General features: G+C 44.9%; 57 protein-coding genes and 2 tRNA genes (1 of these 59 running past the window's edge). 38 read left to right on the forward strand and 21 right to left on the reverse strand.

All coding sequences use genetic code 11. The annotated features are described in order from the left end of the window. The first annotated feature begins 23 nt into the window (after positions 1-23). Entirely contained in the window at positions 24-3,674 is a 3,651-nt protein-coding gene (locus tag A3762_RS14580) for a hypothetical protein (protein WP_156493477.1), read from the forward strand. A 393-nt stretch (positions 3,675-4,067) separates the two neighbouring features. Here A3762_RS14580 and A3762_RS14585 read toward each other — a convergent pair whose 3' ends face one another. Beyond that, positions 4,068-4,355 carry a hypothetical protein gene (locus A3762_RS14585; protein WP_068756269.1) on the reverse strand — a complete coding sequence of 96 codons (288 nt, stop codon included), beginning with the start codon at positions 4,353-4,355 and terminating at the stop codon, positions 4,068-4,070. Positions 4,356-4,397: 42 nt separating this feature from the next. Beyond that, positions 4,398-4,667, reverse strand: coding sequence for a hypothetical protein (locus A3762_RS14590; RefSeq protein WP_156493478.1), 270 nt, complete (start codon positions 4,665-4,667; stop codon positions 4,398-4,400). A 141-nt stretch (positions 4,668-4,808) separates the two neighbouring features. On the opposite strand from A3762_RS14590, the gene A3762_RS14595 reads away from it, so the two are divergent. Continuing rightward, positions 4,809-5,360 (forward strand): DUF4136 domain-containing protein, encoded by a 552-nt coding sequence (locus A3762_RS14595; RefSeq protein ID WP_068756273.1) that lies wholly within the window; start codon positions 4,809-4,811, stop codon positions 5,358-5,360. 130 nt (positions 5,361-5,490) lie between these two features. Here the strand turns inward: A3762_RS14595 and A3762_RS27665 are convergent, their stop codons facing one another. From A3762_RS27665 to A3762_RS14605, 3 genes are read right to left on the reverse strand one after another with little or no spacing between them, the layout of a single operon-like run. Then, positions 5,491-6,150: an HlyD family secretion protein gene (locus A3762_RS27665; RefSeq protein WP_197469276.1), complete on the reverse strand. Its 660-nt coding sequence runs from the start codon at positions 6,148-6,150 to the stop codon at positions 5,491-5,493. After that, on the reverse strand, positions 6,062-6,562 hold the full coding sequence (locus A3762_RS27670; protein ID WP_197469277.1) for a biotin/lipoyl-binding protein: 501 nt from the start codon (positions 6,560-6,562) through the stop codon (positions 6,062-6,064). The genes A3762_RS27665 and A3762_RS27670 overlap by 89 nt, the downstream gene beginning before the upstream one ends. A 12-nt stretch (positions 6,563-6,574) precedes the next feature. Next, positions 6,575-6,844: a DUF3302 domain-containing protein gene (locus A3762_RS14605; RefSeq protein WP_369820686.1), complete on the reverse strand. Its 270-nt coding sequence runs from the start codon at positions 6,842-6,844 to the stop codon at positions 6,575-6,577. A 220-nt stretch (positions 6,845-7,064) separates the two neighbouring features. Between A3762_RS14605 and A3762_RS14610 the strand changes: the two genes are divergently transcribed. The 3 genes from A3762_RS14610 to A3762_RS14620 all read left to right on the forward strand — a co-directional run bounded on the left by A3762_RS14610 (position 7,065) and on the right by A3762_RS14620 (position 9,729). After that, positions 7,065-7,541 carry an SRPBCC family protein gene (locus tag A3762_RS14610; RefSeq protein WP_068756275.1) on the forward strand — a complete coding sequence of 159 codons (477 nt, stop codon included), beginning with the start codon at positions 7,065-7,067 and terminating at the stop codon, positions 7,539-7,541. A gap of 248 nt (positions 7,542-7,789) precedes the next feature. After that, positions 7,790-8,635 (forward strand): helix-turn-helix domain-containing protein, encoded by an 846-nt coding sequence (locus A3762_RS14615; protein WP_068756256.1) that lies wholly within the window; start codon positions 7,790-7,792, stop codon positions 8,633-8,635. A gap of 26 nt (positions 8,636-8,661) precedes the next feature. Next, entirely contained in the window at positions 8,662-9,729 is a 1,068-nt protein-coding gene (locus A3762_RS14620) for a lipase secretion chaperone (protein WP_068756258.1), read from the forward strand. A 204-nt stretch (positions 9,730-9,933) separates the two neighbouring features. Here the strand turns inward: A3762_RS14620 and A3762_RS14625 are convergent, their stop codons facing one another. From A3762_RS14625 to A3762_RS14655, 7 genes are all read right to left on the reverse strand, one after another. Continuing rightward, a complete protein-coding gene (locus tag A3762_RS14625) occupies positions 9,934-10,938 on the reverse strand; it encodes a triacylglycerol lipase (RefSeq protein ID WP_082869157.1) in 1,005 nt (334 codons plus the stop codon). Between the two features lie 288 nt (positions 10,939-11,226). Next, positions 11,227-12,624: an NAD(P)(+) transhydrogenase (Re/Si-specific) subunit beta gene (locus A3762_RS14630; RefSeq protein ID WP_068756277.1), complete on the reverse strand. Its 1,398-nt coding sequence runs from the start codon at positions 12,622-12,624 to the stop codon at positions 11,227-11,229. 2 nt (positions 12,625-12,626) lie between these two features. Continuing rightward, positions 12,627-12,914, reverse strand: coding sequence for an NAD(P) transhydrogenase subunit alpha (locus A3762_RS14635; RefSeq protein ID WP_068474346.1), 288 nt, complete (start codon positions 12,912-12,914; stop codon positions 12,627-12,629). Then, entirely contained in the window at positions 12,915-14,063 is a 1,149-nt protein-coding gene (locus A3762_RS14640; protein ID WP_068756279.1) for a Re/Si-specific NAD(P)(+) transhydrogenase subunit alpha, read from the reverse strand. Continuing rightward, positions 14,057-15,589 (reverse strand): malate dehydrogenase (quinone), encoded by a 1,533-nt coding sequence (gene mqo / locus A3762_RS14645; protein ID WP_255375050.1) that lies wholly within the window; start codon positions 15,587-15,589, stop codon positions 14,057-14,059. Before mqo ends, A3762_RS14640 begins: the two co-directional genes overlap by 7 nt. Before the next feature lie 363 nt (positions 15,590-15,952). Then, positions 15,953-18,313 (reverse strand): methyl-accepting chemotaxis protein, encoded by a 2,361-nt coding sequence (locus tag A3762_RS14650; RefSeq protein WP_068756281.1) that lies wholly within the window; start codon positions 18,311-18,313, stop codon positions 15,953-15,955. A gap of 80 nt (positions 18,314-18,393) precedes the next feature. Beyond that, entirely contained in the window at positions 18,394-19,419 is a 1,026-nt protein-coding gene (locus tag A3762_RS14655; RefSeq protein WP_068756282.1) for an AraC family transcriptional regulator, read from the reverse strand. 198 nt (positions 19,420-19,617) lie between these two features. Between A3762_RS14655 and A3762_RS14660 the strand changes: the two genes are divergently transcribed. Together A3762_RS14660 and A3762_RS14665 are read left to right on the forward strand one after the other, a co-directional pair. Beyond that, positions 19,618-19,938, forward strand: coding sequence for a 2Fe-2S iron-sulfur cluster-binding protein (locus A3762_RS14660; protein WP_068756284.1), 321 nt, complete (start codon positions 19,618-19,620; stop codon positions 19,936-19,938). A gap of 31 nt (positions 19,939-19,969) precedes the next feature. After that, on the forward strand, positions 19,970-21,355 hold the full coding sequence (locus A3762_RS14665; RefSeq protein ID WP_068756286.1) for a cytochrome P450: 1,386 nt from the start codon (positions 19,970-19,972) through the stop codon (positions 21,353-21,355). Positions 21,356-21,359: 4 nt separating this feature from the next. Here the strand turns inward: A3762_RS14665 and A3762_RS14670 are convergent, their stop codons facing one another. Both A3762_RS14670 and A3762_RS14675 read right to left on the reverse strand, forming a co-directional pair. After that, positions 21,360-22,319 (reverse strand): alpha/beta fold hydrolase, encoded by a 960-nt coding sequence (locus A3762_RS14670; RefSeq protein ID WP_197469278.1) that lies wholly within the window; start codon positions 22,317-22,319, stop codon positions 21,360-21,362. Between the two features lie 104 nt (positions 22,320-22,423). After that, on the reverse strand, positions 22,424-23,260 hold the full coding sequence (locus A3762_RS14675) for a hypothetical protein (RefSeq protein WP_068756290.1): 837 nt from the start codon (positions 23,258-23,260) through the stop codon (positions 22,424-22,426). Between the two features lie 416 nt (positions 23,261-23,676). Here A3762_RS14675 and A3762_RS14680 point away from each other — a divergent pair, with 416 nt between their 5' ends. After that, the gene (locus tag A3762_RS14680) at positions 23,677-24,810 is read left to right on the forward strand and encodes an NADPH:quinone oxidoreductase family protein (protein WP_068756291.1); all 1,134 of its coding nucleotides are present in this window, start codon (positions 23,677-23,679) and stop codon (positions 24,808-24,810) included. 162 nt (positions 24,811-24,972) lie between these two features. Here A3762_RS14680 and A3762_RS14685 read toward each other — a convergent pair whose 3' ends face one another. From A3762_RS14685 to A3762_RS14700, 4 genes are all read right to left on the reverse strand, one after another. After that, positions 24,973-25,170 (reverse strand): hypothetical protein, encoded by a 198-nt coding sequence (locus tag A3762_RS14685; protein ID WP_068756293.1) that lies wholly within the window; start codon positions 25,168-25,170, stop codon positions 24,973-24,975. Between the two features lie 273 nt (positions 25,171-25,443). Next, a complete protein-coding gene (locus tag A3762_RS14690) occupies positions 25,444-26,022 on the reverse strand; it encodes a methyl-accepting chemotaxis protein (RefSeq protein ID WP_082869158.1) in 579 nt (192 codons plus the stop codon). Between the two features lie 8 nt (positions 26,023-26,030). Continuing rightward, positions 26,031-26,456: a methyl-accepting chemotaxis protein gene (locus A3762_RS14695; RefSeq protein WP_068476660.1), complete on the reverse strand. Its 426-nt coding sequence runs from the start codon at positions 26,454-26,456 to the stop codon at positions 26,031-26,033. Positions 26,457-26,588: 132 nt separating this feature from the next. Next, a complete protein-coding gene (locus A3762_RS14700) occupies positions 26,589-27,020 on the reverse strand; it encodes a PAS domain-containing protein (protein ID WP_068476662.1) in 432 nt (143 codons plus the stop codon). 201 nt (positions 27,021-27,221) lie between these two features. Between A3762_RS14700 and A3762_RS14705 the strand changes: the two genes are divergently transcribed. Continuing rightward, positions 27,222-28,226: an NAD(P)-dependent alcohol dehydrogenase gene (locus A3762_RS14705; protein WP_068476664.1), complete on the forward strand. Its 1,005-nt coding sequence runs from the start codon at positions 27,222-27,224 to the stop codon at positions 28,224-28,226. 76 nt (positions 28,227-28,302) lie between these two features. Here the strand turns inward: A3762_RS14705 and A3762_RS14710 are convergent, their stop codons facing one another. Continuing rightward, positions 28,303-28,632: a DUF4156 domain-containing protein gene (locus tag A3762_RS14710; RefSeq protein WP_068763552.1), complete on the reverse strand. Its 330-nt coding sequence runs from the start codon at positions 28,630-28,632 to the stop codon at positions 28,303-28,305. 108 nt (positions 28,633-28,740) lie between these two features. On the opposite strand from A3762_RS14710, the gene A3762_RS14715 reads away from it, so the two are divergent. The 4 genes from A3762_RS14715 (at position 28,741) to A3762_RS14730 (ending at position 31,317) form a co-directional block, all read left to right on the forward strand. Then, positions 28,741-29,385 (forward strand): MBL fold metallo-hydrolase, encoded by a 645-nt coding sequence (locus A3762_RS14715; protein WP_068473790.1) that lies wholly within the window; start codon positions 28,741-28,743, stop codon positions 29,383-29,385. A gap of 63 nt (positions 29,386-29,448) precedes the next feature. Next, positions 29,449-30,948 carry a glutamate--tRNA ligase gene (gene gltX, locus A3762_RS14720; protein WP_068473793.1) on the forward strand — a complete coding sequence of 500 codons (1,500 nt, stop codon included), beginning with the start codon at positions 29,449-29,451 and terminating at the stop codon, positions 30,946-30,948. Between the two features lie 137 nt (positions 30,949-31,085). Next, a tRNA-Ala gene (locus tag A3762_RS14725) sits at positions 31,086-31,161 on the forward strand. A gap of 80 nt (positions 31,162-31,241) precedes the next feature. After that, a tRNA-Glu gene (locus A3762_RS14730) sits at positions 31,242-31,317 on the forward strand. Positions 31,318-31,443: 126 nt separating this feature from the next. Here the strand turns inward: A3762_RS14730 and A3762_RS14735 are convergent. Further along, positions 31,444-32,115 carry a hypothetical protein gene (locus A3762_RS14735; RefSeq protein WP_156493480.1) on the reverse strand — a complete coding sequence of 224 codons (672 nt, stop codon included), beginning with the start codon at positions 32,113-32,115 and terminating at the stop codon, positions 31,444-31,446. A gap of 104 nt (positions 32,116-32,219) precedes the next feature. Between A3762_RS14735 and A3762_RS14740 the strand changes: the two genes are divergently transcribed. The 14 genes from A3762_RS14740 to secF all read left to right on the forward strand — a co-directional run bounded on the left by A3762_RS14740 (position 32,220) and on the right by secF (position 46,946). Further along, positions 32,220-33,143 (forward strand): DUF58 domain-containing protein, encoded by a 924-nt coding sequence (locus tag A3762_RS14740; RefSeq protein ID WP_082869159.1) that lies wholly within the window; start codon positions 32,220-32,222, stop codon positions 33,141-33,143. Then, positions 33,143-35,140: a DUF3488 and transglutaminase-like domain-containing protein gene (locus tag A3762_RS14745; RefSeq protein ID WP_068476668.1), complete on the forward strand. Its 1,998-nt coding sequence runs from the start codon at positions 33,143-33,145 to the stop codon at positions 35,138-35,140. Before A3762_RS14740 ends, A3762_RS14745 begins: the two co-directional genes overlap by 1 nt. A 6-nt stretch (positions 35,141-35,146) precedes the next feature. Then, positions 35,147-36,142, forward strand: coding sequence for a DNA polymerase III subunit delta' (locus A3762_RS14750; protein WP_068476670.1), 996 nt, complete (start codon positions 35,147-35,149; stop codon positions 36,140-36,142). Between the two features lie 84 nt (positions 36,143-36,226). After that, entirely contained in the window at positions 36,227-36,577 is a 351-nt protein-coding gene (locus A3762_RS14755) for a PilZ domain-containing protein (RefSeq protein WP_068476673.1), read from the forward strand. A gap of 98 nt (positions 36,578-36,675) precedes the next feature. Beyond that, a complete protein-coding gene (locus A3762_RS14760) occupies positions 36,676-37,455 on the forward strand; it encodes a TatD family hydrolase (protein ID WP_068756295.1) in 780 nt (259 codons plus the stop codon). Next, positions 37,442-38,347 carry an alpha/beta fold hydrolase gene (locus A3762_RS14765; RefSeq protein WP_068755749.1) on the forward strand — a complete coding sequence of 302 codons (906 nt, stop codon included), beginning with the start codon at positions 37,442-37,444 and terminating at the stop codon, positions 38,345-38,347. Before A3762_RS14760 ends, A3762_RS14765 begins: the two co-directional genes overlap by 14 nt. A gap of 3 nt (positions 38,348-38,350) precedes the next feature. Then, the gene (locus A3762_RS14770; protein WP_068755751.1) at positions 38,351-39,214 is read left to right on the forward strand and encodes a DUF4892 domain-containing protein; all 864 of its coding nucleotides are present in this window, start codon (positions 38,351-38,353) and stop codon (positions 39,212-39,214) included. Between the two features lie 102 nt (positions 39,215-39,316). Then, positions 39,317-40,213, forward strand: a complete 897-nt coding sequence (gene prmB, locus A3762_RS14775; protein ID WP_068756298.1) for a 50S ribosomal protein L3 N(5)-glutamine methyltransferase — start codon at positions 39,317-39,319, stop codon at positions 40,211-40,213. Between the two features lie 21 nt (positions 40,214-40,234). Continuing rightward, entirely contained in the window at positions 40,235-41,335 is a 1,101-nt protein-coding gene (gene aroC / locus A3762_RS14780) for a chorismate synthase (RefSeq protein ID WP_068756300.1), read from the forward strand. 8 nt (positions 41,336-41,343) lie between these two features. Then, entirely contained in the window at positions 41,344-42,372 is a 1,029-nt protein-coding gene (gene queA / locus A3762_RS14785; RefSeq protein WP_068756302.1) for a tRNA preQ1(34) S-adenosylmethionine ribosyltransferase-isomerase QueA, read from the forward strand. A gap of 51 nt (positions 42,373-42,423) precedes the next feature. Further along, on the forward strand, positions 42,424-43,563 hold the full coding sequence (tgt, locus tag A3762_RS14790) for a tRNA guanosine(34) transglycosylase Tgt (protein ID WP_068756395.1): 1,140 nt from the start codon (positions 42,424-42,426) through the stop codon (positions 43,561-43,563). Positions 43,564-43,606: 43 nt separating this feature from the next. Next, complete coding sequence (gene yajC / locus A3762_RS14795; RefSeq protein ID WP_082869160.1) at positions 43,607-43,975, forward strand: preprotein translocase subunit YajC; 369 nt, start codon at positions 43,607-43,609, stop codon at positions 43,973-43,975. Positions 43,976-44,091: 116 nt separating this feature from the next. Next, positions 44,092-45,948 carry a protein translocase subunit SecD gene (gene secD / locus A3762_RS14800; RefSeq protein ID WP_068756304.1) on the forward strand — a complete coding sequence of 619 codons (1,857 nt, stop codon included), beginning with the start codon at positions 44,092-44,094 and terminating at the stop codon, positions 45,946-45,948. A gap of 20 nt (positions 45,949-45,968) precedes the next feature. Beyond that, on the forward strand, positions 45,969-46,946 hold the full coding sequence (gene secF, locus A3762_RS14805; RefSeq protein ID WP_068756307.1) for a protein translocase subunit SecF: 978 nt from the start codon (positions 45,969-45,971) through the stop codon (positions 46,944-46,946). 75 nt (positions 46,947-47,021) lie between these two features. On the opposite strand, the gene A3762_RS14810 is transcribed toward secF, so the two are convergent. Next, complete coding sequence (locus A3762_RS14810) at positions 47,022-47,822, reverse strand: inositol monophosphatase family protein (RefSeq protein WP_068756310.1); 801 nt, start codon at positions 47,820-47,822, stop codon at positions 47,022-47,024. Between the two features lie 143 nt (positions 47,823-47,965). On the opposite strand from A3762_RS14810, the gene A3762_RS14815 reads away from it, so the two are divergent. The 11 genes from A3762_RS14815 to A3762_RS14865 form a co-directional block, all read left to right on the forward strand. Next, positions 47,966-48,763, forward strand: coding sequence for an RNA methyltransferase (locus A3762_RS14815; RefSeq protein ID WP_231878823.1), 798 nt, complete (start codon positions 47,966-47,968; stop codon positions 48,761-48,763). A gap of 7 nt (positions 48,764-48,770) precedes the next feature. Next, positions 48,771-49,547: a serine O-acetyltransferase gene (gene cysE, locus A3762_RS14820; RefSeq protein WP_068756312.1), complete on the forward strand. Its 777-nt coding sequence runs from the start codon at positions 48,771-48,773 to the stop codon at positions 49,545-49,547. A 72-nt stretch (positions 49,548-49,619) separates the two neighbouring features. Continuing rightward, on the forward strand, positions 49,620-50,081 hold the full coding sequence (gene iscR / locus A3762_RS14825) for a Fe-S cluster assembly transcriptional regulator IscR (protein WP_068756313.1): 462 nt from the start codon (positions 49,620-49,622) through the stop codon (positions 50,079-50,081). 24 nt (positions 50,082-50,105) lie between these two features. Further along, a complete protein-coding gene (locus tag A3762_RS14830; RefSeq protein ID WP_068756316.1) occupies positions 50,106-51,251 on the forward strand; it encodes a cysteine desulfurase family protein in 1,146 nt (381 codons plus the stop codon). 133 nt (positions 51,252-51,384) lie between these two features. Beyond that, entirely contained in the window at positions 51,385-51,813 is a 429-nt protein-coding gene (gene ndk / locus A3762_RS14835) for a nucleoside-diphosphate kinase (protein WP_068476691.1), read from the forward strand. 87 nt (positions 51,814-51,900) lie between these two features. Beyond that, positions 51,901-53,019: a 23S rRNA (adenine(2503)-C(2))-methyltransferase RlmN gene (rlmN, locus tag A3762_RS14840; protein ID WP_068756318.1), complete on the forward strand. Its 1,119-nt coding sequence runs from the start codon at positions 51,901-51,903 to the stop codon at positions 53,017-53,019. 8 nt (positions 53,020-53,027) lie between these two features. Beyond that, complete coding sequence (gene pilW, locus A3762_RS14845) at positions 53,028-53,807, forward strand: type IV pilus biogenesis/stability protein PilW (protein ID WP_082869161.1); 780 nt, start codon at positions 53,028-53,030, stop codon at positions 53,805-53,807. 2 nt (positions 53,808-53,809) lie between these two features. Beyond that, positions 53,810-54,736 carry a helix-turn-helix domain-containing protein gene (locus tag A3762_RS14850; RefSeq protein ID WP_068756320.1) on the forward strand — a complete coding sequence of 309 codons (927 nt, stop codon included), beginning with the start codon at positions 53,810-53,812 and terminating at the stop codon, positions 54,734-54,736. A gap of 4 nt (positions 54,737-54,740) precedes the next feature. Continuing rightward, the gene (gene ispG, locus A3762_RS14855) at positions 54,741-55,853 is read left to right on the forward strand and encodes a flavodoxin-dependent (E)-4-hydroxy-3-methylbut-2-enyl-diphosphate synthase (RefSeq protein WP_068756323.1); all 1,113 of its coding nucleotides are present in this window, start codon (positions 54,741-54,743) and stop codon (positions 55,851-55,853) included. 27 nt (positions 55,854-55,880) lie between these two features. Further along, positions 55,881-57,146 carry a histidine--tRNA ligase gene (hisS, locus tag A3762_RS14860; RefSeq protein ID WP_068756325.1) on the forward strand — a complete coding sequence of 422 codons (1,266 nt, stop codon included), beginning with the start codon at positions 55,881-55,883 and terminating at the stop codon, positions 57,144-57,146. Positions 57,147-57,210: 64 nt separating this feature from the next. Further along, a protein-coding gene (locus tag A3762_RS14865) for a tetratricopeptide repeat protein (RefSeq protein ID WP_068756327.1) crosses the window boundary here: on the forward strand, positions 57,211-57,671 show its 5' portion. Its footprint extends 193 nt past the window's final position; only the first 461 of its 654 coding nucleotides appear in the window; it begins with the start codon at positions 57,211-57,213; its stop codon lies beyond the right edge, outside the window.

Consider the following 57,671-nt stretch of genomic DNA (forward strand, 5'->3'; position numbering starts at 1 on the left):
ATAGCAATAGTGCAACGACGTCAATGACTGTAACAATTAATCCGGTTATTGATGGCCCGAACCCGGTTGACCCAGTCGATCCGACCGATCCAATCGATCCAACGAACCCGAGCGCGGATGGCAATCCATTAACAGGAACGGTAAGCACGTTAGAGGATACTGAGGTCGATCTTGAACTGGGTCCATTAACCGCTGTTGATAGCACTGAAACGATCAGCAGTGTCACGATCGGTGGCGTGCCAACTGGAGCGATTTTGTCAGCAGGTACGAACAACGGTGATGGCACCTGGACAGTGGATCCCGCTGATCTTGACGGTTTGAGTCTTACGCCAGTCGAACATTCTAGTGATGACTTCACATTAACGACTGCAGTAACGTTCACACAGGGAGATGTTAGTAAAGTTTACAATGGTTCGGTAGAAGTTACTTTGGAAGCAGTCGCTGATGCGCCTGCGGTGAGTGCGAGTGATGTAAATGGTGATGAGAATAGTGCTATTGCCTTGGATATCACTGGTAGCCTAGCAGATAACGATGGTTCTGAGTCAGTTACCGGTTACACCATCAGCGATGTGCCGTTAGATGCTACGTTATCGGCTGGCACTGACAATGGAGATGGTAGCTGGACGTTGACAGCTGCTGAGCTTGCCGGTCTCACGATCACGCCAGCAATAGGCCATCTAAGCGATATCGTTCTGCAGGTCACGATTCATAATGAAGATGTTGATCCCGATGATAGCAGCCAAGTCGATAGCAATAGTGCAACGACGTCAATGACTGTAACAATTAATCCGGTTATTGATGGCCCGAACCCGGTTGACCCAGTCGATCCGACTGATCCAATCGATCCAACGAACCCGAGCGCGGATGGCAATCCATTAACAGGAACGGTAAGCACGTTAGAGGATACTGAGGTCGATCTTGAACTGGGTCCATTAACCGCTGTTGACAGCACTGAAACGATCAGCAGTGTCACGATCGGTGGCGTGCCAACTGGAGCGATTTTGTCAGCGGGTACGAACAACGGTGATGGCACCTGGACAGTGGATCCCGCTGATCTTGATGGTTTGAGCCTTACGCCAGTCGAACATTCCAGCGATGACTTTACATTAACGACTGAAGTAACGTTCACACAGAGTGGTGCTAGTCAAGTTTATAATGGTTCGGTAGAGGTTACCGTCGAGGCGGTTGCCGATACGCCTATTGTGGCGGGGGCTTCTGACGGCGTTTCAAGTGGCGCTGCAACTGGACAAAATTTATTTACTAACGGAGATTTACAAGGTACGCCAGTTAATGGGTTCCTTGACGGAATGAATCTCTCTGGTTGGTCTACTGAATTTGGTTCACCAGATGTTAATGATGAAGATAATGCTGCAGGAGGTGCCGCTTCCGGTAGCTGGATCAACACACCTATAGTCTCTGGCAATGGAGGAACTTGGGTTGGTATGGGCATCATGGAAGATTTCAAAGAGGGTATCTCTCAAACCGTATCTCTAGCAGCAAATCAGGACTACATGATTAGTTTTGAACAGGCTAGTTTTGGGTTGCAGACGGGCCACCTCATGTTTGAAAACAATGCTTATATAAAAGTGAGTTATACAGGTCCAAATGGCGTAAATACTCTTATAGGTTCAAGTTCGGTTATTAGCGCGCCTGCATCTTGGGATATGCAAACTATGACCTTTACTGCGCCAGAATCTGGTAGTTATGAAATCATTTTTGAGATAGCCAATCCGGGTGCAGCTGAGTTGGCATATCTTGAAATAGATGGTGTGGAAATCACTGAGGTAGACGACGCCTCCATCGCTCTTGATATTACTTCTAGCCTGACGGATAACGATGGGTCTGAGTCAATTACTGGGTACACGATCAGTGGTGTGCCACTGGACGCAACGTTATCAGCAGGTACTGATAATGGTACAGGAGTATGGACGTTGACAGCAGAGGACGTTGCAGACCTCAGTATTACGCCAGCGGCGGATTACGAGGGTGATATTGATCTGCAAATAACGGTATACAACGAAGATGTTGACCCAGACGATAGCAGCCAAGTCGATAGCAATAGTGCGACGACAACCTTGACCATATCAGTGGAAGCTGATGAAGATGCTCTAGCACCAACGTTAAACTTTACCTTGGGTGATGAACAAATATCTGCAGTTGGCAGCATCGAGATCGATAATTTAAACCTTATTCATCAAGGTGTTATCCAGATGAATAGCAACGTTCAAGGCAGTAATAATGCCGATTATGTGATCATCACGGGTACGCAAAACAACGCCGGCGGTGTGTCAACGTTTAATGGTAATGACTTGATTTATGTAAAAGGTTGGGGGAATGCGCAGAACGTCTCTGTTGACGGCGGCGGTGGCTCCGGTGATACGTTGATGCTAAACATGTCCGCTGTCCAAAGTCTCGCTCCTAGTGGTACAACCTCGGGTTCTGTGACATTTGTTGGAGGCGGTAATCTAATCTATAACAACATAGAGACTCTTGTTCAAGATACCTCTGACACTGTAACGATGACACGGAGTTTGTCACTAATGGCGGATTTGGCTACCGATGATGGCAGTGAGAGCTTATCACCAGTGACCTTCTCAGGCTTTCCCAGTGGTGTCGAGTTGTTGGAAGGCAACACTACTTTGGCGGTGAGTGATGGCAGTGATTTTGACATCGCAGTCAGTGCAGGTGTTAGCCGCTCCATGACTATAGAGCATGCTGCCAATGTCAATGTTACGGTAAGCGCTAGCGTTAGCGCGACTAATATCGCCTCTGGAGATACAGCGACAACCCAAGTTTCGCAAGTGATTGACGACATCCTCGTTGGTCTTGAGTATGAGACTAGCTCGGGTGCAAGAGGTGTTACCGACGCAGAGGGTATTATTAGCTTTGATCAGCGCGATACCATTCGGTTTAGCGTTGGCGCGGTAGTGATTGGTGAGTTAATAGCGGCAAATGTTCAAGGCAGAGCAATTTTTCTGACTGATTTCCAACCGGTTAACGGTGCTGTCGCAAGCAGTGATTACTTGACTAATATGGCGGTGTTCTTGCAGTCTATTGATAGCAACCAGCTGCCAGATGACGGGATTCTTATCGAGGCAGATACTCGACAGGCGTTTGCCTTGAATGATGCTGATTTGGCGCTTCTATCGCTCAATGAGGTTAATGTGATGTTGGTCGAAAAGGGTTTTCAGCCGGTGGAGCCTGGCCAAGCATTGCAGCATGTGTCTGAGAATCTGGCCGAATACAGTGCAGATAACACCGCAATCAATATGGTAGAACTAAGTTTAGATGCGCTAGGTTTGAATTATGCAACTGAAGATGCCGCTCTTAATCCGGGCCAGACTTTGCAAATCGAAGGTTTGCCAGAGGAGGCGATAGCCTCTGATGGTAAGTGGGTTGACGGCGTTTTGACTATAGAACAGGCCCATGCAGAGCAGGTGGCGGATCTGAAAATTATCTTACCTGAGCAAGTGGTTGGGGAACTTGAGGTATCTGCGACCATTAAATTAAGCCAGCAGGACGAGACCGATTTGCAGCTCATCGATAGTGATATAGTGATGGTTGAGGAGGAGAATGCTATGGCGTTGATGGAGCCTGTCTGTGATTGTCAGCTTTATCCTGATAGTGATGAACAATTAATCATCAGCGCCAGTGAAGAGGTGCTTGTGGGCTAATTGTTGCTCAGTGAGTGCCCCTGAAACACTCATCGATATACTAATTAAGGGGGGCACTCTTTTGTTGATCGTTTTTTATAAACAACTACTTGGCGCATGATTAGGTCTTTTTATTCGAACATATTGACCGGTCTTTATTTGGCAAAAGCCTCTGGTTTTTAAATTTTTAGAGGAAGGTTTCGGTGTCAAAATTGACGTGTTTTGACTTAATTTGTCGGAACGCATGCTTTGTAAGTCATTGATTTATCAGTACAAATGACTGTGCAAGCCCTCAGTTTCAGCGTTCGAATCCCTAGCTCACCACCATTTTTCATTGAAGTCGAATGCCTCCATCTAAGTTGCTTAACTGATAAAACTCTTCGTTATTTGCGTTAATGCTTAGTTTTTAATTTCTCAGTTATCTGAAAATAAATACTTCATCAGTTTGTCTATCGTTTCATCGAATGATTGCTCCGTCCTCGATGAATATTCCTTGAGCATGACGAGGGCTTCTTTGGTTACTTGTTCTGTTGAGGGTAGTTCTATCCCGCATAGTTTATCGATTTCACTAACTGGCTCATCTAATGTTAATAGCGACTCAAGTGCGTCAAGTTCGTTCATTGTTTGACAGCCGGTTATTACGTCGGAGCTTGTCATTGCGACATTGGCTGCAATGCCGATGATTGGAACCGATGAAGGCACTAATACTGCGGTGTTGGCGGTGATATTTTTCGCTATTCGGCTTTAAGCGCGCGAGCTGATTGCTCTAGCTTTTTTTGCATTGGCTTTGATTGTCGCTTGATGCTTTTTAACCTTCACGTTCTCTGTTTTAAGTTTCTTATTTTCTTGTTTTATCAACTTTGCTTGCGCTGATTTACTATCTCGCATCAGGTTAGATATCGGGATATGGGTCATGGCATTCGCTAACAGGTCGTAAAACTTAGCACTAGTGATTGAGAGAATATTGGTTGCTAACAGAATGCATAGCATCGCTGCGTAAATTGATTTCTTCATAAACGATTTTAGACCCATGAATCAAAATTGATGCATACAATGCAATTGCTGACTTTCATACTATATACATCGTACTGTGAAATTTAATATTTAGTGATGGGTGTTCGCCAGAAGTTAAGTCTTGGATAAAGCGGAGAGTGTATGGATAAGTTAATCAGCTTAGGTATAGCGTGTTTGGTTTTAGCATTAAGCGGCTGCGCAGTGAATCAGGAGCTAGTGAAAGATATACGTTTGGAAACCGAAAAGCATCCAAGAGCAAATTTGGCGGGCTACAAAACGTACAGTTGGATAGGGTCGACCGCTTTAGTGATTGATCCCGGACACAAAATTGATTCTCGGGGATTTAATGGAGGTCTCGAGTTTGAATACCTAGTGAATAAAAAAATGCGAGAGCTTGGCTTTTCGCAATTAGCGCAATCACGTGAGCTTGGGATTGCGTATACTGTTGGCGTTGTGACCGATATTCCTGAAATTCCTAACGAAGCAATGAAGCAGCTTAAATTACTCGGTGACAAGCCTGCGATTGGCCTTCGTATCGTTGCGGTTGATATGGCGACACAAACCCCAGTATGGGCTGGTGGAGTAGTTGGGAATTTTATGCAGGAACGGTCGGATGAAGAGGCTCAGAAGCGATTGAAATACGTCGTTGATGGTTTGTTCAGTGACTTTATACAGCCTGCTTCAGAGTATTAACGGTTATAGAGAGGTAAAGGGCTTCAATCGCTTTACCGTATTGAAGCCCCGGTATTTATTTAATCGGATATACGTATTTCAGCCAGCCCAGCATTCTGAGCAAAATCCTTCGAATGGCTGATACGTGCATTTAGTCATGTTCATAATTTAGGGCAACGGCCTGTCCTTGAACGCCAAGAGGCAGGTTATAGTCATTAAGATCTTCTTCTAATTCTATAATTCCGATAGCAAAACCATGTTGCGCTATTCTGTTTGCCGCAATGAGTGCGTCTGCTGCTTGGAATTCACCTTCTGCCATCGCTGGTTGTAAATTCACAAGCTTGCCTTTAAATACATGACCAGGCACTGCATCTAATATTACTTCCGCCTCTAAGCCAACTTTCATGCGTAGGAGTGAGTTTTGCCAAAATCTGGCAACGATACGTCTTTTTTCTGGAGGTATGAAAGACATTACCGGGCGCAAGGGTAGTGCTGCTGCAAATGTGCCCGGGCGAATGCCTACTTGTACTGGAGTGCCATCTGACGGCGCTCTAATGATTGTGCGATCCAAGTCGAGTTGTGCACGGTTTCGAGCTTCAATGAGCTGTGCAACAACTGTATTTTCTCCGGCTATTTTCGACTCTGCAATCAGTTCTTGGCGCTTCTCATCAGCTTGCGCTGCGCGATATGCCGTTTCTGCTTCTTCAAATAATTTCTTTCGGTTATCGACTTGTTGTTGTGAAAAAGGGGATGCGGAACCTGCCGATTCGTGGTCTGTTTTGAAGCGCAAGTAGGTTTTTTGCTCGCTCAAAATTTGCCTTTTCCTTCTGTGTCACGGCTTTAGCACTTTCTAGCGCTACGTCTTTTTGCGAGACACCACTTTTAGCGTCGGCTAAAGCTGCCTCGACTTTTTTAAGGGCAATTTGTTGAGCGCTGTTTTCAATTGTGTACAGGATGTCGCCTTGTTTAACGGCAACGTTTGGGGTGATGTTGACGGTTTCGACAATTCCAGAGACTTGGGGAACGATAGGGACCGTGACAAATGCTTCTTTAGCGTACTTCGCGTACGGGTGATTGTAATTCATGACCATCATCAGAGTCGCGACGATTGCGATACCACCTAACACCGCTGTTGGAACGGTCCACTTATTCATTGGGATTTTGAAAATCTTGGATATAGCGATGCAGATTGCTGTATAGGTCATAATAATTAGGATATCCATTAATGATCACCTTTATCTGACGAAGTGAGCGACGAAATTGTTTTCTTTAACTCCGATATTTCGTCTTCTAAGTTCGCTATTCGATGGTTGTTTGATTTGATCCCCCATCCGGTTTCTTCGTTGTATAGCGTCGCCCAAATCCACAAAAAAAGGCCAGATGACATGCAGTGTGAATAAGCTGCCCCAGCCTGATATATGAATGGCATCTTGGTGGGGGTGGTTCCGATGGTAGGCAATCTCGTATGGAATATCGTGAATGATGATCACGCCATAAAAGCACACCAGAATAACGAAAAAAACAAGAAACAAAGTGAATTAATCAAGCATGATTTTTCTCACTTTTTATAGATAAAGTACTTTTAAAGTAGCACAGTATGTTTTGTAATTCTCGTCCGTTGAATTGTTTGGGCGTGCTTTATGGTTAGGAAGGTTTGCTGCCGATTGATCTACTCTGGTAGCGTACAGGCACAAAACACAACAATAAAAAGGATTTGTGCAGAGTATGAAATTTCAATGTAAGGCGGCGGATATCTCGTTTTTAGAATCTGCGCCAATCAAGCTATCTTATTCTATTCGCATTAGCTCAGACGCAAAGACCGTTTATGACGCGCTAATTAATCCGAATACCTGGCCTCATTGGTTTCCTGGGATGACGAGTGCAACTGCGTTATTGGAGGAGGAAGAATGCTTGTCTCGGATTGTAACCCTGAATTATTTTATTCAGTTTAGGGAAGAGTTTTTGATTACTCAGCCTAATCAAAAGGTGGCATATCGTGTCTCAGCTGTTTCTATTCCATATGCAGATGAATTAGTGGAAGAGTTTTCAATTCAGCAAATGGAGAAAGAGGTTGAAGTAAAATATCGTATCGGTCTCCGTGTCCACAGTTCTTTATCCATGCTCAGTGGTTTAGTTGAGAGAATAGGTGCTCGTTCTTATCAAGCTGCTTTGAACAACCTGAAAACGTTCATAGAAAAATAATAAAATTAACGGGTGCCGCTGTCGCAACTGGTTAGGTAGAAGAGGGCGGTAAGTTATTTGTTTTCAAGATGCTTGTATAAACTCACGGTTTGTTTGTTGGATTTTTAATTGCTTAATCCTGCGCACATTTTGAACACGTCTTCCTGAGATTATTTCTAAGATATGACAGTATTAGAGTATTAGCTCTATATTGGTCGGTGCTGTTTGCGATCCTATAAAAATAAGCAAAATGAAGGAAGAACTTTGGCATGGAATCGACGAGCGCAAGTCCGCTACTTTATTTGTGGGAACAACGTACTCTCTTTATCGGTCTACTTACTGATCCGCTAGATATCTCTACTGGCTCTGGGACACTGATGTTTGGTTTGCATAAACCCATTCGGTTTATTACCAGTGAGACGACTCAGCCAATCGAGTGCAGAACCTTGCTTCTTCTAGCGGGTATGCCAGTCATTATCGATACGCAGGGTGAGCTTTTTGCAAATTGCAGTTTAGATCCATTGGGAAAAGACTATCGATTACTTTCTAGTTTGATGAATGCTAACGAAGGTACCGCGTTTTATGACGCTGAGAGCGAAGATACTTATATCAATCGTTTTCTAGAGTTGAGTTCCGCGCCCTTTGATTCTCAGGAAATTCTTCATTCCCTATCGCTCATTTTGCGAACCAACGAAATTATTGGTGTTGAGCATAATTATTGGCTTGATAAACGAATTAAGAATGTTATCAAACATATTCAGTCAACTATAAGTGAAAACCTATCCCTCTCTGATCTCGCTAATGTTGCAAACTTATCTCAATCGAGGTTGATGGAACTTTTTAAAAAGCAGACGGGCATACCCATTAGGCGCTATAAACTTTGGTGCCTTTTGTATAAGACCACGGAAAATGTAGGGGCAGGGATGACATTGACCGATGCTGCGGCTGAAGCGGGCTTTACTGATTCTTCTCACTTCAACAAAAGTTTTCGGTCGATGTTAGGAATGAATCCGTCGCAGATTTTTGGTCAAACAAAGCAGCTTCACGTTATATTGCCTGACCAAGAACGAAGTGCTTCGCCCAAATTCGAATTAAACGAAACACTAATTGATTAATTTGAGTCGCTAAAGGTCATTTGGACATGAAAAAAAGGCTAGCGATGAGTGCTGGTTTCGCGAGTGTAGGAGTGCTACTTGGTGCGACATTCCTTATGTCAGACAAGCAGTCTTCGGATCTTGGATCTCAGCTTGAAGATACGCCAAACTCTAATGCGTATCTCGCTGAGAAGTGCAATAATATTCAAACTCCCTTGAATGAATCTACAGAAATCCATGAAATTTATCCGAATGAGCAGGGCGACACATATTCGTCAGCTTACGGACCTTTAGCAAATTCCTTACGTGGCACAAGCATACCCGGTTATTTTGCGCTGACGGATTACGGAGACTTAGTCGTCACGCCTTCTTTAAAATCTATGATCGATTACTTTTTAGCAGCGCTTGGTGAAGAGCCAATCGAAACTATTATCGGGCGCATCGAAGAGTATTTTACTAGACACCTCGAAGAGCCAGCACGCTCTCAGGCGATTGGTGTTTTGGCTGAGTATATTTTGTATAAAGAGGCTCTAATTGATTTAAAGGGGATTGTCGCTGGCAACAATCTTGTTGCCCCGTCTGGACATGACTACTTAACCCTATTTGAATACCGTCGTGATGCACGAATGAATAGCTTAAGCGCAGATGTTTACGAGGCGTTTTTTGCTGAAGAAGATGCGCTAGACGCATACACTGCCGCGGTACTACAGCGTAAACGAGATGCGAGAGAGGATAGCGTTGGGTCAGGAAGTTTGGTTGATCTTGAAGGCCTCTTGCCCGAGCAAGAACAGAATCTAAAGCAGCTCGATCGTGACAGGAAAAGAATACAAGCTGTTAAGGAAGCCGGAGCTACAGCACAAGAGCTCCATGAACTGCGTCGTAGAGTATATGACGAGAAAACTGTTCAACGATTTGCTGAAGCAGATCAAAAGCAATCTGCTTGGGATGCACGTTTTGCTGAGTATCGGCAAAAAAGGGAATTAGTGTTGAATACCAATGGTTTGTCAGATTCTGATAAGCAATTAGAAATTCAGGCCTTGCAAGCATCTATGTTTGATGTGAATGAGCGCAAGCGCTTAGCGACCTTAGATAAAATGGCCGATAGAGAAATCTGAGCCGTTTATTCTTGTTTAATTTTCTTAGGCATTCCAGCCAAATAGTTGCACATTAATCTGATCTCGTCCGCCTTGAACCCCAGTTTTATCTTATATTAAGACTATAAAAAAGCCGCTTCTGGTCACCCATTAGCGGTTTTCTAATTTAAGAGAGGTCAGGTATTTCGATAGAAAAACTGACCTCAATTAGTACAGCAATTGCTATTACAAACCCATGCCTCGGAAACGATCAGCGTGGTTTTTGTATAGCGTCTTAGGATCAGTCTCTAAAAGATTACTCAGACCAAATAGCATATTTGTAGCATCTAAATGGTTCATCCAGTAATCGTCACGAATGTTCTCACCCCAACGTTGCGAGCATTTAGCAACTAAGCCATCTGTCTGTTCGCCATTGTAGTAACCCAATGCGTCAGTAAGCACGAATAAAGCATCATTTATGTCTGCGATATTTGTGGTTGTGCCAATACTTCCCCACGAGTAGTAATGAATGCCGTTAACAAGGTTGGCGCCGTTACCACAATAAGTTGTTGGCTCTCCGTCAGGAAACTCTTCTGTGAAAGCTAACGCGCCTTCAGAAGACATAAACTTAACGATTTCTAAAGCGTCACTTGCATATTCAGGATTACCAGCGAGTGCGTCGAGTACGTCTCCGGTTAAGTTCAACAAATCTGCCGCTATGCCTTCAAGCGGTCCACCAATAATGTTGTCGACACCCCAATCCGCAAACCCAGAGCCATAGTTGATGCCGTTTACTGATGTCACAGATGACACAGTATCAGGGCTGACTGCTGCAACATAGCGTGATGTTGGTGTGCCTAAGCTGTGACCGATCAAGTGTACTTTTGATGCGCCGGTTTCTGGCAATACCGTATTATTGATGTAGTCTAATAGCTGCTCACCACGTTCTTGTGCGGTATCCCATGCGGTTACATTTGGCGTATATACAACTGCGTTTCCTGAGCGCAAAACTGCTGGAATATTCTGGAAATACTCGACAACTCCGATGATTTTGTCGAATCCAGACACGCCGTGAACTACCGCAATCGGATACTGCGTGTTGTAGCGATTGTCGTAGTTAATGGCATTCACATTAGCTTTTTCGATAAGGTAGCCCGCGTACTCAATGTCGTACGCGACATGACATACGGGTTGAGGTGTTAACTGGTGCTGTTGGTAAATCGATAGGCGCAACATAACCGCTGTGCGCATCTCCAAACGCCATAGAGCTAATACCTAAAGAACCCGCGACTGCGAGTAATGATTGTTTAGCTGTCATTTTTAAGTTGAACATGATCTCTCCTTTTATTTTTGTATGAAAATTATTCAACCCGGCCAATGTAAGGAAAAACATGGAGACAAAATTGTATGAAATGACGGAATGTTTGTGATTAGTTTGAAGGTGGTCTGATATGACGAAAAAGCTGCGGTGCGTAAATAAAAAACCGCACTTCAGAAGCTCCGAAGTGCGGTTTTGGACTTTCTATAACTAAGCTTTGTTCAGAGCTCTTTGATCGCTGAGGTCGTTGCTTGAAGGACTTCTTTTGCGTCGCCTTTTACCATCAAGCTATTGTCACGAATGAATAGGCTGTTTGGTATGCCGGCAAAGCCCGGAGACAAGCTTCGCTTAACGTTAACGACGGTCTTCGCTTTATGCACATCGAGAATAGGCATTCCGAAGATAGGCGAATTTGGATCCTCAGCTGCAGCTGGGTTAACAACATCGTTTGCGCCAAGTACGATTGCCACATCAGCCTGAGGAAGCTCAGGATTGATGGTATCCATGTCTTTTAGTTGATCGTATGGGATCTCAGCTTCTGCCAACAATACGTTCATGTGGCCAGGCATACGTCCAGCAACAGGGTGTATCGCATAGCTGACTTTAGCTCCACGTGCTTCAAGCTGATTAGCAAGCTCTTTCACTGCGTGTTGCGCTTGGGCAACCGCAAGTCCATAGCCTGGAACCATCACAACGCTGCGCGCACCGTCTAAGAGTAGTGCAAGGTCATCTGGCGTTGCGTATTTCACTTTGCCGTCATAAAACTCGCTGTCGTTTGACTTCGACTGCGTATCAGCCTGCGGCCCAAATGCACCACCAAAGAGAACGTTTGGTAGTGAACGGTTCATGGCTTTACACATTACTGCAGTCAGGATAAGACCAGACGCGCCAACTAGAGAACCAGTGATGATCAAGCCTTGGTTTTCCAACACGAAACCGGTCGCTGCGCCAGCAAGACCTGAGTAGGCGTTAAGTAGCGCAACAACAACTGGCATATCGGCACCACCAATTGGTTGTACTAGACCGACACCTAGTAACAAGCAGAGGCCGACAATAGCGAGTAGTACAAGGCTAGACAGTTGGCCTTCACCAAACATCATGCTTGCGCATGCAAGAATACCCACGAGGCTCGCTACTGTAATAAGCTGCCATTGTCTTGCGCGCTTACTGTCACCGATAGTTCCTTTTAGCTTAAGAACGGCGACCACTGATCCTGATAGCGTTATTGCACCGATGACGATCGAAGCAAGAATGGCTGCTGACCATACGCCGGTTACCACTGAATTTGCTGCGATTGCAGTTAACCATGTGCTACCAGCAACTGCTAGAGATGCCCCGCCGCCAACGCCATTAAGGCTTGCTACAAGCTCTGGCATAGACGTCATTGCTGTGCGTTTTGCCAGCAATGCACCAATTGAACCGCCGAGTAAAATACCAGCAATGATCGTAGTGAAACCAATGATGTCGTGGTGAAGAAGTGCTGCGGTTACTGCGATCAACATGCCGATAGCTGAGAGCTGATTTCCGCGTACAGCCGTTTTAGGTTTGGTCATGCCTTTTATGCCGAGGATAAAAAACACAGCCGCTGTTAAGTAAGAAAGATTGACTAAAGCAAACATCGTTAACCCTTTTGCTTAAACATGTTGAGCATACGATCTGTCACCATGAAGCCTGCAACGATGTTGATGCTTGCGAGAGTAACAGCAATAAAACCAAGAACACTTGCAACAGTTGGAGACAAGTGATTTGTACCAGCACTAACAATTGCACCGACGATAACGATGCCAGAGATCGCGTTGGTGCCGCTCATCAAAGGTGTGTGCAAGGTTGGCGGTACTTTGTTTATCAACTCGACGCCAACGAATAAGGCCAAGATGAATATGGTGAAGCTAAGAACGAGCATTTCCATTTATGCATTCTCCTCTTGGTTTAATTGAGCAGGTTCAAAATAAATACTAGTGCCACGAGTCACCTGAGTTGCCGTGACAATTTCATCTTCTTGATTAGGAACAAGGCGACCACCTTCGGTCATGTTCTTAATGAAGTTGATAATGTTTCGATTCAATAGCTGCGATGCATGCACAGGCACACGTGAAGGGTGGTTTACGTGTCCGACTAAGGTGATGCCGTCTAACTCGATTTTTTCGTTTAAGACTGTGCCCTCTGCATTACCGCCTCGCGCTGCCGCAAGGTCAACAATTACGGAGCCGCGCTTCATGCGCTGCATCATTTGTCGCGTGATGAGCTTGGGTGCTGGTTTGCCAGGTACCGCTGCAGTTGTGATGACAAGGTCCGCTCGAGCAACACAATCACCTAGCTGCGAACGCTGAGCTTCGTAGAACGCTTCGGTTTTTGCTGTGGCATATCCATTGTTATCGGAGCTTTTCTCTGAGTCTGATTCTTCAACTTTGATCTCAATAAACTCAGCGCCAAGACTTTCGACTTGTTCTTTCACTTCTGGGCGTAAGTCGTATGCTTCAACGACAGCACCTAAACGACGTGCCGTTGCGATTGCCATCAAGCCAGCAACACCTGCTCCGATCACTAAAACACGTGCAGGGTGAATGGTGCCCGCAGCCGTCATTAGCATCGGGAAGTAACGAGGCAAAGACATCGCTCCGCGCAATACTGAGCGATAACCACTGATGCCAGCCATTGCGCTCAATACGTCCATAGATTGAGCACGCGTTGAGCGTGGCACAAGGTCAAGGGCGAACGAGTCGATAGAGCGTGCTGCAAGATTTTGAATAAGTGGAACGTTATCCCACGGCTCCATAATGCTGATCAATGTCGACTCAGGACGAAGAAGCTTTGCTTCTTCTTCTGTAGGTGCGAGAACCTTCACGACAATATTTGCTTGTCGATACAGTGACTCTGCATCATCAGCGATAATTGCACCGCTACTGCGGTACTCTTCATCGGTAAAGTGTGCGCCGTCGCCAGCACCTTGTTCAACGATAACTTCGTAACCGGCCTCAAGCAGTTCTGGCACGCCAGCAGGAATAATCGCAACGCGATTTTCTTGTGCTTGAGATTCTTTTGGAATTCCGATCAACATAAGGTTGACTCCATATGAGGGTTTGATTCTAAAAAGCTTGGCACTGTGCTTACTGAATCTGATAAGCCCAGTGTTGAATGTGTAAATGCTCTAACATTTGCTAAGAGTTGAGCATCGTTTTTCAATGAGTGTCCGTAACTTGGAATTAGCGATTGAAGCGTGACTAAGTGACTGCCTTGAGTCAGTTCAGGCATACAACGTTCAATGACATCAAGCATTGCTGATACACAGGTCGACGCACCTGGGGAGGCACCCATAAGTGCCGCCAAAGAGCGATCTTTGGTTGCTAATACTTCTGTTCCAAATTCCAAAGAGCCTTTTCCTTGTACTCCTGTTTTAATGATTTGCACGCGCTGACCCGCACGGCGTAACTGCCATTCGCTATGATCAGCTTGTGGTAAGAACCCATTTAAGTGAGTAAGTCTTGCGTCACGTGAACTGAGTGCTTCTTTTACTAAGTACTGCGTAAGAGACCAGTTGTTACGAGCAACGTGTAAAAGGTTGGCAATATTGTCTAAACGTACGCTACGAATAAGATCTAGGATGTTGCCTTGTTTTAAAAATTTCGTCGTAAAGCCTGCAAACGGTCCGAACAGTAGTGCAGGCTTACCATCAATGTAACGTGTATCTAAATGAGGTACAGACATAGGTGGTGCACCTACCTCCGCTTGGCTATATACCTTCGCGTTGTGAGACAACGCAAGCTCTTCGTTCTGGCATGCTAACCAAATACCTGAGACTGGGAAGCCTCCATAACCTTTAGCTTCCTTGACGCCAGATTTTTGCAGTAAAGATAAGCTAGCGCCGCCAGCACCAATGAATACAAAACCTGAATTAAATACCGTACGTTCACCAGACTTTACGTTCTGAACTGTGACATGCCAGCGATCACCTTGTTTATCTAGGTTTACGACGCGGGAACTTACCCTTACATCGACATTTTCTAGCGAGGATAAGTGTACCGCCGACATACGCGTAAGCGCGCCGAAGTTAACATCAGAGCCGTGCTGGACTCGCGTCGCGGCCATCGATTCGTTGCTTGAGCGACCAGCAGTAATCAGCGGCAGCCATTGATTTAGCTCAGAAGGATCATTGGAATATTCCATTCCGTCGAATAGCGCGTTCTTTGATAATGAACGATGGCGTTCAGCAAGAAATCTGGAGGCTTGCTCGCCTTTGACCCAGCTCAAATGTGGTACTTGCTTTATGAAGTCTTCGGAGCGAGCGAAAACACCTTTTTGGGTCAGTGAACTCCAAAATTGTAGAGAGGTTTCAAATTGCTCATTAATAGCGAGTGCTCGATCAGGAGCTACGCTTCCATCGTTACTTTGCGGTGTATAATTGAGTTCGCAATATCCAGCATGCCCAGTCCCTGCATTGTTCCATGCATCTGAACTTTCGTTACCGAATCGTTCCGCTTGTTCGATAAGTGTCATAGAGCGAGTGTTGTCTAGCTCCGAGACTAATGTTGCGAGCGTTGCACTCATGATGCCGCCGCCTATCATTAATATGTCTGTTTGAATCACGATGTATGCCTCTACTACAAGGTATGGTTGCGCGCATCGTAATGGCGGTTTTAGAGATGAACTATTCGATAAAACCTGACCAAGCGATCGATATCATCGAATTAATTGGATTGATTGTGTGATGTAGTTCCGAGTTTTTGGTTAAGTTTTTGATTTATATAAAATTTTATTTCTTATATAGGGAAAATTATTCTCTTTATAAGAAAAGCCGATGTTATCATTATGGCTATCACTTTTTCTTATGGTTTGTATAAATGCCTTATGTGGTGGGGTTTTTCAGGTGGTCTCAAACTCGTTTTCGACGATAAAACAAGAGAGGTAGCGTTTTAGTTTTGCAAGAAATTACAATGAGGGTAGTTATTATTACTTCGAAATTTCTTGTGCTTCAGAGTGGTTATTCGATTCGTTAGAGAATTGGCCAACAAGTTCATGCAGTTGAGATGCTAATGACGCAATGTCGTTCCCAATCTCTTGGATTTGATGGGATGCCTTCGTTGACTCAGAGGTAATTTGCGCTGTTTGGTCGACATTCTCTTTGATGTCGTTGGCTAAGTTTGTATTGATGTTGGTATTGTATTTGATTTCTCGGTTAATTCCGGCGATGTAATCACTCGATTCTACAACTTGATCAAGTGATTTGCCGGCGAGTTGGGATGACTCAGTGCTGCGTTCGCTGCTTTCTTTACTAGCACGCATGACGGCAACTGCGTTCTCTGTTCCGACTTTTAGATTGTTAACCGTCGTCGTAATGGCTGCTGTTTCATGTTGAATTTTGTGGGACAGACTGCGGACTTCGTCTGCGACCACAGCGAACCCTCTGCCATTTTCGCCGGCTCGAGCAGCCTCAATTGCTGCGTTAAGTGCGAGTAGATTGGTCTGCTCGGAGATCGAATCAATCACCGCGAGTAGGCTTGCTACCTCATTTGTGTCGTTTTCTACACCTGCGAGAGCTTCTGCTGCGTTTGTAATCTCTTGCTCGACATCTTGAATTGATTTGACCGCCCGCTGCGTCGCTGCTTTGCCTTTTTCAGAATTAGACTTAGCCTCGTTGGCAGCATCTGACGCTAGATTTGCGCGTTCGGCGTTACTAGTAATACTATCCAGAATTTGGCTGATCGCAGCCTGAATATTCTCAATCTGTTGACGTTGTTGTATGGCTTGTTGGTTTCCTGTTCGCGATAAGTCAGTCAATTGATTTGCTTGGCTGCTTAGGGATCGAGATGTTTCTTCAGTGCGTTCAACAAGTGTTGCAAGCTTTTCAACGAAAACATTAAAGCTTTTAGCAAAACCGGATATTTCATTGTCGCCGTCTTCATTCAGACGACTAGATAAGGTCGCATCGCCATGCGCAATGTCATGCATTTTATCGCCCATATTTTCTAATGGCTTGAATAATAAATTAGCGCTAAACCAAATAAGTATGGCGGCAAGCGCTGCGACAATGATGGTAAGTAACAAAAGGCTTACGCTTAAGTCCTGTGCAAGCGCAGATGCTGCTGAGAAGGCTTCGTTTTTATCAATTTCGCTAATGATGGCCCAATTGAAACCCTCAACATTGATTGGAGCATAGGCGGACAACACTTCTCGACCATCTTGTTGAGTGATGCTAGCAAAGCCCGATTTGCCCGAAAGAGCATTCTGTGTCGCAGTAGTGTCAATAGTGTGTAAGCCGATTCCGGAACCGAGAGATTTAATCTGATCAATCGTGTCGCTATCTATGCTGCTTGCTTGGAGGTGCTCGAAGTAGCGCTCAGGGTTTTCGTCGTTGTGACGCATTGTGTTGCGTAGCTTTGAGTCAGAACCTACTAGATAGGCTTCGCCGGTTTCACCAAACCCTACTTCTTTCCATGCATGATCATTTGTCATGATTTGGTCGATTTTGTCGATAGGGAATTGAACAACGATAACGCCACGTACGCGTTTGAACTTAATGATAGGCGTGGCAATGAACGCGGCTTGCGCTTCGAATAAGGGGGTATAAGCGCTAAAGTCCTCGAATACTAATTGACCTTGTTCGGCATTAAGCGCACCGTTGAACGCGCGTCCTAATCCTGAGCTCGCGAACGGTCCATTTATGATATTCGTGCCTAGCTCAAAGCCTTTTTTTAATGAGTAGTTTATTCGGCCGTCTGGGCCAATGAGGTAGACGTCACCAAAACCTAGCTTTGTAGAATATTCTAGAAATGTATTGTGATAGCCACTGTGTGCGGCACTATATGAGGAGAACTCGCTGCTAGGGCTCTCCATTTTTTGCTTCTCACCGATAGGGTTAGGGTTCGCGGTGATGTAATGGTATTGCAGTATCCATTGGTTTTTCGTGAAGTCTTTGAAATAGGTGTCTGCATCAATCGGTGACTGGCCTAAACGTTCAGTATATGGGGTGAAAAAGTGTTCAGTGAAATAATCTCGTACTTCAGACTTTTCAGCGTCTAAAATACCACTAGATTGCTCAAAGAATGGAAAGGTCGAATCAAAATGAAAGCTAGCAGCACTTGCACTTTGGTCTTTCGACATAAGCTCAAACTGCTGAATGAGCCCCCTTAAGTAATCTTCAATATGTGACTTTTTAAGCATCAGCGTCGACTCAAGCCGGCTTTCGGTTAATTCTTGAATGACTTGATTTGATTTGCTGATTGCTAAATAGATAGAAATGAAGCCAACTAAAATTAAGCTCGCAACTAATAGTGCAAGTGTCCCACTGATTTGTTTGGTTTTTATCTTCATATCCGTATCGCTAGCGACTAGGTTTTCTCGCCATGCTCCCAAGAGATTGTCTGGTGCAGGTTAGTCGATAAGTGCAGGATTTAAAGTGCGATTCTTTGTGCTGCTTTCCTATATTGATCAGGTGTTTGATTATTCCAGCGTTTAAAAGCTCGGCGAAAATTTGAGCTGTCGTGATAGTTCAAAAGGGTAGCGATAGCCTCTACAGACATTCTGGAATTGCGTAAATAGTCTTGTGCCTGTTGACATAAAATATCGTCACGTAGCTTTCTGAAGCCCGAATTTTCTCGCTCAAGATAACGGGCCAATGTTCGCTTACTGACGAACATAGCGGCTGCGGCATCGTCTTCTGATAAGGTTCCTGGAGGGTGTGAAAGCATTAATTTTTGAAGTTTGTATGTGTAAGAGCGCTCATCAGAATTGATGGTAGAGAGCATCTGTTCGCACTGCTTGAAAGCAAGTTGATAGTTTTCATGATTCGCAGAAACGTTATGCTCTCTGCAAGCTTCAATTGGGATTTTTACGATGGTATGAGTTTGAGAAAATAGTATTTCTCCGGGAATGCAATCGCTATAGCGTGCGTTGTAGTTTGGTTTCGGATGAATGAAGCTTGTAATCGCTGAATTAAGCGGGTGCCCCAGCAAGTGTTCTGCGCAATCAAAAAATGTAATGGCCGACGCCTCGGTAATGCATCTTAAAATTTCTGGCTTGAGATCTAGTTCGACGTGATAGTAAACGGATAACCAGTCGCCTTCAGCGCGAAGATCTAAGCTCACAAAACTCATTCTTGTTGGGGAGAACGTTTGAAACCCTTGTAGGGCAGTCATCAAGTTTGGACTGCTATTTACAAGAAAACCCATCGCTCCATGGGCTGCTGGGGTCAGCATTTTTCCAATCGCTAATCCGAAGGCTTCGTCTCCAGAAATTGAAAATGCATTTTCAAGCAAAGTGATTTGTTGGTCTGCCGTGATAAGCGTACTTTCATCTAAAAACTCATCGACGCTTAAGTTGGTGTGCGCCAGCAATTTAGGGAGATCTTGAACCAAGAGTCCTAATGCACGGGCTATCAGTCTTGAATAGTTCGAGGGGATGGTTGCGGCTTCGTTCATCGTTATCGCGATCTCATGTCACTGTGGTGGTGGATAACGCCAATAGTGGTCGTCTTTCTTATAGTGTCTTTAAATGACCCTGCGATGTCAATAAATGACTCTCGAATGGCAATAAATGACCTCCCTTGTATGTGTTTGACACTCTAATCTTTGCCTCACTTAATCAGAATCGCACGTGAAAATAATAAGAGGTAAAGCATGAGCACGATAACCCTGATCGAACACGATGGGACAGAGCATTCTCTAAGTTATGAGAATGGGCAGTCTGTAATGGAAGTGGCGACCGAAAATATGGTGCCGGGTATTGATGCGGATTGTGGTGGGGAATGCGCGTGCGGCACGTGCCACGTGTTTATAGACCCACAATGGCGTGATCAATTGGGTGAAATCAATTTAGAAGAAGCTCAAATGCTAGATATGGCGCCAGAGAAACGAGAAGAATCACGACTTGCATGTCAGGTTCGACTTAGCGCTGATGACAACGGGATGGTCGTCAAACTTCCTGAATTCCAGATGTAATGTCACATAGTGCAACGAAGGTAAAAGACCAATGAAACTTTTAGAGCCTGTGATTGAAAAGAGTACCGCGCTTGTTCCTATGCATCTGCAAATTAAGGGAGCGCATGCCTTTCAAAAATTCAAAAAGCGTTTGGGTTTAGCGCGCGCTATTCCGACATTTACTGAAACCCCAATTCCTCCTGTTGCTGATCTTTCATTGGGTGAAATTGATGTCAGCAATCCTTTTTTGTTTCGACAGGGGCGGTGGTTGGAGTATTTTCAACGTCTACGAGATGAGAGTCCGGTGCACTATCAAGCGAACAGTCCATTTGGACCTTTTTGGTCGGTGACACGTTTCGAAGACATTATGTATGTTGATAAGCATCATGAGCTTTTTTCTGCCGAACCTATTATATCGATAGGCCCGCAACCTGAAGGTATCGAAATTCAAACCTTTATTGCGATGGATCCCCCTAAACATGATGTTCAACGACAAGCTGTTCAAGGCGTTGTTGCTCCTCAGAATTTAAAGGAAATGGAGTCCTTAATTCGTCAGCGAACCTGTGATGTGCTTGATAACTTGCCGGTAGATGAGCCTTTTGATTGGGTGGACTGCGTATCAATAGAGTTAACAAGTCGCATGTTGGCAACTTTATTGGATTTCCCCTACGAAGAACGTCGTAAATTGGCTTTCTGGTCTGACGTGGCTGCAGCATCCCCCGAAACCACCGGTGGGACCGGGTATACCGCTCAAGCCTTCGAAGTTGCTGGTGCCATGGCAAAGGGCTTCTCGGAGTTATGGCGCGAAAAAGAGGCGCGCTTGAAGTCAGGTCAGGCTCCGGGATTTGATTTAATCAGTTTGCTGCTAACCAATGACAACACGAAAGACATGATTGATCGACCTATGGAGTTTTTAGGGAACATGGCTTTATTGATTGTCGGTGGGAACGACACAACGCGTAATTCCATGACTGGCGGTGTGTTTGCGTTGAATCAGTTCCCTGATGAGTTCGCAAAACTAAAAGCTGATCCAAGTTTGATACCTAATATGGTTAGTGAAATCATTCGGTGGCAGACGCCTTTAGCTTATATGCGCAGGGTCGCGACGCAAGATGTTGAGTTACATGGTCAAACGATTAAAAAAGGCGACAAAGTCGTGATGTGGTATGCGTCGGGGAATCGGGACGAGCGTGCGATTGAGAATCCAGATGCATTCATCATCGACCGTAAAAATGCACGCAAACATTTGTCTTTTGGATTCGGCGTGCATCGTTGCATGGGGAATCGACTGGCTGAAATGCAACTTAAGATCCTGTGGGAAGAGTTGCTATCACGCTTTGATGATATAGAAGTGTTATCAGAGCCCGAATATGTCCAATCGAATTTCGTGAAAGGCTATACCTCTATGCAGGTTAAACTGACCGCTAAGCAAGGCTAAGCATTTACTGCCCGCAATAGAGTTCTTCAATCGAGGATGATTCAAACCCGTTTTGGTCATCCATCCAAGCTGTCATGTCTTTGAAAACGCGCGCTGCTTGTAGGTCGCGACTTAGCATATGGTAGCCATTGGTATAAAGTTTAAGCTGATGGTTAACTTGGCTTTCCATTCGTTTGAGCATTTCGCAAGTAGGTGTTTTGGGAATGACTTCGTCCTTGAGCCCGTATAGTACGAGGGCGGGCGTTTGTATTGCTGACGCGTTCTCAAGCGCTAAGTCCATCAAGTTAGTTAATCCATAAATAGCATCAATTCTCGTCTCTTTGATAACGAGAGGGTCTTGGCTCATCGCGATCAGCGCTTCAACATTATCGGTGGCAACCACACCAAGACTTTCCCCTGTAGGTTTCCAGCCAGGGAATGTATGTACGGCGACAAACAGCGCAAAACGCTGATACCAGGGTTGAGTGCTCCGTGCCCAGACTGCAGGGGCTAGTAAGATAATTCCATCTATATGCGAGGTCTTGTCGTTATTTTGAGTGAGTGCAGAAATAATGACGGCGCCGCCCATACTTTCACCAACAAGATAAAGTTCTGCATTTGGATATTGCAGTTTTAGTGACTTGCTCATTGTCATTAAGTCAGACTGTAGCTTTCCTTTTTGCGGCCAGATACCGGTTTGTTCTGTCGCACCGAATCCTCTTTGGTCATAGGCCATGCAAAGGGTTTTTGTAGAGTGCTTATCAGTCATGAATTCGCAGAGCCCACTGAAGGCATTTGAGTAATCATTAAAACCGTGTAGTGCGAGGATAATACGCTCAGGTTCTTCTGCAGCTGGCCAGCTTTTAAAAGGAAGTTTGTACCCGTCTTGCGCAATGAAATGCGTTTCATCAAAGGTGGGAGTTTGTATGCGGGTTTGGGCTAGTTCATTAGACGCTTGTGTGCTTGGTGTGATGCAGGACGCCAATGGTATTAAGGCGAAAATAGTCAGGAGACACCTAAGTTGTATCGACATTTATTAATATTCCATATGTCTTTTATCTACGCGTGACTCTAGCGACCGTGGACGCTTTACGATGGAAACTCTATCACCGTTGCCTTTTGATTGTCGCCTTGATGAGTCTCTTGTTTTAGTGGCAAATTTGAAGCGCTTTGCTCACTTTCAAGTAAGGCTTCAAATTGAGGGATTTGATTTACCAAGCGTTGCACGTTTTCGGCGGCAAGCATATGTCTATAAGCGAGATCTAGCTCAATATCTTGCAGATCTTCATGAATTTGGTGGTGACTCAATCTCAGACCAGTTTCGGAATTACGGATGCCAGCATCAACTTGTGCTTGAAAGCGCTTAAGCTTTGCAACAATGTCATTCAGTATTGCTTGGGAGGCACTTCCAGTCTGACGCTTTTGAATTTGCAGTTGTGTGTTGCTGGTAAGTATTGAGCGAATCAGGTTCATTCCGAATTTGTCGGATGTTTGACGTTTGACTGAAGGTGCTTGTTTCTTAACTGGGAGGTCTACGGCAAATGCAATGTTGTTCCCGAGTTGCGCATGCTTATTGCGCTCAGCTTTACTGTTTGACCAGTAGACGTCTTGTTTGCATTGCGGGCAAAAGAACTTGTCAGCTTTGTCTGTATGCTCAAGACCGTCTATAGATCGAGGGCAATCGTTTTGCCAACTGAGTGAACGACAGTCGATGATTGTGTGTGATGTTTTTGGGTCAAGATGTTCGCGACGAACGAAAAAACCTTTCGCCTTTGAATCTAATCCGCGTAAACCGATCGCTTCATCATGGCTGATGCATAGCGATGCAGCGCTTTTGCGTTGCAACTTAACTTGATGAATAACAGATGCCAATTTGGGGTGAATCACCGGCGCTGATTTATCGTTTGATTGGTCGTTACTGCTCATAAACTACTCACTCATTTTTCTGCACTTTAACGAGCGATGTAACAGTTTGTAAAGTTGGTAAGGCCTGAAATGTCTACCGAGATAGCATTTAGAGCGCAAAAGACGCTAGATTTTAATGAATATTACGTTTCGGAAGATAAGCTTGAGTAAGTTAAGAATATGCAGGCAAAAAAAGGCCGGTTGTGCAATGCACAGCCGGCAATAAGTGCGAGTAGTATCCATGAAAGTCTTTCTATCGCTGACGCATGAATAACATCAGCAACCCAATACTGGTACAGATTTTTGGTTATGCAAATAAAAAGATGAAATTATTTTACGTTCAGTATTTCTGATGCTCTAAGTGCTTGTTTTTGCGTCAAACGTTGGCAGAATTACGTTGAAGAATTTTTATAAATAATAAAAAAATAGGTGTATCTGTGGCCGTCATCGAACCAATATCCAACCCGCGCTGTGCTCAAATTAGTCAGTTTGCTGAAGACCCCGTTCAAGGTGTCGAGAAGAACTTACATTTGGTTTCTCAAGTAAAACCCAATGTACAAGATCTAGTAAGTCATGATGTATTGATTCAAGTGAGAGCTGCCGCGCTTGGCTGGGTCGATCTACTCATGACAAGCGGACAGTATCAGCATATGCCGCCTTTGCCATATACCCCAGGCTTAGAATATAGCGGGGTGATTGAATGGGCTGGTGAAGAGGCGAAAGCAGAGGGTTTGTCTATTGGTGATCGCGTATTTGTAGATGGGTTTGTGACCGGACCAAGATCTCCGGGCAAGTATCAGCAATATGGAGGGTTCGCTAACTACGCGGTTGCACCTGCTGAAGCTGTTAGAGCAATTCCTGAGGGTTTCAGCTTTGAACAAGCGTGTAACCTTTTAGGAAGTTATGAGACTGCTTATCACTGCCTCGTAAAATGTGGCGAATTAAAGCCTGGTGAGACCGTTCTCATTCATGGCGCCTCAGGCGCAACTGGTTTAGCTGCGGTGCATATGGCCAAGTTGTTAGGCGCTAAGGTCATTGCAACTGGGCGCAGTGATGAAAAATTGGCAGTGGTTAAAGAGCAGGGTGCAGATTGGGTTATTAATACTTCATCATCTGATCCTGATTTCGGTGTGAGTCGCTTCAGAGATGCAGTGAAAGCACTTACCAATGGTGCCGGGGTCGACGTGGTTTACGATGGCGTAGGTGGGGATATATCGCTTGAGAGTATGCGTTGCGTAAAGTTCGGAGCGCGGTTTCTTATTGTTGGTTGGGCATCAACGCCGTTTGTCGCAAAAGGAAAAGGCCAACGTGGAGCGCCTAATGCGAATATGCTCCCCACTAACTTAATTATGATGAAAGGGCTCAAAGTCTTGGGCTGTCCTACTGTCATATCCGCGCAGCAAGATCCATCTATTCGACAAGAACGCTTATCACAGATTATGTCATGGGTACGAAATGGTGATATTCAGCCGTTTGTTTCAAGTATTTATGGCTTGGAAAATGTTAAACAAGCAATGACGGATAAATGGACTGGTAAAATTATTGGCGGCGCAGTGCTTAAGCCAGAATAAATTGATAGTGAGAGTAAGTGCACGAAAGTGTAATGAGTGTCTGAATGTGTGAGAGCGTTAATTCAGAATTTAGAGGAAAGTGCGGGGCGCTGAGTTGAAAGTGGTTTGAGAGAGCCACAATGAAACTGTGGCTCTGCATTCTCAGAGACTATGAAAGGATGTTTACGCTAGGCTTAGCGGCTTTTCACCCTGTGATGTTAGAAATACGTCGATTGGGTCTTCGAAAGTATCGTGAGCATCACCTTCAAATTTGCTTTCCCATAATAGGTAGCTTAGAAGAAGCTCTTCACCTTTCATTTCATTTTGAACTTGAGTTGTTTTAACTGTTTCAGTGTTGTTAGAAGCTACGATAGTAAGCATGTTCAATCTCCGAGAAAAATAGTGTTGTTTTTGCAATGGTGTGTTTAAAGCAAAAACCATGTACAGAGTTGAAAATAGCTATTAAAAACAATTGTTTATATTTAATTATTTTAGCTGATTATCAAGTTTCAGATTGCGGTGTCAAAAGTTTGGCGCATGTTTCTGGCAACCTGTGACCTAAGTGTATATGAGGTTTTTGTTGAGCTCGGTAGTGTTCACAATTGTTCTAATTGCTGTGCGAATTTTCATCGCATTGTTTCGTTGCTGAACAATTCACGAGGTGAAGTCATTCGCAAGCTTGGTGAGTTTCATTACTTCTGTAAATTGCTTCTCTTGAATAGTCTGTGCTTTTGTCGCGTTGTCATACGTTTGTACCGCTGAGTCTTGGATTGTGTGAACGTTCTGATTAATTTCTTCATATACCATGCTTTGTTGTTCTGTTGCCGAGGCAGATTGAATCATTGCCGCAAGGGTTTCTTCAGTCAGATTTGTGATTTCTGCTAACGCTTCTTTGGCCTCTGTGGATTGACGAGTAGTGGTGTTTGAGCTTTCAAGGGTTTGATTCATTAGATCGACAGTGACATCGACGCCTTCTTGTATCGCCGCAATAGCTGCTTGAATTTGCTCTGTTGTGGTTGCTGTGCTGCTCGCTAAATTCCGCACTTTATCTTCTACGACGGCAAAGCCACGACCTTGTTCGCCTGCATGGGCGGCTTCTATGGCCGCGTTTAATGCCAGTAGATTGGTTTGTTCAGCAATGCCATGAATCGATTGAACCAGTGTTGAAATTTCTTGGCTGGTATTACTGATACTTTTGATTTGTTCTGAGGTTGTTGAGAGCTTCGAAGCCAGTTCTCCGACTACTTGTTGCGTTGCGTTGCATTGACTTGGCTTGAGCCTTGCGCGACGTTATTTTGAACCGATTGCATTAGGCTGCTCACGTTTTGGGTGTTCTGTGAGACCTCTGTTATAGATGTCGACATCTCATTGATAGCGGTGGCAAGTTGCTCAAGTTCTTGTTTCTGACGTGCTGTTTGCTGCTCTGTATCACTCGCCATATTCGCAGATAATCGCGCACCATCTTCTACGTTTTTGGTGCTGTCCACCACTCGCCAAAGGGCGGTTTCTAACTTATTGCGCATAAATATTTTACTAAGCTCAAGACTGCCTAGTTCATCCAAACGGCCCGTATAAATATACTGCGCGAGTGTGTCGGAATAGGTTGTTGCTGATTCTTTCGCTGCTTGTCGTATGTTGAGTGTGATGAAAAAATTAAAAAGTGTCATCACTCCAAGAAAAGCGATTGTGGAAGCGGCTCCGATTAAAAAATGTGTGATGGCCAAAAAAATGGCAATAGGAAGTAGTAGGGTCGTGGTCGCTGCATTCAATTCATAGGCGATTGGCCAATGTTTAGGGTGCTATAGATGGTAGGGCTGTTTACCTTCATTAATTAGCTTGTAAGCATGCGTAGCGCGACTGATTTGATCACGACTTGGCTTGAATCGAACGCTTTGCAGGTGAGCTTCACCGTCAGTTTCATCCGCATTAGCCATCACGAAAGCATCGACCCAATAGTGATCCCCGTTTTTACAACGGTTTTTAATGATGTCCATCCACGATTTTTGATCCGCCATTGCGTCCGAAAGCGATTGAAACGCGGCTTGTGGCATATCTGGATGACGAACAATGTTGCGTGCTTGCCCAAGCGCTTCTTCTTCGGTAAACCCTGATATTTCAACGAAGTCTTTATTGACGTATGTGATCACGCCTTTAGACGTGGTTGTTGAAACAATGCGAGCGTGCTGGTCATATTCAAGCTCGTTTTGAGTAACGGGTTCGTTAATGCGCATGGGGATTTCCTAATTAGTAAACTGCCCAAAGAGCTTAGTAAGCGCAGGCATAGCTTGCTGAGCTTTTCGAATATGCTGGATCTAAATCAATTAACTTGAAGGGAGCTATCATGGAAACGGATCATCACATCAACTAAGGTTTGGAATCTAATCTAAGCAATGACGCGTATTTAACGCTGGGTTTAATCAAAGGAATCTTTTATGTATAGAGCGTATGCAGCAGAGACCGCAGGCGGAAAGTTGGTTGAAGTAGGGAGAGAACTTCAACCTTTAGGTGCGAATGATGTTGAAATTGACGTGATGTATTGCGGTATTTGCCATAGTGACGTGAGCATGCTCGACAACAGCTGGGGGATGTCTGTGTACCCTATCGTAGCAGGGCACGAAGTCATTGGCCGTGTTGCAAGCGTTGGCGCGGAAGTTGACGATACCTTAGTTGGTAAAAATGTAGGGCTTGGTTGGCATTCTGACTATTGTGGTCATTGTAAAAGCTGCCGAAGTGCAGATGAGAATTTATGTGCAGAAGCTCAAGGCACGATCGTCAACAGAGATGGCGGATTTGGTGACAAAGTCGTTGCGAGCGCGGCGAGTGTTGTAGAAATTCCTGAGGGCATGGACCTGCCTAAGGTAGGGCCTTTGTTATGTGGTGGTATTACCGTTTATAACCCTCTAGTTCAGTTTGATGTTAAACCGACTGACAAGGTTGGCGTCATCGGCATAGGGGGCTTAGGGCACATAGGTCTGAAGTTTTTAAACGCGTGGGGGTGCGAAGTTACCGCTTTCACAAGTTCTGACAGCAAAAGAGAAGAAGCCTTAGCTTTGGGGGCGCATGCAACGATTAATTCTAGTTCTGCGGCAGACCTTGCTCGGGCGGTGGGCCAGTTTGATTTTATTATTTCTACCGTCAACGTGAAGTTAGACTGGAACGCTTACATTGCCTGTTTAGCTCCAAAAGGCCGACTTCATTTTGTGGGAGCGACAACAGAGCCTCTCGATCTAGCTGTCTTTCCACTGCTAATGGGACAAAAGTCTGTGTCGGCTTCGCCAGTAGGGAGTCCTGCAACGATTGATCAGATGCTAGCGTTTGCGGTAAGGCATGACATCGAACCACAGGTTGAGATGTTCCCGATGTCTGATATCAATGCGGCCATTCAACATTTGAGAGATGGCAAAGCGCGGTATCGCGTTGTGCTTGATAATACTTGAGGTTTTACGCTGTAAATAAAAAGGGCGTGAAGTGAATACTTTACGCCCTTTTTTGTATCTATTAACTGTCTAGTCGTTAGCGGCAACGGTAAAGAACAAAAGTTTGACGGCCGTCTTCAATTTCTGAGATGGGAGTAATGGTGTTCGCCTTTTTTGAGTAGGCGGCATTTCGAGCTAGTGTTGAAAGCTCTTGCGCCATTGTATCTTCGTCACGATCAATGCCAGCAATACTGGATAGTACTTTTACCTCGGTTTCGCCAATGCGCTTACATTCTGCCGTGTCGTGGCTAATGATCACCTTCTGACTGCCGGGCACCGTATCAACAAATGAACATCCGACAAGCGTGATCGATAATATAAAAGCAGGCGCAATGCTTGTAAGAATACGTTTAGGTGTGAACTGCATGAAGAATACCCATGAATTTGTTGTTAGAAGCCGGTTGATATTAACAGGTCTTTGTCGATAATACCTCGCACAAACTTCATTCTCTGATTTCGAACGAAAGGCGCTGTAATGGCATTAAAATACGAAATTGTTCCGGTTACGCCATTTGAGCAGAACTGCAGTCTTGTTTGGTGTGATGTGACGATGTCTGCTGCGGTTGTAGATCCAGGCGGGGACTTACCTAAAATTCAGGCACGTATTGATGCGCTTGGTCTTAAACTAGATAAGATTATTTTGACGCACGCGCATATCGATCATGCTGGTGCGGTAGGGGAATTGAGTACATCTCAAAACCTTCCCATTGAGGGGCCGCACAAAGAAGACCAATTCTGGATTGATATGCTGCCTCAGCAATCTCAGATGTTTGGCTTTGCGCCAGCTCAATCCTTTACTCCAAATCGGTGGTTAGAGCAGGGTGATACTGTCGAGATCGGACAGGAAATTCTAGAAGTCTTGCACTGCCCAGGCCACACGCCGGGTCACGTTGTTTTTTATCATCGTCCGAGCGAATTGTTGTTCGTCGGAGATGTTCTCTTTCAAGGCTCTATCGGTCGAACTGATTTCCCGAAGGGAGATTACGACACTTTATGTAAGTCTATCCGCGGCAAGCTCTGGCCTTTGGGTGATCAGATTTCTTTTGTTCCTGGTCATGGCCCTATGTCTACGATTGGACAAGAAATTAAAACAAACCCTTTTGTTGGTGGTTACGGTTAGTCGATAAGCTAACGAAAGAATTTTTAACCACCCATATTATTTACTGAACGACTGGAAATTTTAATGACTCAAACTGTACGTACCCGTATTGCTCCATCTCCAACAGGCGACCCGCATGTCGGCACTGCTTATATCGCACTGTTTAACATGTGCTTCGCGAAGCAACATAACGGCAAGTTTATTTTACGTATCGAAGATACGGATCAGGCGCGTTCCACGCCAGAGTCAGAAAAGCAGATTCTTGATGCTTTACGTTGGTTAGGTCTCGATTGGGATGAAGGGCCTGATGTTGGCGGTCCTCATGGACCATATCGCCAAAGCGAGAGAAAAAATGATTACGGCGCGTATGCGAAACAACTGGTTGAAGAAGGTAAGGCTTTCTACTGCTTCAGAACACCTGAAGAGTTAGATGTTATTCGTGAGGAACGAAAAGCAGCTGGTTTGAATCCCGGTATTAAAGGTGATTTGGAATTGCCAGCAGATGAAGTCGAGAAGCGTTTAGCTGCAGGCGAGCCTCATGTTATTCGTATGAAGGTGCCAGAAGAAGGTACATGTGTCATTGATGATATGTTGCGCGGCACGATCGAGATTGATTGGGCGCAAGTAGATGCTCAAATCCTGTTAAAAAGTGATGGAATGCCAACCTACCACTTAGCCAATGTTGTTGATGATCATTTAATGGAAATCACTCACGTGATTCGTGGCGAAGAGTGGATTAATTCTGCGCCAAAGCATCAGCTTCTATATGAGTACTTTGGTTGGGATATGCCAACCCTATGTCACATGCCTTTGTTGCGTAACCCCGACAAGAGTAAATTGAGTAAGCGTAAGAACCCTACCAGTATCACCTATTATGAACGGGCTGGTTTCATGTCTGAGGCTTTAACAAATTACCTTGGCCGTATGGGTTATTCATTGCCCGACGAAACCGAAAAATTCTCGCTTGATGAAATGATCGCAACATTCGATATCAAGCGCGTTTCACTAGGTGGACCAATTTTCGATGTTGAAAAACTTAGTTGGTTAAATGGTCTGTGGATTCGAGAAAATCTTTCAGCCGAAGACTTTGCCGCGCGTGCTCAGCAATGGGCATTTAACTCAGATTATGTGAAGCCAATGCTTGAGCATGTTCAAGGTCGAGTAGAAACTTTTGCTGATATTGCGCCACTTGCTGGATTTATGTTCTCAGGAATGCTGAATATTTCTAAAGACGACTTTGCGCATAAAAAATTAGAAGAAGGGCAGGTGAAGCGTGTGCTCCAGTTTGCTTTGTGGACGCTTGAGGCGCAGCGTCATTGGAACAAAGACAATATATTTGGTGATGTAAAAAGCTTGGCAAAAGCAATGGAAATAAAGATGGGTGATTTCATGCAGCCATTATTCGTGGCAATTGCTGGAACGCCTAATTCGTGGTCTGTGGTTGAGTCGATGGCCATGCTTGGACCGGATATGACGCGAGCGCGATTGCGTCATGCCTTGAATGTTTTGGACGGGTTCTCCAAGAAAGAAGGTAAGCGTGTTGAGAAAGAGTTTGCTGCACTGCAAAACGTCCTAGCAGGCTAATTTTAAAGCGTTATTTTTGAGAAATTGATCAATGATTGTGCGATCAAAAATAATCTCGAAAAAGTTCAAAAAAGCGCTTGACTCACCAAGGGGGCTTCTTTAACATTCGCCCCCGTTGTGAGGCACTCATCGCAGATGGGGCCATAGCTCAGCTGGGAGAGCGCAACGCTGGCAGCGTTGAGGTCGACGGTTCGATCCCGTCTGGCTCCACCAAACATCTAGGCAGTTTGGTGAGATGAAGGAAAAGAGTTCACAACAACGGCAATAAATTGCGAGTTGTCAAAAAGGTTTATGTCCCGTTCGTCTAGAGGCCTAGGACACCGCCCTTTCACGGCGGTAACAGGGGTTCGACTCCCCTACGGGATGCCAATTCTGCATTAGCAGATCAAAACCGCTTCAGGAAACTGAAGCGGTTTTTTTTTGCCTAAAATATTTAGGCGTAAAAAAAGGGAGTCATGACTCCCTTTTTAACTGATTGTATTTGAATCTTTGGTGTTATTGGCTTTCTGGTACATTAATAGTGAGGTCGAAGCCACCGCCTGGGCGGGGAATTAATTCGACTGGACCACCGTCTTGAACCGCTTCAGGGATATTAATTTGATCAATTCCTGGCAGGTTGCCAATAGAGAACGTTAGCTTATCGCCCTGTCGGCTAAGTGCTAAGTCATCACCAATGTATGAGAAGTCGAAGTCACCTTCAGGTGGACGATATCGTTCATCACCAAGAATATCGGCAACCGGCTGAGTGTTGATCTCCTCATAGGTGGGAATGTCAACTTCAATCTCAGGGATAAATACAGCATCAACCGAAGAGTTTCTCAGGGTTTCCTCATCAAGAGCAACGGCGTTAATCAAGCCTGTTTGAGATTCTTCCTGCTCGATCAGTAACTCAGAGTCGGTGTCTTCACCTTCATATGGCGCAATTGTGACACTTGAAATTGTTCTCTGTTGGCTCAGATTACTTTGTTTTTTCGGGGTGATAATAATCGTAGAGTCTTCAATGTACGTATCGGTTAATTCTGAGCTCGTTAGTGACTTAACTTCAGCCTGAACGCTTGAGCTAATTGCGAAGACGCTTCCTGCGACTGTAATGAACGCGCTTTTTCCTAAAGAGCGAAGAGATAGACGATCAATCATAAAGTCTTTACTTCTATGTGAATGCCCCATGAGTATTTACCCAAGTCTCGTTTATTGCAAGTTGACGCGCTATTTATATGCTTCTTTTATTAGGTGTTTATGCTGTAATTAGATGCAGTTAAAAAAATTGGAGAATGACAATAAAAAAGCTATTTAGGCGTTGGCTTGAACGTCGTACGCAAAGGCGCTCCGAGTACCTTCTTACCCAAAAGAATATTTATATATTTCCGAGTAAGCAGGGTTTTTTCTTTCTGTTGATGTTGCTAGTGATGCTAATCACAGCGATCAACTATCAGAGCAGCCTTATTTATTTGTTCGTTTTCATGTTGGGTGGCGTGTTTGCAGTCTCGATTTGGCTTTGTTTTTTTAATATGCAAGGTTTGACTTTGCGACTCAGCGAAATGTTACCGGTTGAGGCTGGAGAAAAGGTCACAGTAAATGTCGTTGCAGATACGGCGGGTAAGCAGCGTTCTGGGTTTTATGCTGCATTTGAAGTAGGGCCAGAATCGATATGGCATATGGAGCAGAGTTTCGATGTAAAGGTTCAGACTCAGTCATTTGAACGAGGCGTGCACTCGTTATCAGGTATTCGTCTTCAAACATACTTTCCTTTCGGTTTAGTTCGAGCATGGACATGGATGTGGTTTGACGAAGCTGTGTACGTTTATCCTAGACCCTTACCGTCACCCGAAAATACAAGCCTAGAGCGCAATGCGGTTTCAGGATCGGGGCAGATCTCGGGGCAAGAGCTCGATAATGTTAAGGCTTATGATAAGGGCGATAATGTTCGAAGAATTCTCTGGAAGCATTTTGCTAAGCGTGATGAGCTAATAGTTCGCTCGCCAGAGCTTCTTAGCGCGGATCCTGTCCATCTTGAGTATGACTCATATATGCGCTTTGGTAAGGAGTTGGCGCTGAGTTATTTGTGTTTCGATGTTTTTGAGTTACATGAAAGTCGTCTTCCGTTTTCGTTATCCTTGCCAAATGTAAGTGTTGGCGAAGAGCAGGGCGAGCTGCATTTGCGACGCTGTTTGAGGGCTTTGGCGGAGTGTGCTTAATGGCCGAAGTGCAAGTATCCCAAACTGAGGTTCTTGAATTAAACGGCATTCGGCACGGAGTTGTTGGTGTCATGCTGCTTCAGGCCGTGTCATTTTTATCGATCGCGCCAATATGGCTCTTCTCGTGCATCGCCCTGTTTATCGCTTTAGTTGCATTACCAGGTCTGGTTGGTAAGCGCTTGTTAAATGTGATTGTTCTCAGTGCGTCATTCATTGTTTTCTTCCTTGACTATCGACTGGATTATTCCGTTGAAATGGCAGCTGTGTTTCTCTTGTTAGTCGGTTGTATGAAGTCACTAGAGTTGCGTTCTCAGCGGGATGTGCTCATTTTCGTTTATGTGATGTTATATTTAAGCGCAGTATCGATGCTGTTTGAGCAAGGTATCATGCATGTGGTGCTGCAGTTTTGCTCACTTCTCTTTTGTTTGGCGCTGCTCATGCGTATTAACGATAGTGTGATAGGAAGCGTGCGCTCTCAAATTGGACGAGTGTTGAAGATTGTTTCTTTGGCGTTTCCGTTGGCAATTTGTCTTTTCATGTTTTTTCCTAGAATTGCGCCACTGTGGTCGATGCCAATTAAAACAAGTTCTGCACAAACCGGGCTCAGCGAGACACTTCGTCCTGGTGCTATTGCCGATCTCACTCAGTCCGCGGAAACGGCATTTCGTGCCACATTCTTTGGTTTGCAGCCAGAGCGAGAAACCTTGTATTGGCGAGCGCTTGTTTTAGATCGATTCGATGGTGATGCTTGGTCGCGTGATCGTGAAGCGCTTTTGGTGGAGCGAGGGCGTGCTGGCATTGCTTCAGTTCAGGCACAAAAGATATATCAGCCGCAATCTGTGAGTACGCCATATTATGATGTGATCCTGGAGCCGCATAACAACCGATGGGCTCTCGCATTGGCAGGTTCAGAATCTGCATCAGGAAACGTATTTTCTATAGGGATGGGGATCAGCGAATTTAACTACTCTCTTAACTCTCCAACACCATACCGAATGAAAATAGATGGGGTGGCAAGTTCCTACGAGGGTACGGCAATTGCTTCTTTGCCTGATGTATCACGTAAGGTATCTAGTTCATTTCAGGATGTGCAGTTGCCGGCTAATGGAAACCCACGCGCTCGTGACTTAGTGACTCGCTTTTTATCCGATGGTACCACCGAAATCGAACTGATATCTAAAATACTGGATTTTTATGCTTCTGAGGGTTTTGCATACACGCTTAAGCCGCCATTACTTGAGCAAGATACAGTCGATGGTTTTCTATTCGATACAAAGCTTGGTTTTTGCGAGCACTATGCAAGTAGCATGGCTTTTTTGCTGCGTGAGGCGGGTATTCCTTCAAGGATTGTTTTGGGATACCAAGGCGGAGAATTTAACGAGAGTGCAGGGCACTGGACGATTCGCCAATATGATGCGCATTCTTGGGTTGAAGCCTATGTTCAAGGGCATGGTTGGTTGCGTATTGATCCGACAGCCTATGTGGCGCCAGATCGCTTGTCTTTCGGGCTTGCGGCAGCAGTACAGGCGGAAGGAACTTTTCTTCAGGATAACTATTTAGCTTCAATCGGTTATCGAGTGGGTGCGTTACGCTGGCTGATTGAGCAGGGTGATGCAATCAATTATCGTTGGCAGCGTTTTGTCTTAGGGTATGGAGAGGCTGATCAAAAAAAACTGCTTCAAAGTATGTTGGGTGAGTTTAGCTGGCGACATTTAGTGTATTTGCTTATTGGTATTCTCTCTGTGTTATCCGCCGCAACGATGCTTTATTTATATCTTGGACGATATTCGAGAAGTTTAACTCGCGTTGAACGTCGCTATTTGCGTTGTTTGTTAGTGTTGCGAGTTTTTCGCGTCGAGCGTTTGCGCGGTGAAACGCCGATCAATTTTTATAAGCGTGTGAGTGATGCTTTGCCGACATATATAAAAAAATATCTTGCCATTCGTACTCGCGAGCTGCACAAAAAACTATACAATGCGGATCTGTCTTTAGAGTAGTGAATTATGAATATCATGCCTTGGCATGCTGAGTTGGTCGAGACAATCTCAGATTTAGAAAAAAGAGACGCATTACCTCATGCGGTTATGTTATCAGGCGGAGAAGGCTTAGGTGTCGATGTGCTTGCGCATACTCTAGCTAGGGCATTGCTGTGTGAATCGCCTGCTTCTGGTTATCCCTGCGGACAGTGCAAAGCTTGTCATTTGATGGAGGCAGGGAGCCACAACGACTTTATGTCTCTTGAGCTAGAAGAGGACGCAAAGCAAATTAAAATTTCTCAGGTGAGAAGCTTGGTTGATTTCGTTAGCGAGTCTAGCATGCGTGGCGGACATAAGGTTGCGGTGATCAATCCGGTCGAAGACTTAAATATCGCCGGTTCAAACGCCTTACTAAAAACGCTTGAAGAACCAGCAGGCGATACGATTATATTTCTCGTTGCGCAGCGTCAAGAAGCTGTATTGGCAACTATTCGTTCTCGTTGCCAGATCTTAAACATCCAGCCGCCCTCACATGAAGATGCTTTATCGTGGTTAATGCAGAGTTTGCCTGCTGCAGATTCTGATGTTGTTCATTCATGCTTGAGTATCTCGAATGGCGAGCCAGTTACAGCGATGCGATTTATTGAGCAAGACGCTTGGGGTCAGCAAAAAACTATGATTGAAGGGCTTGGTGCGGCCGTTAAGCGTAAAAAAACAGTCAGCGATTTGGCTGAGTCATGGGCGGATGACTATTTGCAGGATCGACTCGTTTGGCTGATTCAATGGATCGAGCAAATGATTCGTTTTAGTTCGACGGAAGATGAGAGCGTCTTTTTAAACGCTGATAGCGTTGCAATGCTTAAGTATTTGGCAGGCAAGGCGGGTTTTTCCGTATTGTTTGAATTGCGCGAAGCGCATTTGGTGCAATTGCGTCTATTGATGGGAAGCACAAACCCCAATCCGCAGCTTCTTTGTGAGTCGCTGATTATTCTATGGCAAGACCTAATGCGAAGTTCTCGATAATGTTGCGCTAATTTCACTCGCAGAAATGCGTCATTGCCCTATACTTCAAAAATAGACGTTATTTTTCAGGAATTTAAAACGATTATGTCAGCTGGGTTCGGAGCGCGTAGCGGTATATTAACGCTAACGATCAAAGATAAAGCAGTACTGTATGCTGCGTATATGCCATTTATTCAAAATGGCGGCTTGTTTATCCCGACAGGCAAAAACTATCACCTGGGTGATGAGGTGTTTTTGCTTCTCAATCTAATGGATGAGCCTGAAAAAATTCCGGTAGCAGGTAAGGTTATTTGGGTGACACCAAAAGGTGCGCAAGGAAATCGCGCAGCAGGTATTGGCGTTCAGTTTAGTGCTGAAGACGAAACAGCAAAAAATATTATTGAGAAGGAATTAGCTGGGGCATTAAGTTCGGATCGTCCGACCCACAGTATGTAATTCGTTCTTTTGTAAATAAAAAAAGGCGCACATCATGATGCGCCTTTTTTGTGTTCGCGTTACACTGGCGCGCATTATTTGTGTGTATTCGAGTACTTATGTTTATAGATTCCCATTGCCATTTAGATCGATTAAAGCTTGAGAAATATGAGGGTGGATTAGCAGATGCCATATCTGCAGCTCGTGACGAAGGTGTGAGTGAAATGCTTTGTGTTGCGATTGATCTTGAGCACATCGAAGATGTGTTAGGCGCGGCAAGCTCCTTTGATAATATTTATGCTTCGGTCGGTGTTCATCCAACAAGTTATGAGGGCGAAGAACCGAGCGTTGAGCGTTTATTAGAGCTATCTAAGCGAGAAAAGGTCATTGCGATTGGTGAAACGGGGTTAGATTACTACTACAGCGAAGATAAAAAAGAGCTTCAGCAAGAACGCTTTATTCGACACCTAGAGGCAAGCGCGCAATGTGGCAAGCCTGTGATCGTCCATACGCGAGATGCAAAAGAAGATACCTTAGACATTATTGCAAAACATGGTGACCCTAGTGTTGCTGGCGTGCTCCATTGTTTTACCGAAGATCTCGATATGGCCTTACGCGCGATTGAACTCGGTTACTATATTTCGTTTAGTGGTATCGTCACGTTTAAGAATGCAGTTGAGCTGCAAGACGTCGCTAAGTCGATTCCGCTTGAGCGTATGCTAATTGAGACAGATTCGCCTTATTTAGCGCCTGTTCCGTTTCGCGGTAAGCCTAATGAGCCAAAGTATGTTCCTAAAGTGGCGGAGTTTATAGCCGAGTTGCGCGGTATTTCTGTTGAGGAAGTGGCCAAGAAAACCGCGGAAAATTTCCACGCTCTGTTCACGCATGCAAGAGCGTAAGTGTATTTTGAATTATCAGCACTTTTCTCAACAAACCGAGCGATTGACGCTTGCGGGCTTCCATAACGGACAAACGCAGGGCCGGCCTGTGATCATGCTTCATGGGTGGCTAGACAATGCGGCGACCTTTGAGCCTATGCTCGAAAGGCTTCAATTAGAGGGGCGTCCTGTGTATGCATTGGAGTTGCCTGGTCATGGGAAGTCACAGCATCGCGATAAGTCAGCTCAATATCACCTTGTTGATAATACGATCGATGTCTTGGCGTTTGTTGATAGTATTTCTGAAGGAAGTGATTTCGATATCGTTGGTCATTCCATGGGTGGCATTATCGCGACTTTAGTTGCTGCTTCAGTGCCCGAACGAGTTAAGCATTTGGTGTTGCTAGATAGCTTAGGGCCGCTGACTGATGAAATTGAAAATGTGTTGCCGCAACTCAAAAGAGCGGTGAAGCGTGCATCCTCGTTGAGAAACTCAAAGCTTAATGTTTATCCTACTAAAGAAGTGGCTGCCCGCGCGCGAACGGCAGGGGTCGGTAAGATTTCTATGCCTGCATCAAGACTTCTTGTAGAGCGGGGCACGATAGAGGTGGAAGGTGGTTGGACGTGGTCATCTGATCCAAGGCTGTTAGAACCGTCACTTTTGCGATTTTCTGAAGCGCAGGTTGAGGCAATAATGGGAGGCATCGAATGTCCTGTGCTATTGCTTGTTGGAACGGATGGTTATTTCAAGCAATATGAAGCTATTAAGAAGCGGCTTGCGTATATAAAAACGTTAACGCAGCATCAAGTAGACGGCGGGCATCACTTCCATATGGAAGGTGACGTTGCGCTGACAGCTCAATTAGTCGGTGACTTTGTCACTGAGCAACTACATCGAACCAAAGGGGTTTAGTGAATGCAAAACAGGTTGGCTCGTTCAAGTTGGATGAATGTACACGTGTTTTTGGTCTCTATGCTTTCGATTGCGCTAGTACAAGTAGCGCATGCGAAGCAATTTAGTTTTGAGGCGCCGGGCTTGGAGTTTGTTTCGAAATCGGAACAGGACGTTGCTTTGCATCCGTTTCCTCTTAGTAGCATTAAACGGGTGAGCAATAGTTTACGTGTTGACCGCCAAACTAGCCTCGAAGGTAGTCGAACTAATTATTTATACCGTGTTGCGAGTTTTTCGAGTCGCGATAAGGTCTTAAGTTACTACCGAAATTTGCTTTCATCAAAGGGAAAAATTGAATTTGAATGTGCCGAGCGTAACTGCGGATCGAGTAATGATTGGGCTAACAAAGTGTTCAGTATTCGAAACCTTGCGGGGCGAGACAACAATCAATCTTACTTAGTTGGGAAGGTTGATGATGGTGTAGAGCAAGGCTGGCTTAGTGTTTACGTTGTTGAAAATGTTCGTCGCGAGAATATGGTATATCTGAGCTTCTCCGCGGCGCCTCCAGCAGATTTAGTCGCAGACATGAAGCGCGGTTTATTGGTCAGTGATTCGATGCTAAAGCATTTCAATGCGGATGCGCTAAATGATTATTTGACGAAAACCGAAGGCGCTAAAGTTGTTGCTTTGGCTTATTCGCGTGTCGAGGGTGAAACGCAAGTTGAAGCTTTGGGCGCTGCCGAAGCGTTCGCAAAGCCCTTGTTGCAAGATATCTATGCTCAAGGTTTGGAAGCTAAAAATGTCGAATTCCGAGCGATGGGCCGCTTAGGTCAAAAGCCACTCTCTCTCGACGCTAGCCAATGGCTATACCTATATCTCGTAGATTGAGGCCTCTTTTTTATAGTTTTTACGCTTCAGTAGCCAGCATGCTTAGCACTCTGGCTCCATTCCCTATATAATTGCGCGGTTTTTCTACCTTGAGGCGATGTTGTGGCGGCGCAACTACACACAATTGCAGACTTTATTCGATATAGCTTTACGCGACTTACTAGCAGTGATGTCTATTTTGGTCACGGTACAGATAACGCGTGGGATGAAGCTGTCGCATTAGTTTTACAAACCTTGTCTCTTCCATGGGATTTTGACCGTGAACTTTGGGCTTGTCGTGTGACGGATGAAGAAATTCTTCGCCTCACTAAGAATCTCAATGCGCGCATTGATCAACGTATTCCTTTGGCTTATTTGACCAACAAAGCTTACTTTTGTGGCCTAGAATTTTACGTTGATGACCGCGTTCTCGTGCCACGCAGTCCGCTGGCACAGCTCATTGAGAATGGTTTTTCTCCTTGGTTATTGGATGAACCGCAACGCATTATGGACCTTTGCACAGGTAGTGGGTGTATTGGTATTGCATCGGCACTTCTTTTTGAAGAGGCTCAAGTTGACTTAATAGATATTTCTGAAGACGCATTAGAGGTATGCAATAAGAATATCTCGAAGTTTGCCCTGCAGGATCGCGTTACTGCCATGAAGTCAGATTGTTTTTCTGCGCTAAGTGAGCAAGATCATCACACTTACGACTTGATTGTGTCTAACCCTCCGTATGTCGATGCAGAAGATATTGGCAGTATGCCGGACGAGTATCGCAAAGAGCCGATGTTGGGTCTCGCATCAGGCAATGATGGCTTGGATTTCACAAGAGAAATGTTACGTCAGGCTGCTTTATATTTATCGCCAACAGGCGTCCTGATCGCTGAGGTTGGAAATAGTTGGGTTGCGCTAGAAGAGGCGTACCCAGAATTAGAATTTACGTGGATTGAATTTGAGCACGGCGGGCATGGTGTATTTATGCTCACGGCAGACCAACTTCAAGCCGTTAAAGAATAAGCAAAACGAAAGAGTTATACGATGTCAGGTAATACCTTCGGAAAGTTATTTACGATAACCACCTTCGGCGAAAGTCATGGTAAGGCACTCGGTTGTATCATCGATGGTTGTCCTCCAGGAATTGAGATTTCTGAGGAAGATATTCAACACGATTTAGATCGTCGTAAACCCGGGACTTCGCGCTTCACCACGCAACGTCGCGAAGCGGATGAAGTAAAGATCTTGAGTGGCATTTTCGAAGGAAAAACCACAGGGACATCGATCGGTATGATTATAGAAAATACTGATCAGCGCTCAAAAGACTATTCAAATATTGCTGATACCTTCCGTCCTGCACATGCCGATTATGCCTACACGCAGAAGTACGGTTTTAGAGACTACCGTGGCGGTGGTCGTTCCTCTGCGCGTGAAACAGCGATGCGTGTCGCTGCGGGCGCTGTTGCTAAAAAGTATTTAAGTCAGGCTTTTGGCATCGAAATTAAGGGATATTTGTCTCAACTAGGCCCGATTAAAGTTGAGAATGTTGACCTGTCTATCGTTGAGGGAAATCCTTTCTTCTGCCCGGATGCGGATAAAATTCCGTTGATGGAAGAGTACATGAAAGACATCAACAAAGAAGGTAATTCGATCGGTGCAAAGATCACGGTGATTGCGACAGGAATGATGCCGGGCTTGGGTGAGCCAATCTTTGATCGTCTTGATGCTGAAATTGCTCATGCTCTGATGAGTATTAATGCAGTAAAAGGTGTGGAAATCGGTGCAGGTTTTGATTCCGTTGAGCAGAAGGGTACTGAGCATCGCGATGAGATGACTCCTGAAGGTTTTCTTTCCAATAATGCTGGTGGTGTCGTTGGTGGTATTTCTTCGGGGCAAGATATTGTTGCTCACATTGCTTTGAAACCAACATCAAGCATGCGCCTACCTGGCAAGAGTATTGATCGTTTCGGTAACGAAATTGAGGTAGTGACACATGGTCGTCACGACCCTTGTGTTGGTATTCGTGCAACGCCAATTGCTGAGGCGATGTTAGCGATTACATTGTTGGATCATGTTATGCGTCATCGTGCTCAAAATGCCGACGTTAAATGCGAAACACCAATTATTAAGTCTGAAGCAAACTAAGAGGGTACATGAAGGTTTCTGATTTCGACTTTGAATTGCCAGAGTCGTTGATTGCAAAATATCCACCGAAGGTAAGAGGCGAAAGCCGCTTGCTGCATGTTCAAGGCGCAACCGGCGCCTTGGCAGATCTTCAGTTTGCTGACTTACCTAATTTGCTTAGGAAAGGCGATCTTCTCATTTTCAATAACACGAAGGTCGTACCCGCTAGGATGTTTGCAAAAAAAGAAACGGGCGGGGCACTCGAAATCTTGTTCGAACGTAAAGTCGAAGAGCAGGTTTTTTTAGCACATGTTCGTTCGTCTAAATCACCGAAACCTGGTTCCAAGTTATATACAGAAGGCGGAAGTGAACTTGAAATGCTTGGGCGCAGAGGCGCGCTGTTTGAATTGAAAGTTTGCGGAGATCAAGAGGTGTTTGCGCTTCTTGAGTCGGAAGGCCATGTACCGTTGCCACCATACATCGATCGTAAAGACGAGTCTCTTGACGATGATCGTTACCAAACTGTTTACGCCAAAGAACCTGGCGCCGCCGCTGCGCCTACTGCGGGTCTGCACTTTAGTGATGAAATGATCAGTGATCTTGCTGAGCAAGGTGTTGAATCGGCTTTTGTCACCTTGCATGTTGGGGCGGGAACGTTTCAACCAGTAAAGGTTGATAGTGTCGAAGACCATGTTATGCACAGTGAGTGGATTCAGGTCACCAAAGAAACAGTCGACAAAATTCGTGAAACGAAGGCAAATGGCGGTCGCGTCGTATGTGTCGGTACAACCAGTATGCGAAGCCTGGAGGCAGCTAGTCAATCAGGTAGCTTAGAGCCTTTCGAGGGCGATACTGATATTTTTATCTACCCAGGGTATTCGTTTGTAACTGTCGATGCCTTAGTCACAAACTTTCATTTACCGCAAAGCACGCTATTAATGTTGGTCTCGGCGTTTTCTGGTCAAGAGAACATGATGAACGCGTATGTTCATGCGATTGAGAATAAGTATCGCTTTTTTAGCTATGGTGATGCGATGTTCTTAGAGCCTCAGCGCTAATCACAAACTATTTTATTTATTGGAGAAGCTATGTCTCGCCCTGAAAGCTTTATGTCGTTCGAATTAAAGACGACAGACAAAGTTGCGCGACGCGGAGAACTGAAATTCCCAAGAGGAACGGTTCAGACTCCGGCATTTATGCCTGTAGGTACCTACGGCACGGTTAAAGGTATGCTGCCTCGTGACATCAAAGAGATCGGTGCAGAAATTATTCTAGGTAATACATTTCATTTGATGTTGAGACCAGGAACTGAAGTTATCGAAGAGCATGGTGACCTTCATGACTTTGCGCAATGGGACAAGCCAATTCTTACAGACTCAGGCGGTTTCCAAGTATTCAGCTTGGGCGACATGCGTAAGATAACCGAAGAAGGTGTGAAGTTTAAAAGCCCTATTAATGGCTCTGAAGTGAATGTTACGCCCGAAGTGTCTATGCAGGTTCAGCGTAGTCTCGGCTCAGATATCGTGATGATCTTTGATGAGTGTACGCCTTATCCAGCAACATGGCAGGAAGCGAAAGATTCGATGGAGCGTTCTATTCGCTGGGCGCAACGTAGTAAAGATGAGCATGGTTCAAGTCCTTCTGCACTATTTGGCATTGTGCAGGGTGGTATGTACGAAGATTTACGCGATATCTCTTTAGAAGGCTTAACCGATATTGGTTTTGACGGTTATGCAATTGGCGGTCTTTCTGTTGGTGAGCCAAAGGAAGACATGATGCGCATACTCGAGCATTTGCACGACAAGATGCCAGAGGATAAGCCACGTTATTTAATGGGTGTTGGTAAGCCAGAAGATCTCGTGGAAGGTGTTCGTCGAGGCGTTGACATGTTTGATTGTGTGATGCCTACGCGAAACGCACGAAACGGACATTTGTTTACGCACAGTGGTGTTATAAAGATTCGCAATGCGGTACATCGTCATGATCTAGGTCCAGTTGATTCTGAGTGTGATTGTTACACTTGCAAAAACTTCTCACGAGCATATTTGCATCACTTAGATCGCTGCAATGAGATGCTCGGGGCGCAACTGAATACCATCCATAATCTCCGTTATTATCAAAATCTTATGAGTGGTTTGCGCGAAGCAATCGAACAAGGTAAATTGTCCGACTTTGTTGACGACTTCTATGCTGCGCTAGGGCGCGAGACGCCCCCATTAGACATCGAAGATGCGTTTAACGACGCTTAAAACACTAATTTTTTAAATATCCTAAATAGTTAAGAGGAAGAAAATGAGCACGCTTATTAAACAACTTTCGTTATTGGTTCTTATGGTTATGTCAGGTGCGGCATATGCAGAAGGCGCAGCGCAACCAGGTGAGCCTAGCGCGCTTATGCAACTTATCTTCTTCGGTGGTTTCATCTTGATCTTTTACTTCTTGATGTGGCGCCCACAGTCTAAGCGAGCGAAAGAGCATAAGAATCTTGTAGCTAGCTTGAACAAAGGCGATGAGATCGTTACTAACGGCGGAATTGCGGGCAAGATCACGAAAGTATCGGATGACTTTGTTTCGGTCGAGGTTTCTGAAGGTGTTGAATTGAAAATTCAGAAAGTGGCCGTATCTTCTGCTTTACCGAAAGGGACGTTGAAAGGTATTTAATGAAAAGCCGGGTTCGCCCGGCTTTTGTTTTTTGGTGCGCAGTAACTTCTTAGTAACATCCTACTCAAGTTGCATGTGATTAGACACAACAATTAGAAAGGCATTTAGGAGCTCACATGCTCAATAAATATCCGGCTTGGAAATATGCATTGATCGCCCTGATTTTGGTGGTCGGTGGTATTTATGCAACGCCTAATTTATTCCCAGACGATTTCGCGATTCAGGTGACGGGTACTCAAAGTACGACCGTTGCTGATCAAGAACTTGCGAACGACATTAGCGAAGCGCTTGAACAAGCAGGTATCAATCCCAAAGCGGTTGAATTGCAAGACCGTCTTGTATTGGCGCGATTTGATTCACCTGAACAGCAGCTGAGTGCGAAAACTGTACTTCAGGATGCGCTTGGTGATGATTTTATTGCTGCGCTGAACATGGCACCAACTACGCCAGATTGGTTGAAAGCACTTGGTGCAGGGCCAATGAAGCTAGGTTTGGACTTACGTGGTGGTGTTCACTTTTTGCTTCAAGTCGATATGGAAAAAGCGCTAAGTCAGCGTTTGTCTGTATACGAAAGTGAAATTAAGAGTGCGTTGAGAAATGAGCGTATCCGATATAGAGCTTTCTCGATTGACGGCTTGGACGGTATAAAGATCAAATTCCGTACCGCTGAAGAGCGTGATAAAGCAACTTCTTTTGCGGCGACAGAATACCGCGAGTTCACACGCACCGATCAAGATGAAGAAGATGCGGCTTACCTCATCTTGCGTCTTTCAGAACAAAGCGTGAAAGAGATTGAAGACTATGCCGTTCAACAAAACTTAGTCACGCTTCGTAATCGTGTTAACGAGCTGGGCGTTGCAGAGCCATTGGTTCAGCGCCAAGGGCGTGATCGTATCGTAGTTGAGCTTCCAGGTGTTCAGGATACTGCAACAGCTAAACGTATCATTGGTAAGACGGCTAACCTTGAGTTCCGTTTGGAAGCCAAAGCTGGTGCGTCAAGTAGCCAAACTCAGCGTTTTAACTTTAAGCAAGACGAAAACCGTAGCGCTATTCTCGAAAAAGATGTGATCGTTACGGGTAGTAACGTATCCAATGCGAATGCTGGTTTTGATGAAAATGGCGTCGCGCAGGTAAATATTTCGCTTGATGGTAACGGCGGCAAGATGATGCTTGACGTTACGAAGCGCAGCATCAAACGTCGTATGGGTGTTTTGTTTATTGAGCAGAAAACAGAAACGCGTAAGCGTATTGTTGATGGTGAAGAGGTGGTCGAACGCCGCAATCGTGAGATTCGTAACATCATCAACCTCGCAACAATTCAATCTGCCTTTGGTAATGCCTTCCGTATTACCGGTCTAGATTCCCCGACTGAAGCGGCTGAGCTTGCATTATTATTGCGTGCTGGTTCATTGGCGGCACCAGTGTATTTCGTTGAAGAGCGTACGGTTGGACCAAGCTTAGGACAGGCTAACATCGATGCTGGCTTGTTGTCCGTGCAGATCGGTTTTGCTCTAGTACTATTGTTTATGCTTGTTTATTACCGTGTATTTGGTGTGATTGCGAACATCGCGCTATTAGTGAACGTTGTGCTCTTGTGTGCATTGATGTCTATGATATCGGCGACGTTAACTTTGCCGGGCATTGCAGGTATTGTTTTGACGGTCGGTATGGCAGTTGATGCGAATGTACTCATATTTGAGCGTATACGCGAAGAATTGAAAGCAGGCATGTCTCCACAACGAGCGATTGATGCGGGTTATGGCAGAGCTTTCGTTGCGATTTTAGATGCAAACATCACAACCTTTATCGCAGCGATAATTTTGTTTGCTGTAGGCACCGGACCAGTGAAAGGCTTTGCGGTTACCTTAGCGTTAGGTATTTTTACCTCAATGTTCACTGCAATTTTCTTGAGTCGTGCCATTACTAATTTGGTTTACGGTTCACGTAAAGTTGAAAAGTTATCCATTGGTTAATAGGTGGTAGGAAACAAAATATGAATACGATTAACTTCATGGGTAAACGCAAACTAGCAGCGCTAGCTTCTATTTTGCTTCTTATCGCATCGATAGCTTCTATTGCTACACAGGGCTTGCAGTTGGGTCTCGACTTCACCGGTGGCACATTGGTGGAAGTGGAGTACGAAATTGCTCCTGATCTAGAGGAGGTTCGAGCGACCCTTAATGATGCAGGTTACGACAAGCTTGTTGTTCAGAACTTTGGTGCAGATACCTCTGTCTTAGTTCGTTTGTCACAAGGCTTTGACGACACAGTTGGTGTGCAAGTGCTGAATGCCTTGTCACAGAGTGGTGAGAAGGTAACGCTGGAGCGCGCAGAATTTGTTGGCTCACAAGTCGGTGAAGAATTGCGTGAGCAGGGCGGTCTAGGGTTGTTGCTCGCACTTGGTATCGTTATGGTTTATGTAGCCTTGCGCTTCCAATTCAAATTCTCTGTGGGTGCCGTAGCGGCCCTTATCCACGATGTAATTATCGTGGTGGGTGTTTTCTCGATCACGCAGTGGGATTTTGACCTGACAGTATTGGCGGCATTGTTGGCGGTCATTGGTTACTCTCTAAATGACACGATTGTTGTTTCGGATCGGATCAGGGAAAACTTCCGTAAGCTGCGGAAGTCGGACTCCGAAGAAGTCATCAACATTTCTTTAACTCAAACCCTGTCGCGTACCTTGGTGACCTCGTTGACAACAATCCTAGTGTTGATTGCGTTATACATTGTGGGTGGAGAGATGATCAATGGCTTCGCTAAAGCTCTTTTGATTGGTGTTTTAGTAGGTACATACTCTTCAATCTATGTGGCAAGTAATATCTTGCTTGCAATGGCGGTCACCAAAGAAGATCTTCTTCCGCCTGTTGATAAAGATGGAGAGGAGTTTGACGAAGGTCCAAGTGAAGCGGATCTGAGAAAGCTTGAGGAACAAGATCGCAAGCGTGCTGAACGTGAAGTGCAACCTTAAGCACCAAATAGTGATGAACAATAAAAAACCAGCTTCTTAGCTGGTTTTTTATTGTTTGGAGTAAAGCAAAGCTATTTAACTTTGTAACTTACTTGCGTAGCCGCTAAAGCGCTGCAGTGTTGTTTTGAACAACTTAGGGTTGGCTGCAACAACGGAACGGCTATTTGAATTAATCATTCCAGTAGCAAGGTCACCAACGAGGGCGCCAGCTTCTTGGCAGATCAACAAAGCAGCTTCAAGGTTTTCTGATTTTGCCGACGTAAGTAGGGCTGCATCAAGTTGGCCTGAAGCGACTAGTGCCAAATCAAGTGTAGGGCAGTTACTGACACGAGAATTGATTCCCGCGTTGCCCATGTCTGTGATCAGATCGCTAACAACATGATCGGTGCTGCTGTTGCCGAATTGATTGACGACATCACTTGCAAAATATGCGGCGTCTAGATTATGTAAGCTGTTAACGCGGCAACGATGGTCATTGAATGTTGCACCGCTTCCTCTTACTGCAACGTACTCTGCGCCGGTAAAAGGGTTTACGACTGCTGCGCTATGAATCTTTCCGTTTTTCTTGTGCACAAAGCTGTACGCAGTGTCAGGAAGTTTGCGAAGTAGGTGTTGTTCATTGTCGAAGCCTTGGATGAACCAGGCATCTTCTTTTATTTCACTAATTTTCTCGCCAACTTCAGCAACGTAGTGTGTTGGGTAGCCTTTTTTCAGCGCGTCCATAAGTGTTTTGAAAAGCACTTCTTCTAGGTGACGAACCAATTTTAGGTCTTCCTTGAGATCGTTAGCGTTATGCTCTTTACGATCGATGCTTAAGTTCACGTACTCGTTAAATTGTCTGGCAGCGCGGAGCGCGATTTTCAGAATCGGTTGCATTCTTTTCACCTAGTCCTAATCTTGTGGCGCGCATAATAGCAAAAAAGAGTTTTATTGCAGCAAAAAAGCGGTTTTGTTCACAATATATGAATATACTTGCCGCTCAATTATAGTCGCAGTTCTTTTTATTGGAGTGGTTAAGGGTGCAAGAGCCGGAGTCTGGTCTCGATATTTTAAATTATCTCAATGACAACGTTGCCGTTATTTTGGTCGGAACGACGCATGCTGGAAATATTGGTGCCGTTGCGCGAGCGATGAAAAATATGGGCTTAAGTGACTTGCGTTTAGTGAGTCCTCAAGACTTTCCCTCTGATGAGGCGGTAAGCAGGTCTGCAGGTGCTGTAGATATTATTGAGAATGTTAAGGTGTTTGATAGTCTCGCTGAAGCCTTGAAGGATCGTCAGCATGTGGTTGGCGCTAGTGCACGTGTTCGAAGTTTTCCTTGGCCAATTGTTAACCCTCGTGTCGCCGCTGAAGATATGCTGGGCTTGATTAGTACGAATACAGCCCCAATTAAGGTTGGCTATGTATTCGGTCGTGAATCGAGCGGCTTAACAAATGAAGAGCTACAGCAATGCAATAGCCATGTAAATATCCCAGCCAACCCGAGTTACTCTTCATTGAATTTGGCAATGGCTGTTCAAGTTATTACGTATGAATTGAGAATGACCGCATTACAAGGTCTCGATTCGCAGTTGCTCAAAACAGTACGTGATGGCAAATCAGGTGACTGGGATGAAGAGTTAAGTTCACAAGAAGAAGTTGGTGGTATGCTAGATCATCTGACGCGCGTTATGGTTCAGACTGGTTTTTATGACCCCGACAATCCAGGTCAACTTTTACCAAGATTACGACGATTGTTTCAGCGTCGCCATCTCGACAAAATGGAAGTTAACATTTTGCGGGGTATACTCAAAAGTGTTGAGAAAACGATTAAGTAGGTAAGTAATGTTCAAAGCGATGAAAGAAGATATTCAAAGTGTGTTTCACCGTGATCCGGCGGCACGGAATACATTCGAGGTTTTGACAAACTACCCTGGGCTGCATGCTCTTTGGTTCCACAGGATCGCTAATAGCTGTTGGAGAAACGATTTTAAATGGTTGGGGCGTTTTATTTCTTCAGTGAGTCGGTGGTTTACAGGGATTGAAATTCATCCAGGGGCGACCATTGGGCGGCGGTTTTTTATCGATCACGGCATGGGTGTTGTGATCGGAGAGACAGCTGTGATCGGTGATGACGTCACTTTGTACCAAGGCGTGACGCTTGGCGGGACTAGCTGGAATAAAGGTAAGCGACACCCAACCTTGAAAGATGGAGTGGTTGTCGGTGCAGGCGCCAAGGTTCTCGGCCCCTTTGAGGTTGGTGAAAATGCAAAAGTTGGTTCGAATGCAGTTGTAACGAAAGCAGTTCCTGCAGAAGCGACGGTGGTTGGTATCCCTGGGCGAATCATTTTGAAGTCTGTATCGACTTCAAAGGCCAGCGTTGATGAATCGAAGCGTAAAAAAATGGAAGAGAATTTCGGCTTCGATGCATATGGTTTGAGCGAAGAAATGCCTGACCCAGTGGCGCGATCTATCAGAAGTATGCTTGATCATATGCATTTGGTTGATGAGCGTATGAATCAGATGTGCAAAGAGCTCAGAAAGCTAGATAACTCTTTCGTAAAAGAAGATTTGCAAGGAATTAACGAGCAGGATATCGACTGCTTCAAACAAGCAAAGTAAGGGTATGCTTAGTAGTTGACTGGTTTGGTCAGGTATTGAATAATGCGATTAATTCCTATTTGATGTCTGACTATGCGTTTAACTACAAAAGGGCGATATGCCGTCACAGCAATGCTTGATCTAGCGCTTCACAGTGCATCTGGTCCGGTTACCTTAGCAGACATCTCTGGCAGACAAGGTATTTCATTGTCATATCTCGAGCAGTTATTTTCTAAGTTGCGCCGACGCAAGCTCGTCGCAAGTACGCGCGGCCCTGGTGGCGGATATACGCTAGGCGAAATGGAATGCTCTGTGTCGATTGCGGCGATCATAGATGCAGTAGACGAGTCGATAGATTCAACGAAGTGTCAAGATAAAGGCAATTGCCAGCAAGGTCAGAAGTGCCTTACTCACCATCTGTGGTCCGATCTGAGCGAACAGATCCACTCTTTTTTGAGCGATATTACACTAGAACAGCTTATGTCGAAGCGTGAAGTGATCGAAACTGCAGAGCGACAAAATTCTCTTGCGGGTCTAATATACGCCGAGCAGTGAAATATCTCTTGTAGAGCGAAACAAATGATTTATCTCGATTATGCGGCGACGACGCCAGCAGATCCTCGTGTTGTTGAAAAAATGTTGGCTTATTTGGGCCACGATTCTTGTTACGCAAATCCAGCATCTCGCTCCCATATGTTAGGTTGGCAAGCTGAGGCAGCCGTCGAAAGTGCACGCAAACAAATTGCGACAGGATTGCATTGCGATGTAAGAGAGTTGGTTTGGACGAGTGGAGCGACGGAAGCAAACAATTTAGCTATTAAAGGTCTGGCTGAGTACTTTGCTGATCAAAATGACCCACGAAAACATATTGTAAGTTCTGCTACCGAGCACAAGGCAGTCTTAGATGCATGCATGTACCTCGAGACAAAAGGTTATGAGGTGACGTTTGTGCGTCCAGATGATCAGGGTGTTGTTACCCCAGAGATTCTGGAAGAGGTTGTACGGCCAGACACTTTGCTGGTTTCAGTCATGCATGTGAATAATGAAACAGGCGTGATTAATCCTATTAAGGAATTGGCAGAGTTTACAAAATCGAAAGGCATATTCTTCCACGCGGATTGCGCACAAAGTGCGGGAAAGTTGCCGTTAGATTTATCTAAAATTCCTGCTGATTTAGTCTCTTTGTGCGCGCATAAAATTTATGGCCCAAAAGGTATAGGTGTTCTGTTTGTTCGTCGGAGCGCGGATTTTCAGTTAGTGTCACAAATACACGGTGGCGGACACGAGCGTGGTATGCGTTCGGGTACCTTGCCTACTCATCAAATCGCTGGGTTTGGTGAGGCATTTCGCTTGTCACTAGATGAGATGGACGGCGAGCAGAGTCGCATCGAATCACTTAAAAAGCGTTTTGTCGATGCGCTTCAAGGTGTCGATATGATTGTTAACGGGGAGGGCGCAATGTCTGTCGCTGGAATCGTTAATTTGAGTTTTCCTGGTGTAGACGGGCAGATGTTGTTAACAGCTCTTCCTAATTTAGCTATTTCTTCCGGTAGTGCGTGTAATTCTGCAAGCATGGCTCCATCACATGTGCTTAAGGCAATGGGGTTGTCTGATGAACTTGCTTTGAGTTCATTGAGGTTCTCTTTTGGGCGTTTTACGACGGATGCTGATGTTGATAATGCTGCGGCGGTATTGAAAGATGCGCTGCTTAAAATGCAAAGTTAACAAAGTAGCTATAAGTTTTACGAAAGTAAGCGGAAGAAAGATATATTTTTGCTTTAATCGGCCTTATAATTCCGCGGCAAATTTTTAACAGCTCATATTAGAGCGCTAATACATAATTTATGGGGATAATATCATGGCGGTAGAACGCACCTTATCAATCGTTAAGCCAGACGCAGTTGCTAAAAACGTAATCGGCAAAATCTACGATCGTTTCGAATCAAACGGTTTGCAAATCGTTGCTGCAAAAATGGTTCAACTTTCTCAAGAGAAAGCTGAAGGTTTCTACGCTGAGCATAAAGAGCGTCCTTTCTTTGGTGACTTGGTGGCGTTCATGACTTCTGGTCCTGTATGTGTACAAGTTCTTGAAGGCGAAGGTGCGGTTCTTAAAAATCGTGAGTTGATGGGCGCAACAAACCCACAAGAAGCTGACGCTGGTACTATCCGTGCAGATTTCGCTTCTTCAATCGATGCAAACGCTGTTCACGGTTCAGACTCTACTGAATCAGCAGCGCGTGAAGTTGCTTACTTCTTTGCTGATGAAGAAATCTGTCCTCGCGGCTAATTTCTTTTTCGCAGGTAGACAAAAGCAGGGCTCTGTTTGGGGTCCTGCTTTTGTGCGTATTAGGACATCGTATTTTAGGTGACAAACATGACTGAAGTGACAAGCACTCCGCGTAAAAATTTACTTGGAATGCCAAAAGCTAAATTAGAGGCATTTTTTGCTGAAATTGGTGAGAAGCCGTTTCGAGCCAAGCAGGTCATGCAATGGATTCATCAATATGGTGTGTCAGATTTTGATGAAATGACTAATATTTCCAAAAGCTTACGAACTAAACTTAAGGGAATTTGCGAAATTACGCCGCCCGAGGTAACTTACCAAAACATTTCTGCTGACGGAACGCGCAAATGGGTTATGCGTATGCCTGGTGGTAGCAGTATAGAAACTGTTTTGATTCCTGAGGGTAATCGCGGAACGTTATGTGTTTCATCTCAGATTGGATGTGCATTGGACTGCAGTTTTTGCTCAACTGGCAAGCAAGGCTTTAACCGAAATTTAAGTACTGAAGAAATTGTGGGGCAGATTTTCAATGCGATTGCCTCATTCGAAGGGATTGATCGAAACAAAGAGCGTCCAGTTACAAATGTTGTGTTCATGGGTATGGGCGAGCCACTTCTAAATTTCGATAACGTCATGGATGCCGTAAATCTCATGATGGACGATCTTGCTTATGGGATTTCTAAGCGGCGTCTTACGGTGAGTACTGCGGGTGTAGTGCCTGCGATTGATAAAATGAGCGAAGTGACGGATGCAAGTATCGCGATCTCCTTGCATGCGCCAAATGATGAGTTACGAAATGAATTGGTACCTGTAAATAAAAAGTACCCAATTGACGTGCTAATGACCTCGGTAAAGAATTACCTGAGTGGATTGCCAGACAAGCGTAAAGCGACCATAGAATACACATTGCTCGCTGGCGTGAATGATCGTAAAGAGCATGCCCAACAGTTAATTGAAGTATTGAAAGGTTTGCCTTGTAAAATCAATTTGATCCCATTTAACCCGTTTCCGCATAGCGGGTATAAAAAGCCAAGCAATAACGAGGTGCGTCGTTTTCAAGAGTGGCTGACAGAGGGTGGGTACATCACGACAGTTAGAACAACTCGTGGTGACGATATAGATGCTGCGTGTGGCCAATTAGTCGGGCGCGTTGATGATCGTACTAAGCGCAGCGAACGATACATAAATATGAGACAAGTGAACGAGTAAATTTAACTATGATGAGCCGTATTATAATAATTCTCGGTTTAACAGTTTTGTTGGCTGCATGTGTGACGACAAATGATAGCTCCTTGTCTCGCAACGCAGATCCTGAGGTTGCACTTGAACGCTACGTTAATCTTGGCTTTGAGTACATCAAACGAGAAGACTTTACGCGGGCGAAGAAACATCTAAATAGAGCTTTAGAAATTGATGATGATAATGCGCCGGCTAATAGTGCTCTTGGCCTTATTTATTCTCGTCAGGGCGATAAAGAAATCGCCGAAAAAATGTTCAAGAAGGCAATTGCAGCGGATCCAACGTATACTCGCGGCCGCACTTACTATGCAGCGTATTTATTTACGGAAGGACGTTTTGAGACAGCGCTGGAGCAATTTTTAATCGCGGCGGAAGATACGACATTTCCTTCTAGAAGTCAGTTGTATACCAATATCGCTTTGTGTCAGATTCGCCTCGATAATCCTGATGCAGCAATCTTAGCTTACGAGCGCGCTTTGCAGCTTGATCGATTTAACTCGAACGCATTAGCTGGAATGACAGAGGTATTGCTCACCAAGAACGACTTTAAACGTGCGCAGTTTTACTACAATCGACTTGTGAATCAAATTGCACAACAGGCGTTGACTCACTCGGCTCAGACCTTGTGGCAAGGCGTACGTATTGCCAAACATTTTAATGCTGTAAAGCAGGCCGAAAGTCTAGCTGCACTTTTGCGTGAGTTATATCCAGACTCACAAGAATATAAAAACTACCTAAGTCTATATTTCGGTAAATAAGCATGAGTGAACAAGAAGAAGTCCAAGAAATTACTCATCCCGGACCTATTCTCAGGGCGGCAAGAGACGAACTTCGTTTGTCGATCGATGAGGTGGCAAGTCAGCTTCACTTGCGTCCAAGTGTTGTCGCAATGATCGAATCCGAAAATTATCATGATTTTTCCAGCGATGTCTTTTTGAAAGGGTATTTTCGATCTTACTGTCGTTTAGTTGGTTTGCATGAAGAGCGCATGGTGGAATTGCTTGAAAGACAGCTCACAGTCATCGTGGAAGAAAAGAGGCAGCTAGACAAGCAGCAAGCTGACGAAAAGCTCAAAGCAAAACGTATTCATTTGATGAAATTGACTGGTGTTGCAGGGTCGATTGTGGTGGTTTGCGCTTTACTGGTCTGGACCTTGATTGGTAGTGAGAAAGAGCATGAGCTTGAACAGCGTTCAGATAGTTCGTCGGAAAGTCCAGGGGCGGTTGTTGAAGCCCCGGCAGCGCCGGAGGAAGTGGCGGAAGAGAATGATTCAGTAGAACTTGTGTTAGTTGATGAGAAACAGTCCGCTGCTGAAACCTTAGGCGAAACGTCTGCAGTAACTGATGTAGCTATTCAATCATCGAATCTAGATGCAGATGATCAGTCTTCTGAAAGTCAGCCTGTGGATGAAGTTTCAGCACTTTCAAATCAAGATCAACCTCAAGTCAGAGGGACAATTTCAATCACTTTTACAGGTGACTGTTGGTTTGAAATATATGATGACCAAGATAATAGTATCAGCGCTGATTTGATGCGTGATGGTCGTAAGTTTGACTATGAATTTTCAACGGCACTTCGCGTTGTTCTTGGCGATGCAAGTGTTGCGCAAGTGTTCGTAAACGATGTCCAGTACGATATTTCGTCCTATGTCAGCACAACTGGACGCGCAGAATTTACTGTAGAGTAGAGTTATGAAGTTTGAGTCGCCGATAAAGCGAAGAGTTTCCCGTCAAATTATGGTGGGAGATGTGCCTGTGGGCGGAGATGCTCCGATTGCAGTGCAAAGTATGACGAATACTGAGACCACCGACGTCCAAACGACGCTTGGGCAAATTCAAGAATTAGCCGATGCGGGGGCGGACATTGTTCGGGTATCAGTCCCAACGATGGATGCCGCCGAGTCATTTAAGTTAATCAAGCAAGGCTCGCCAGTACCTTTAGTTGCAGATATTCATTTTGATTACAAAATTGCACTTAGAGTTGCTGAATATGGGGTCGATTGTTTACGTATCAATCCAGGAAATATCGGTAAAGAAGAACGTATTCGTGAGGTCATTGCGAGTGCTAAAGACCACGGGATTCCAATCCGAATTGGTGTGAATGCAGGGTCGCTAGAGAAAGACTTGCAGAAGAAGTACGGCGAGCCAACGCCTGCTGCGCTTGTTGAGTCTGCGATGCGTCATGTCGAGATTTTGCAGAGACATAATTTCGATAACTTCAAGCTGAGTTTAAAAGCGTCTGATGTGTTCATGACGGTTGCAGCATATAGAGAAATCGCTGGATTGATTGATCAGCCATTGCACTTGGGTATTACAGAAGCGGGCGGTTTTAGGGCTGGAGCGGTTAAGTCTGCAGTTGGTCTTGGCATGCTTTTAATGGATGGTATTGGCGATACGCTTCGTGTTTCGCTGGCAGCAAATCCTGTTGAAGAAGTCAAAGTCGGTTATGACATACTTAAGTCTTTAAAGCTTCGTTCAAAAGGTATCAATTTTATTGCTTGCCCCAGTTGCTCGCGACAAAACTTCGATGTCGTTAAGACAATGAATGAGCTTGAAACACGTCTCGAAGATATTTCAACGCCGCTCGATGTTGCCATTATTGGATGTGTTGTTAACGGTCCTGGTGAAGCTAAAGAAGTAGATCTTGGGTTAACTGGTGGATCTCCGAACAATCTCGTTTATGTCGATGGCAAACCAGATCATAAGCTCTCAAATGATGGCTTGGTTGATCAGTTAGAAAAACGTATCCGTGCGCAAGCTGAAGCTAAGCAGGCGCAAGAAGAAAATGTTATTGCGAAAGCTTAGTTTCGCGTTTTAATAAAAGGTATATTTGTGGCAAAGATTCAAGCTATCCGTGGAATGAATGACTTACTTCCCGGCCAATCGTCAAAATGGCAGTACCTCGAAAATATCGTCTCTGACTTATTGAGTCAGCATGGCTATCAAGAGATTCGTATGCCGATTGTCGAGCAAACTGAGTTGTTTAAACGCTCGATTGGTGAGGTCACGGATATCGTTGAAAAGGAAATGTATACCTTTGAAGACCGCAATGGCGATAGCCTGACTTTACGTCCGGAGGGCACGGCGTGTTGTGTTCGTGCAGCGGAGCAACACGGCTTGCTTTTTAATCAAACGCAGCGCTTGTGGTATCAGGGACCTATGTTCCGTCACGAACGTCCTCAAAAAGGTCGTTATCGCCAGTTTCATCAGATTGGTGTTGAGTGTTTTGGGTTTGAAGGTCCAGATATCGACGCAGAACTTATTGCGTTGACAGATCAATTATGGAAAAAACTAGGAATCCGTGACTCGGTAGAGCTTCAGATTAACTCCTTAGGTTTGCCCGAAGAGCGTTCGGCATTCAAATCTGCTCTTGTGGTTTATTTATCTGATTTCAAAGACCAGCTTGATGAAGATAGTGTTCGCCGTCTTGATACAAATCCATTGAGAATTTTGGATTCAAAGTCTGAGCAGACTCAAAAAATACTTGAGCAGGCGCCTGTTCTCACAGACTTCTTCGGTGAAGATTCGAAAAAGCACTTTGCAGAATTAACGGCATTTTTGGATGGTTTAGGTATTCGCTATGTAGTGAATCCTAAATTAGTACGTGGCCTAGATTACTACTCGAATATGGTGTTCGAATGGGTTACCGATGCGCTTGGTGCGCAGGGTACGGTGTGTGCGGGTGGTCGTTACGATGGCTTGGTAAAACAGCTTGGTGGAAAGGGTTCTCCTGGCGTTGGTTTTGCGATGGGTGTAGAACGTCTTGTTCTTCTGCTCGAAGAGCTTAAGGTATTCCCTGAAGAGCTTAATGTGGTTGCGGATGTTTATATTGTCGCCGCCGGTGATGGTACTCAAATGAAAGCCTTCGAATTAGCGGGTCACTTGCGATCTGAAGGTGGTCTTCGTGTGTTGCAAAATATGGGGCAGGGCTCGTTCAAATCTCAAATGAAAAAAGCGGACAAGTCTGGTGCGCGCTATGCGGTTATTCTTGGCCGTAACGAAATTGATACCGACACAGCTTTGGTTAAGCCTTTAAAGAGTGATGAAGAACAAAAAAGCGTTGCTCAAAGTGATTTGATTAAATACATCGTTGTTTGAATGCAGTAAACTACTGCGTGGCTGATGAGCTGCTAATAAGAAATTGAGTTATGTGGAGTAATTTGTGGACGAGTTTAAGACCGAAGAAGAACAAATCGCAGCGATTAAAAACTGGTGGAAGAATAACGGTAGTTCTGTGTTGCTAGCCGTTGTTGCTGCTCTTGCAATTGTATTTGGTTATCGTGCATGGCAAAACAACGTAGAGAGTGATAAAGCGACAGCCTCTGCGTTATATCAGCAGTTGGTTAGCATCTCTACCCAGCAAGCAGGCTTAGGCGACGACCAGTCAGCTAGCTTTATTGCGAACGAGCTTAAAGAGAAATTTACAGATTCTGAATATGCGCGTTTTGCAGCATTGTTCTTGGCGAAACAAGCCGTGACTGCCAAAGATTACGATACCGCGCTTGCAGAACTTGATTTCGTTTTAGAATCAAATGAAGACCCGCGTACGATCCATATCGTTAATGCTCGTAAAGCTCGCATTCTATCAGCGAAAGGTGAGTATGAAGCTGCGCATGCTTTACT

It is taken from the genome of Oleiphilus sp. HI0125 (genome assembly GCF_001635355.1).

What these genes read in the sequence shown, in the direction of transcription:
- A3762_RS14715 (WP_068473790.1), top strand. Translation starts at nt 28,741, where the DNA reads ATGGCATTAAAATACGAAATTGTTCCGGTTACGCCATTTGAGCAGAAC.
- A3762_RS14580 (WP_156493477.1), top strand. Translation starts at nt 24, where the DNA reads ATGACTGTAACAATTAATCCGGTTATTGATGGCCCGAACCCGGTTGAC.
- secD (WP_068756304.1), top strand. Translation starts at nt 44,092, where the DNA reads ATGCTCAATAAATATCCGGCTTGGAAATATGCATTGATCGCCCTGATT.
- A3762_RS14765 (WP_068755749.1), top strand. Translation starts at nt 37,442, where the DNA reads ATGCAAGAGCGTAAGTGTATTTTGAATTATCAGCACTTTTCTCAACAA.
- A3762_RS14745 (WP_068476668.1), top strand. Translation starts at nt 33,143, where the DNA reads ATGGCCGAAGTGCAAGTATCCCAAACTGAGGTTCTTGAATTAAACGGC.
- A3762_RS14630 (WP_068756277.1), bottom strand. Translation starts at nt 12,624, where the DNA reads ATGTTTGCTTTAGTCAATCTTTCTTACTTAACAGCGGCTGTGTTTTTT.
- A3762_RS14810 (WP_068756310.1), bottom strand. Translation starts at nt 47,822, where the DNA reads ATGCAACCGATTCTGAAAATCGCGCTCCGCGCTGCCAGACAATTTAAC.
- A3762_RS14660 (WP_068756284.1), top strand. Translation starts at nt 19,618, where the DNA reads ATGAGCACGATAACCCTGATCGAACACGATGGGACAGAGCATTCTCTA.
- A3762_RS14675 (WP_068756290.1), bottom strand. Translation starts at nt 23,260, where the DNA reads ATGAGCAGTAACGACCAATCAAACGATAAATCAGCGCCGGTGATTCAC.
- A3762_RS14655 (WP_068756282.1), bottom strand. Translation starts at nt 19,419, where the DNA reads ATGAACGAAGCCGCAACCATCCCCTCGAACTATTCAAGACTGATAGCC.
- A3762_RS14595 (WP_068756273.1), top strand. Translation starts at nt 4,809, where the DNA reads ATGGATAAGTTAATCAGCTTAGGTATAGCGTGTTTGGTTTTAGCATTA.
- A3762_RS14700 (WP_068476662.1), bottom strand. Translation starts at nt 27,020, where the DNA reads ATGCGCATTAACGAACCCGTTACTCAAAACGAGCTTGAATATGACCAG.
- aroC (WP_068756300.1), top strand. Translation starts at nt 40,235, where the DNA reads ATGTCAGGTAATACCTTCGGAAAGTTATTTACGATAACCACCTTCGGC.
- A3762_RS14665 (WP_068756286.1), top strand. Translation starts at nt 19,970, where the DNA reads ATGAAACTTTTAGAGCCTGTGATTGAAAAGAGTACCGCGCTTGTTCCT.
- A3762_RS14760 (WP_068756295.1), top strand. Translation starts at nt 36,676, where the DNA reads ATGTTTATAGATTCCCATTGCCATTTAGATCGATTAAAGCTTGAGAAA.
- A3762_RS14625 (WP_082869157.1), bottom strand. Translation starts at nt 10,938, where the DNA reads ATGCGCACAGCGGTTATGTTGCGCCTATCGATTTACCAACAGCACCAG.
- A3762_RS14710 (WP_068763552.1), bottom strand. Translation starts at nt 28,632, where the DNA reads ATGCAGTTCACACCTAAACGTATTCTTACAAGCATTGCGCCTGCTTTT.
- tgt (WP_068756395.1), top strand. Translation starts at nt 42,424, where the DNA reads ATGTCGTTCGAATTAAAGACGACAGACAAAGTTGCGCGACGCGGAGAA.
- A3762_RS14705 (WP_068476664.1), top strand. Translation starts at nt 27,222, where the DNA reads ATGTATAGAGCGTATGCAGCAGAGACCGCAGGCGGAAAGTTGGTTGAA.
- A3762_RS14610 (WP_068756275.1), top strand. Translation starts at nt 7,065, where the DNA reads ATGAAATTTCAATGTAAGGCGGCGGATATCTCGTTTTTAGAATCTGCG.
- A3762_RS14735 (WP_156493480.1), bottom strand. Translation starts at nt 32,115, where the DNA reads ATGGGGCATTCACATAGAAGTAAAGACTTTATGATTGATCGTCTATCT.
- A3762_RS14850 (WP_068756320.1), top strand. Translation starts at nt 53,810, where the DNA reads ATGAGTGAACAAGAAGAAGTCCAAGAAATTACTCATCCCGGACCTATT.
- yajC (WP_082869160.1), top strand. Translation starts at nt 43,607, where the DNA reads ATGAGCACGCTTATTAAACAACTTTCGTTATTGGTTCTTATGGTTATG.
- queA (WP_068756302.1), top strand. Translation starts at nt 41,344, where the DNA reads ATGAAGGTTTCTGATTTCGACTTTGAATTGCCAGAGTCGTTGATTGCA.
- A3762_RS14685 (WP_068756293.1), bottom strand. Translation starts at nt 25,170, where the DNA reads ATGCTTACTATCGTAGCTTCTAACAACACTGAAACAGTTAAAACAACT.
- A3762_RS14755 (WP_068476673.1), top strand. Translation starts at nt 36,227, where the DNA reads ATGTCAGCTGGGTTCGGAGCGCGTAGCGGTATATTAACGCTAACGATC.
- A3762_RS14620 (WP_068756258.1), top strand. Translation starts at nt 8,662, where the DNA reads ATGAAAAAAAGGCTAGCGATGAGTGCTGGTTTCGCGAGTGTAGGAGTG.
- secF (WP_068756307.1), top strand. Translation starts at nt 45,969, where the DNA reads ATGAATACGATTAACTTCATGGGTAAACGCAAACTAGCAGCGCTAGCT.
- ispG (WP_068756323.1), top strand. Translation starts at nt 54,741, where the DNA reads ATGAAGTTTGAGTCGCCGATAAAGCGAAGAGTTTCCCGTCAAATTATG.
- A3762_RS14750 (WP_068476670.1), top strand. Translation starts at nt 35,147, where the DNA reads ATGAATATCATGCCTTGGCATGCTGAGTTGGTCGAGACAATCTCAGAT.
- iscR (WP_068756313.1), top strand. Translation starts at nt 49,620, where the DNA reads ATGCGTTTAACTACAAAAGGGCGATATGCCGTCACAGCAATGCTTGAT.
- ndk (WP_068476691.1), top strand. Translation starts at nt 51,385, where the DNA reads ATGGCGGTAGAACGCACCTTATCAATCGTTAAGCCAGACGCAGTTGCT.
- rlmN (WP_068756318.1), top strand. Translation starts at nt 51,901, where the DNA reads ATGACTGAAGTGACAAGCACTCCGCGTAAAAATTTACTTGGAATGCCA.
- A3762_RS14635 (WP_068474346.1), bottom strand. Translation starts at nt 12,914, where the DNA reads ATGGAAATGCTCGTTCTTAGCTTCACCATATTCATCTTGGCCTTATTC.
- pilW (WP_082869161.1), top strand. Translation starts at nt 53,028, where the DNA reads ATGATGAGCCGTATTATAATAATTCTCGGTTTAACAGTTTTGTTGGCT.
- A3762_RS14770 (WP_068755751.1), top strand. Translation starts at nt 38,351, where the DNA reads ATGCAAAACAGGTTGGCTCGTTCAAGTTGGATGAATGTACACGTGTTT.
- cysE (WP_068756312.1), top strand. Translation starts at nt 48,771, where the DNA reads ATGTTCAAAGCGATGAAAGAAGATATTCAAAGTGTGTTTCACCGTGAT.
- gltX (WP_068473793.1), top strand. Translation starts at nt 29,449, where the DNA reads ATGACTCAAACTGTACGTACCCGTATTGCTCCATCTCCAACAGGCGAC.
- A3762_RS14640 (WP_068756279.1), bottom strand. Translation starts at nt 14,063, where the DNA reads ATGTTGATCGGAATTCCAAAAGAATCTCAAGCACAAGAAAATCGCGTT.
- A3762_RS14740 (WP_082869159.1), top strand. Translation starts at nt 32,220, where the DNA reads ATGACAATAAAAAAGCTATTTAGGCGTTGGCTTGAACGTCGTACGCAA.
- A3762_RS14695 (WP_068476660.1), bottom strand. Translation starts at nt 26,456, where the DNA reads ATGACACTTTTTAATTTTTTCATCACACTCAACATACGACAAGCAGCG.
- A3762_RS27670 (WP_197469277.1), bottom strand. Translation starts at nt 6,562, where the DNA reads ATGGATATCCTAATTATTATGACCTATACAGCAATCTGCATCGCTATA.
- A3762_RS14830 (WP_068756316.1), top strand. Translation starts at nt 50,106, where the DNA reads ATGATTTATCTCGATTATGCGGCGACGACGCCAGCAGATCCTCGTGTT.
- A3762_RS14590 (WP_156493478.1), bottom strand. Translation starts at nt 4,667, where the DNA reads ATGAAGAAATCAATTTACGCAGCGATGCTATGCATTCTGTTAGCAACC.
- A3762_RS14650 (WP_068756281.1), bottom strand. Translation starts at nt 18,313, where the DNA reads ATGAAGATAAAAACCAAACAAATCAGTGGGACACTTGCACTATTAGTT.
- A3762_RS14615 (WP_068756256.1), top strand. Translation starts at nt 7,790, where the DNA reads ATGGAATCGACGAGCGCAAGTCCGCTACTTTATTTGTGGGAACAACGT.